64 protein-coding genes and 7 tRNA genes are annotated in these 56,689 nt (G+C 52.3%); 3 read left to right on the top strand and 68 right to left on the bottom strand.

All coding sequences use genetic code 11. From position 1 onward, the window contains the following. Positions 1 to 138: 138 nt before the first annotated feature. The 44 genes from FC18_RS11010 to rpsJ all read right to left on the bottom strand — a co-directional run bounded on the left by FC18_RS11010 (position 139) and on the right by rpsJ (position 25,712). On the bottom strand, positions 139 to 1,023 hold the full coding sequence (locus FC18_RS11010) for a LysR family transcriptional regulator (protein ID WP_056976303.1): 885 nt from the start codon (positions 1,021 to 1,023) through the stop codon (positions 139 to 141). Positions 1,024 to 1,042: 19 nt separating this feature from the next. Beyond that, positions 1,043 to 1,177 (bottom strand): hypothetical protein, encoded by a 135-nt coding sequence (locus tag FC18_RS12420; protein ID WP_263849203.1) that lies wholly within the window; start codon positions 1,175 to 1,177, stop codon positions 1,043 to 1,045. A gap of 1 nt (position 1,178) precedes the next feature. Next, complete coding sequence (locus FC18_RS11005) at positions 1,179 to 1,394, bottom strand: Lar family restriction alleviation protein (RefSeq protein ID WP_054675557.1); 216 nt, start codon at positions 1,392 to 1,394, stop codon at positions 1,179 to 1,181. A 150-nt stretch (positions 1,395 to 1,544) separates the two neighbouring features. Then, a complete protein-coding gene (locus tag FC18_RS11000; protein ID WP_054675555.1) occupies positions 1,545 to 2,405 on the bottom strand; it encodes an aldo/keto reductase in 861 nt (286 codons plus the stop codon). A gap of 77 nt (positions 2,406 to 2,482) precedes the next feature. Further along, positions 2,483 to 3,823: an MFS transporter gene (locus tag FC18_RS10995; RefSeq protein WP_082403781.1), complete on the bottom strand. Its 1,341-nt coding sequence runs from the start codon at positions 3,821 to 3,823 to the stop codon at positions 2,483 to 2,485. Positions 3,824 to 4,120: 297 nt separating this feature from the next. Next, positions 4,121 to 4,780 (bottom strand): NAD(P)H-binding protein, encoded by a 660-nt coding sequence (locus FC18_RS10990; protein WP_054675549.1) that lies wholly within the window; start codon positions 4,778 to 4,780, stop codon positions 4,121 to 4,123. A gap of 12 nt (positions 4,781 to 4,792) precedes the next feature. Beyond that, positions 4,793 to 5,740, bottom strand: a complete 948-nt coding sequence (locus FC18_RS10985; protein ID WP_082403752.1) for a DMT family transporter — start codon at positions 5,738 to 5,740, stop codon at positions 4,793 to 4,795. A gap of 126 nt (positions 5,741 to 5,866) precedes the next feature. Beyond that, positions 5,867 to 6,541: an NAD(P)-dependent oxidoreductase gene (locus tag FC18_RS10980; protein WP_054675545.1), complete on the bottom strand. Its 675-nt coding sequence runs from the start codon at positions 6,539 to 6,541 to the stop codon at positions 5,867 to 5,869. 41 nt (positions 6,542 to 6,582) lie between these two features. Next, entirely contained in the window at positions 6,583 to 7,056 is a 474-nt protein-coding gene (locus tag FC18_RS10975; protein ID WP_054675543.1) for a MerR family transcriptional regulator, read from the bottom strand. Positions 7,057 to 7,181: 125 nt separating this feature from the next. Continuing rightward, positions 7,182 to 7,577 (bottom strand): 30S ribosomal protein S9, encoded by a 396-nt coding sequence (rpsI, locus tag FC18_RS10970; protein WP_054675540.1) that lies wholly within the window; start codon positions 7,575 to 7,577, stop codon positions 7,182 to 7,184. A gap of 11 nt (positions 7,578 to 7,588) precedes the next feature. Beyond that, positions 7,589 to 8,035, bottom strand: coding sequence for a 50S ribosomal protein L13 (gene rplM, locus FC18_RS10965; RefSeq protein ID WP_054675537.1), 447 nt, complete (start codon positions 8,033 to 8,035; stop codon positions 7,589 to 7,591). A 163-nt stretch (positions 8,036 to 8,198) separates the two neighbouring features. Next, a complete protein-coding gene (gene truA, locus FC18_RS10960) occupies positions 8,199 to 8,942 on the bottom strand; it encodes a tRNA pseudouridine(38-40) synthase TruA (RefSeq protein ID WP_056976301.1) in 744 nt (247 codons plus the stop codon). Between the two features lie 23 nt (positions 8,943 to 8,965). Then, positions 8,966 to 9,760 carry an energy-coupling factor transporter transmembrane component T family protein gene (locus FC18_RS10955; protein WP_056976299.1) on the bottom strand — a complete coding sequence of 265 codons (795 nt, stop codon included), beginning with the start codon at positions 9,758 to 9,760 and terminating at the stop codon, positions 8,966 to 8,968. Beyond that, positions 9,753 to 10,616 carry an energy-coupling factor ABC transporter ATP-binding protein gene (locus FC18_RS10950; RefSeq protein ID WP_054675534.1) on the bottom strand — a complete coding sequence of 288 codons (864 nt, stop codon included), beginning with the start codon at positions 10,614 to 10,616 and terminating at the stop codon, positions 9,753 to 9,755. Before FC18_RS10950 ends, FC18_RS10955 begins: the two co-directional genes overlap by 8 nt. Then, positions 10,592 to 11,431 carry an energy-coupling factor ABC transporter ATP-binding protein gene (locus FC18_RS10945; RefSeq protein WP_054675532.1) on the bottom strand — a complete coding sequence of 280 codons (840 nt, stop codon included), beginning with the start codon at positions 11,429 to 11,431 and terminating at the stop codon, positions 10,592 to 10,594. Before FC18_RS10945 ends, FC18_RS10950 begins: the two co-directional genes overlap by 25 nt. A gap of 438 nt (positions 11,432 to 11,869) precedes the next feature. Continuing rightward, the gene (gene rplQ / locus FC18_RS10940) at positions 11,870 to 12,250 is read right to left on the bottom strand and encodes a 50S ribosomal protein L17 (protein ID WP_054675529.1); all 381 of its coding nucleotides are present in this window, start codon (positions 12,248 to 12,250) and stop codon (positions 11,870 to 11,872) included. Between the two features lie 22 nt (positions 12,251 to 12,272). Continuing rightward, positions 12,273 to 13,211 (bottom strand): DNA-directed RNA polymerase subunit alpha, encoded by a 939-nt coding sequence (locus tag FC18_RS10935; protein WP_054675526.1) that lies wholly within the window; start codon positions 13,209 to 13,211, stop codon positions 12,273 to 12,275. A gap of 78 nt (positions 13,212 to 13,289) precedes the next feature. Further along, positions 13,290 to 13,679, bottom strand: a complete 390-nt coding sequence (gene rpsK, locus FC18_RS10930) for a 30S ribosomal protein S11 (RefSeq protein WP_054675523.1) — start codon at positions 13,677 to 13,679, stop codon at positions 13,290 to 13,292. 18 nt (positions 13,680 to 13,697) lie between these two features. Then, positions 13,698 to 14,063, bottom strand: a complete 366-nt coding sequence (rpsM, locus tag FC18_RS10925) for a 30S ribosomal protein S13 (protein ID WP_054675521.1) — start codon at positions 14,061 to 14,063, stop codon at positions 13,698 to 13,700. A gap of 29 nt (positions 14,064 to 14,092) precedes the next feature. After that, positions 14,093 to 14,209 (bottom strand): 50S ribosomal protein L36, encoded by a 117-nt coding sequence (rpmJ, locus tag FC18_RS11980; protein ID WP_003567518.1) that lies wholly within the window; start codon positions 14,207 to 14,209, stop codon positions 14,093 to 14,095. Positions 14,210 to 14,233: 24 nt separating this feature from the next. Then, a complete protein-coding gene (gene infA, locus FC18_RS10920; protein ID WP_056976297.1) occupies positions 14,234 to 14,452 on the bottom strand; it encodes a translation initiation factor IF-1 in 219 nt (72 codons plus the stop codon). Between the two features lie 157 nt (positions 14,453 to 14,609). Then, positions 14,610 to 15,266: an adenylate kinase gene (locus FC18_RS10915; RefSeq protein WP_056976295.1), complete on the bottom strand. Its 657-nt coding sequence runs from the start codon at positions 15,264 to 15,266 to the stop codon at positions 14,610 to 14,612. A gap of 20 nt (positions 15,267 to 15,286) precedes the next feature. After that, positions 15,287 to 16,597 (bottom strand): preprotein translocase subunit SecY, encoded by a 1,311-nt coding sequence (secY, locus tag FC18_RS10910; protein WP_054675518.1) that lies wholly within the window; start codon positions 16,595 to 16,597, stop codon positions 15,287 to 15,289. Further along, positions 16,597 to 17,037 carry a 50S ribosomal protein L15 gene (rplO, locus tag FC18_RS10905; RefSeq protein ID WP_056976292.1) on the bottom strand — a complete coding sequence of 147 codons (441 nt, stop codon included), beginning with the start codon at positions 17,035 to 17,037 and terminating at the stop codon, positions 16,597 to 16,599. Before rplO ends, secY begins: the two co-directional genes overlap by 1 nt. A 32-nt stretch (positions 17,038 to 17,069) precedes the next feature. After that, positions 17,070 to 17,255, bottom strand: a complete 186-nt coding sequence (rpmD, locus tag FC18_RS10900) for a 50S ribosomal protein L30 (protein ID WP_054675512.1) — start codon at positions 17,253 to 17,255, stop codon at positions 17,070 to 17,072. Positions 17,256 to 17,268: 13 nt separating this feature from the next. Beyond that, positions 17,269 to 17,772, bottom strand: coding sequence for a 30S ribosomal protein S5 (gene rpsE / locus FC18_RS10895; RefSeq protein WP_054675509.1), 504 nt, complete (start codon positions 17,770 to 17,772; stop codon positions 17,269 to 17,271). A 21-nt stretch (positions 17,773 to 17,793) separates the two neighbouring features. Next, positions 17,794 to 18,162 (bottom strand): 50S ribosomal protein L18, encoded by a 369-nt coding sequence (gene rplR, locus FC18_RS10890; RefSeq protein WP_054675502.1) that lies wholly within the window; start codon positions 18,160 to 18,162, stop codon positions 17,794 to 17,796. 46 nt (positions 18,163 to 18,208) lie between these two features. After that, positions 18,209 to 18,739 (bottom strand): 50S ribosomal protein L6, encoded by a 531-nt coding sequence (rplF, locus tag FC18_RS10885; protein ID WP_054675498.1) that lies wholly within the window; start codon positions 18,737 to 18,739, stop codon positions 18,209 to 18,211. A gap of 31 nt (positions 18,740 to 18,770) precedes the next feature. Next, complete coding sequence (gene rpsH, locus FC18_RS10880) at positions 18,771 to 19,169, bottom strand: 30S ribosomal protein S8 (RefSeq protein ID WP_054675495.1); 399 nt, start codon at positions 19,167 to 19,169, stop codon at positions 18,771 to 18,773. 29 nt (positions 19,170 to 19,198) lie between these two features. Beyond that, complete coding sequence (locus tag FC18_RS10875) at positions 19,199 to 19,384, bottom strand: type Z 30S ribosomal protein S14 (RefSeq protein WP_054675492.1); 186 nt, start codon at positions 19,382 to 19,384, stop codon at positions 19,199 to 19,201. Between the two features lie 13 nt (positions 19,385 to 19,397). After that, positions 19,398 to 19,940 (bottom strand): 50S ribosomal protein L5, encoded by a 543-nt coding sequence (rplE, locus tag FC18_RS10870; protein WP_054675489.1) that lies wholly within the window; start codon positions 19,938 to 19,940, stop codon positions 19,398 to 19,400. Positions 19,941 to 19,963: 23 nt separating this feature from the next. Continuing rightward, positions 19,964 to 20,266: a 50S ribosomal protein L24 gene (gene rplX, locus FC18_RS10865; RefSeq protein WP_054675486.1), complete on the bottom strand. Its 303-nt coding sequence runs from the start codon at positions 20,264 to 20,266 to the stop codon at positions 19,964 to 19,966. Positions 20,267 to 20,292: 26 nt separating this feature from the next. Beyond that, complete coding sequence (gene rplN, locus FC18_RS10860; protein WP_054675483.1) at positions 20,293 to 20,661, bottom strand: 50S ribosomal protein L14; 369 nt, start codon at positions 20,659 to 20,661, stop codon at positions 20,293 to 20,295. Positions 20,662 to 20,692: 31 nt separating this feature from the next. Next, complete coding sequence (gene rpsQ / locus FC18_RS10855) at positions 20,693 to 20,956, bottom strand: 30S ribosomal protein S17 (protein WP_054675480.1); 264 nt, start codon at positions 20,954 to 20,956, stop codon at positions 20,693 to 20,695. A gap of 16 nt (positions 20,957 to 20,972) precedes the next feature. Then, positions 20,973 to 21,167 carry a 50S ribosomal protein L29 gene (gene rpmC / locus FC18_RS10850; protein WP_054675477.1) on the bottom strand — a complete coding sequence of 65 codons (195 nt, stop codon included), beginning with the start codon at positions 21,165 to 21,167 and terminating at the stop codon, positions 20,973 to 20,975. Further along, positions 21,157 to 21,591, bottom strand: a complete 435-nt coding sequence (rplP, locus tag FC18_RS10845) for a 50S ribosomal protein L16 (protein ID WP_054675472.1) — start codon at positions 21,589 to 21,591, stop codon at positions 21,157 to 21,159. Before rplP ends, rpmC begins: the two co-directional genes overlap by 11 nt. 3 nt (positions 21,592 to 21,594) lie before the next feature. Then, positions 21,595 to 22,251, bottom strand: coding sequence for a 30S ribosomal protein S3 (rpsC, locus tag FC18_RS10840; protein WP_054675470.1), 657 nt, complete (start codon positions 22,249 to 22,251; stop codon positions 21,595 to 21,597). 12 nt (positions 22,252 to 22,263) lie between these two features. Next, a complete protein-coding gene (gene rplV, locus FC18_RS10835; RefSeq protein ID WP_056976290.1) occupies positions 22,264 to 22,617 on the bottom strand; it encodes a 50S ribosomal protein L22 in 354 nt (117 codons plus the stop codon). Positions 22,618 to 22,634: 17 nt separating this feature from the next. Then, a complete protein-coding gene (gene rpsS, locus FC18_RS10830) occupies positions 22,635 to 22,916 on the bottom strand; it encodes a 30S ribosomal protein S19 (RefSeq protein WP_054675464.1) in 282 nt (93 codons plus the stop codon). A gap of 30 nt (positions 22,917 to 22,946) precedes the next feature. Continuing rightward, a complete protein-coding gene (rplB, locus tag FC18_RS10825; RefSeq protein WP_054675461.1) occupies positions 22,947 to 23,780 on the bottom strand; it encodes a 50S ribosomal protein L2 in 834 nt (277 codons plus the stop codon). Between the two features lie 31 nt (positions 23,781 to 23,811). After that, on the bottom strand, positions 23,812 to 24,096 hold the full coding sequence (gene rplW / locus FC18_RS10820) for a 50S ribosomal protein L23 (protein WP_054675458.1): 285 nt from the start codon (positions 24,094 to 24,096) through the stop codon (positions 23,812 to 23,814). Beyond that, on the bottom strand, positions 24,096 to 24,719 hold the full coding sequence (gene rplD / locus FC18_RS10815; RefSeq protein ID WP_054675456.1) for a 50S ribosomal protein L4: 624 nt from the start codon (positions 24,717 to 24,719) through the stop codon (positions 24,096 to 24,098). The genes rplW and rplD overlap by 1 nt, the downstream gene beginning before the upstream one ends. Before the next feature lie 23 nt (positions 24,720 to 24,742). After that, positions 24,743 to 25,378 (bottom strand): 50S ribosomal protein L3, encoded by a 636-nt coding sequence (rplC, locus tag FC18_RS10810; RefSeq protein ID WP_054675453.1) that lies wholly within the window; start codon positions 25,376 to 25,378, stop codon positions 24,743 to 24,745. A gap of 25 nt (positions 25,379 to 25,403) precedes the next feature. Further along, positions 25,404 to 25,712 carry a 30S ribosomal protein S10 gene (gene rpsJ, locus FC18_RS10805; RefSeq protein ID WP_054675450.1) on the bottom strand — a complete coding sequence of 103 codons (309 nt, stop codon included), beginning with the start codon at positions 25,710 to 25,712 and terminating at the stop codon, positions 25,404 to 25,406. A gap of 396 nt (positions 25,713 to 26,108) precedes the next feature. Here rpsJ and FC18_RS10800 point away from each other — a divergent pair, with 396 nt between their 5' ends. Next, positions 26,109 to 26,471 (top strand): hypothetical protein, encoded by a 363-nt coding sequence (locus FC18_RS10800; RefSeq protein WP_054675447.1) that lies wholly within the window; start codon positions 26,109 to 26,111, stop codon positions 26,469 to 26,471. A 74-nt stretch (positions 26,472 to 26,545) separates the two neighbouring features. Further along, the gene (locus FC18_RS10795) at positions 26,546 to 26,893 is read left to right on the top strand and encodes a hypothetical protein (RefSeq protein WP_054675444.1); all 348 of its coding nucleotides are present in this window, start codon (positions 26,546 to 26,548) and stop codon (positions 26,891 to 26,893) included. A 115-nt stretch (positions 26,894 to 27,008) separates the two neighbouring features. Here FC18_RS10795 and fusA read toward each other — a convergent pair whose 3' ends face one another. The 3 genes from fusA to rpsL all read right to left on the bottom strand — a co-directional run bounded on the left by fusA (position 27,009) and on the right by rpsL (position 30,149). Beyond that, positions 27,009 to 29,096: an elongation factor G gene (gene fusA / locus FC18_RS10790; RefSeq protein WP_054675441.1), complete on the bottom strand. Its 2,088-nt coding sequence runs from the start codon at positions 29,094 to 29,096 to the stop codon at positions 27,009 to 27,011. A 104-nt stretch (positions 29,097 to 29,200) separates the two neighbouring features. Further along, entirely contained in the window at positions 29,201 to 29,671 is a 471-nt protein-coding gene (gene rpsG, locus FC18_RS10785; protein WP_054675438.1) for a 30S ribosomal protein S7, read from the bottom strand. A gap of 58 nt (positions 29,672 to 29,729) precedes the next feature. Continuing rightward, positions 29,730 to 30,149, bottom strand: a complete 420-nt coding sequence (rpsL, locus tag FC18_RS10780; RefSeq protein ID WP_054675435.1) for a 30S ribosomal protein S12 — start codon at positions 30,147 to 30,149, stop codon at positions 29,730 to 29,732. Between the two features lie 385 nt (positions 30,150 to 30,534). Between rpsL and FC18_RS10775 the strand changes: the two genes are divergently transcribed. Beyond that, positions 30,535 to 30,933: a hypothetical protein gene (locus tag FC18_RS10775; protein ID WP_156660910.1), complete on the top strand. Its 399-nt coding sequence runs from the start codon at positions 30,535 to 30,537 to the stop codon at positions 30,931 to 30,933. Here FC18_RS10775 and FC18_RS10770 read toward each other — a convergent pair whose 3' ends face one another. The 21 genes from FC18_RS10770 to FC18_RS10670 form a co-directional block, all read right to left on the bottom strand. Further along, positions 30,934 to 31,887 (bottom strand): LacI family DNA-binding transcriptional regulator, encoded by a 954-nt coding sequence (locus FC18_RS10770; RefSeq protein WP_056976286.1) that lies wholly within the window; start codon positions 31,885 to 31,887, stop codon positions 30,934 to 30,936. It lies immediately after the preceding gene. A gap of 234 nt (positions 31,888 to 32,121) precedes the next feature. Then, entirely contained in the window at positions 32,122 to 32,979 is an 858-nt protein-coding gene (locus tag FC18_RS10765; RefSeq protein WP_054675426.1) for a sugar ABC transporter permease, read from the bottom strand. A 4-nt stretch (positions 32,980 to 32,983) separates the two neighbouring features. Beyond that, entirely contained in the window at positions 32,984 to 34,342 is a 1,359-nt protein-coding gene (locus FC18_RS10760) for a carbohydrate ABC transporter permease (RefSeq protein ID WP_054675423.1), read from the bottom strand. 67 nt (positions 34,343 to 34,409) lie between these two features. Next, on the bottom strand, positions 34,410 to 35,642 hold the full coding sequence (locus tag FC18_RS10755) for an extracellular solute-binding protein (protein WP_056976284.1): 1,233 nt from the start codon (positions 35,640 to 35,642) through the stop codon (positions 34,410 to 34,412). 39 nt (positions 35,643 to 35,681) lie between these two features. Further along, complete coding sequence (locus FC18_RS10750; protein ID WP_056976281.1) at positions 35,682 to 37,319, bottom strand: glycoside hydrolase family 13 protein; 1,638 nt, start codon at positions 37,317 to 37,319, stop codon at positions 35,682 to 35,684. A 26-nt stretch (positions 37,320 to 37,345) separates the two neighbouring features. Beyond that, a complete protein-coding gene (locus FC18_RS10745; protein ID WP_054675420.1) occupies positions 37,346 to 38,452 on the bottom strand; it encodes an ABC transporter ATP-binding protein in 1,107 nt (368 codons plus the stop codon). 43 nt (positions 38,453 to 38,495) lie between these two features. After that, on the bottom strand, positions 38,496 to 39,158 hold the full coding sequence (gene pgmB, locus FC18_RS10740; protein WP_054675419.1) for a beta-phosphoglucomutase: 663 nt from the start codon (positions 39,156 to 39,158) through the stop codon (positions 38,496 to 38,498). Then, on the bottom strand, positions 39,136 to 41,412 hold the full coding sequence (locus FC18_RS10735; protein ID WP_056976279.1) for a glycoside hydrolase family 65 protein: 2,277 nt from the start codon (positions 41,410 to 41,412) through the stop codon (positions 39,136 to 39,138). Before FC18_RS10735 ends, pgmB begins: the two co-directional genes overlap by 23 nt. A 177-nt stretch (positions 41,413 to 41,589) precedes the next feature. Further along, entirely contained in the window at positions 41,590 to 43,335 is a 1,746-nt protein-coding gene (locus FC18_RS10730) for a glycoside hydrolase family 13 protein (protein ID WP_056976277.1), read from the bottom strand. A 24-nt stretch (positions 43,336 to 43,359) separates the two neighbouring features. Beyond that, the gene (locus FC18_RS10725; protein WP_054675418.1) at positions 43,360 to 45,015 is read right to left on the bottom strand and encodes a glycoside hydrolase family 13 protein; all 1,656 of its coding nucleotides are present in this window, start codon (positions 45,013 to 45,015) and stop codon (positions 43,360 to 43,362) included. A gap of 144 nt (positions 45,016 to 45,159) precedes the next feature. Next, on the bottom strand, positions 45,160 to 48,828 hold the full coding sequence (rpoC, locus tag FC18_RS10720; protein ID WP_056976275.1) for a DNA-directed RNA polymerase subunit beta': 3,669 nt from the start codon (positions 48,826 to 48,828) through the stop codon (positions 45,160 to 45,162). A gap of 11 nt (positions 48,829 to 48,839) precedes the next feature. Then, positions 48,840 to 52,436, bottom strand: coding sequence for a DNA-directed RNA polymerase subunit beta (gene rpoB, locus FC18_RS10715; RefSeq protein ID WP_056976273.1), 3,597 nt, complete (start codon positions 52,434 to 52,436; stop codon positions 48,840 to 48,842). A 300-nt stretch (positions 52,437 to 52,736) separates the two neighbouring features. Then, the gene (locus tag FC18_RS10710) at positions 52,737 to 55,232 is read right to left on the bottom strand and encodes an ATP-dependent Clp protease ATP-binding subunit (RefSeq protein WP_054675416.1); all 2,496 of its coding nucleotides are present in this window, start codon (positions 55,230 to 55,232) and stop codon (positions 52,737 to 52,739) included. A 121-nt stretch (positions 55,233 to 55,353) separates the two neighbouring features. Further along, positions 55,354 to 55,821, bottom strand: coding sequence for a CtsR family transcriptional regulator (locus FC18_RS10705; protein ID WP_054675415.1), 468 nt, complete (start codon positions 55,819 to 55,821; stop codon positions 55,354 to 55,356). A gap of 160 nt (positions 55,822 to 55,981) precedes the next feature. Then, a tRNA-Pro gene (locus FC18_RS10700) sits at positions 55,982 to 56,055 on the bottom strand. Between the two features lie 14 nt (positions 56,056 to 56,069). Further along, positions 56,070 to 56,141 (bottom strand) — tRNA-Gly (locus FC18_RS10695). A gap of 10 nt (positions 56,142 to 56,151) precedes the next feature. Then, positions 56,152 to 56,225, bottom strand: a tRNA-Pro gene (locus FC18_RS10690). Positions 56,226 to 56,230: 5 nt separating this feature from the next. Beyond that, positions 56,231 to 56,304, bottom strand: a tRNA-Arg gene (locus tag FC18_RS10685). A gap of 37 nt (positions 56,305 to 56,341) precedes the next feature. Continuing rightward, positions 56,342 to 56,413: transfer RNA gene (locus FC18_RS10680), tRNA-Gly, on the bottom strand. Positions 56,414 to 56,427: 14 nt separating this feature from the next. After that, positions 56,428 to 56,500 (bottom strand) — tRNA-Thr (locus FC18_RS10675). Positions 56,501 to 56,526: 26 nt separating this feature from the next. Continuing rightward, positions 56,527 to 56,608 (bottom strand) — tRNA-Leu (locus FC18_RS10670). Positions 56,609 to 56,689: the final 81 nt, after the last annotated feature.

Here is a 56,689-nt window from a genome sequence, read left to right as displayed (position 1 = left end):
AACATCCTAATATTACGTGGGTATTACGTAAGTGTAACTAAAGAATACAAAACGGCCAGGCGCCGCATTTCCGCCAGTTTTTGGCAAAAATACGGTCCTTGACCGTCATTTTGAGCTATTTTGTTGGTTAAGTGGCGCCTAATTGGCGAATGCCGCTTGAAAACGCCGTAAATATTCACTGACCAAGGGCGTCACCACCCGCTCTTTGCGCCAAGTTAGAACGCAATGGGTGGTCAGCGCGGGCGCCAGCGGCACGAATTTCAATTTGCTTGAGTCAATATCCTGCGTCACGCCTTGAATCGACAAGGCGGACCCAATCTGCCGCTCGATCAACGGCTGAATGTTGAAGTTCAGATTGTAACGACCCACCACGCGGAACTGACCCGCATCGGTACCCGCCCACTCATTCAGCATCGCTTCAACTAGCGGGCGGTGCGACAACATTAACGGCACGTCCTGCAGATCCGCCGGGTGAATTTCCCGCTTGCGGGCGAGCAGCGACTGGGCGCTAGTCAAAATGCCCCAGCGTTCAGCCCGCGGCAGGCGCAACGTGTTGTACTTCGCGGTGTCAATCGGCTCAATCAGGATGGCAACGTCCAGCAACCCTTTGTCCAGCTGCTCAGAGATTTGGGCGCCATCCCCCGTAATCACGGTGAACGTCACCGCGGGGTAATCCTGCACGAGTTCTTCCAAAATCTCGGCCATCGTGTCCGAATTATCGGCCTCCACGCAGCCAATGCGCAGATTGCCGCTAATGGCCGCGTGCTTTTGATCAATGAACTCCTGCTCCGTTTGCTGCGTTAACGCCAAAATCTCGGCCGCACGGCTCTTCAGGAACACGCCCGCCTTGGTCAAAACCAGCCGGTTGTGTTCGCGCACAAATAGTGGCGTGTCCAGCTCGTCTGCCAGCGCCTGCAGTTGGCGGCTCAAGGTGGGCTGGGTGATGTGCAAGACCTCAGCCGCGCCCGACACCGTGCCCACTTCGGCTACCGTCCAAAAATATTTAAGTAACCGAATTTCCACCAGTGCTCACCACCATTTGCTATTCTTCGGTTTCCGCATCTGCGTCCTCAGCATCAGCCGCATCCAGGGCGTAATTCATCAGGCTGAGCACGCCATTAATGGTGGCCAAGCCGGTCATAATGATGCTGAATTTTTTCCAGGTCATTCTCGTCATGTTAGTTCCCCCACCGCCGAATCTTGTCGAGTTCCGGCGTGAATGATTGCACAACCGTCCCGCAGTTCGTGCAAATGATGTGCATCAGGCTCACCCCGGTGAACGTGAGCTTCTTGCCCGCGTTCATCACCTGTGCCTGGCCGTCCTGCTTACCGACGACGAATTCAGTCCCGCCACAAAATGGGCATGGCTGCTGTTTTTGCTGCTGATTATCCATGAATATCTCCTCCAGTTCCAAAAATAGCCGTATACTGCGCCAAAGTCAGGGCGTACCCTGGCTTGATAACCTCAATTGTACCGCTTACACAAACGCAAACCAACCGTTAACCGCAAAACGCCCCGGAGCCGCTGGCCCCGAGGCGTTAGTTTAGTCTTGTTTGCCGCTGTAGACGGGAAAGGCCTTAGATTCACCGTAATCAGTGAACTGGATCCCCGCCAGCGTCTGCATATCCGCAGCGCTAATCGTGAAGTCCACCGCCGCGTTACTTTTGACGTGATCCAGGTTACCCGACTTAGGCAGGGTGATGAGCCCCAGCTGCAAATCATACCGGATAGCCAGCTGGGGCACGGTTACGTTGTACTGCGCCGCCATCTGGACCATTGCGGCACTTTTCATCATGGCACCGTGGGCCACTGGGGAGTACGCCTCAACGGCAATTCCCTGCGCCCGCGTGTACTCGATGAGGGCACTAGGCATGTTACCGACGTGGGCGAGCACCTGGTTCACAGCCGGTTTGACCGTTCCGTGGGCCAAAATGTTATCGAGGTCCACCTGCTCAAAGTTCGACAGGCCGATTGCCCGAATTTTGCCTGCCTTGTACGCGTCTTCCAGCGCCTGCCACGCAGCCACGTTACCCGCAAAATAATGGTCACCATCGCGGAAGTCCGCCCACGGTTCAGGACTGTGGATAATCATCATGTCGATGTAGTCAAGATCAAGCTTGCGCAGCGATTCATCAATCGCGGCCGCTGCACTTGCATAATCCTTGTGTTCCGCCGCCAACTTGGTGGTGACGAAAATTTCGCTGCGGGCCACACCACTGTTGCGCACGCCCGCACCAACACCGCGTTCGTTACCGTACGCCTGCGCGGTATCGATGTGGCGGTACCCCGCCTGAATGGCACCAGTCACTACTGCCGCCACCTTATCGTCATCAATCAGCCAGGTCCCAAGTCCAAGCTGCGGAATCTTGACGCCATTGTTCAGTTTAATTGTCTTTTCAAGCATATTCTGCCTCCACCGCATTCTGTGTTTGTTAACAAAAGTCAGTGTAAACCTTGGAGTGCACTTCAAAGCAAGGAAAATTATGCATTTGCCGGCGAAATATTTTTCCGCGTCACATGCCACAGCACAACTAGTTCAATAATCGTCAGCAGTGCGAGCACCGCAAAGCTGTGCACACTACCATTAATCGTCCCCACAACCTGCGAGGTGCTATGTGCCTGCCCTGCAGCCACAATCGCGGCCGCCATACTGATACCAAGGGCCGCCGTGAATTGCTGAACGGTGTTGAAGATTGCGTTACCGTCCGCATAATCAGTCGTGGGCAGTTGATTCAGCCCCACGGTCATAATGTTGCCGAACCCGACGCCGCGACCGAACATAAATAATGTGTACAAAAACAAAATGGCAAGGTTAACCAACTGATTCCCCAAGAGCCACAGACCCACAGTGCCCAGCAGGGAAATCACCGCACTGGTTCGCAGCGGCGCCCGTGCCCCAGCGACGTCATACCAGCGGCCGCTCAATGGCCCCACCACCGCACCAACGGCCGCCCCCGGCAGTACCACGAGGCCCGCGATTAGCGCACTACTGTGGTTAACCAGCTGAATGTAGTTTGGCAGCAGGAAGCTCAGACTCAATGAGCCAATCTGAACACAGGCGAAGGCGAGGAGCGCTTCAACAAACGCGGGGTTGCGAAATAGCCGTAGATTGATAATCGGCACGCTAATCGTCAGGCACCGATGTGTGAACCAAATCAAGGCCAGCACCCCGACTGCCAGGGCGCCGGCAACCGGCAAGCTAATAAACGGCTGCGCCCCCCAATTGGAAATGCCAAAAATCAACCCACAAAACGTCACGACAATCAGGACCACACTCAACTGATCAATCTGCGCGGCCACTGGCACCGATTTTTGTTCAATACAGCTGACGCCCAAACCCAGCGCCACAATCAGCACGGGCAACAGGAACGCAAAGATAAAGCGCCACGACATGGCCCCTACCACTAGGCCGCCAAATGTCGGGCCCAGTGCTGGTGCGACCCCCGTAATCATGGTTCCGACGCCCATCATCATGCCACGTTTGCTGGCCGGCACCCGCTCCAGGATGATGTTAAACATGAGCGGCAAGGCAATCCCGGTGCCCAGGCCCTGAATTCCGCGCCCCAGTAATAGCACCCAAAACGCCGGTGCCAAACCGTCGATGATTACGCCGGCAATGAAGAGACTGATGGCGACCAGAAACAAGTTCCGCATCTTAAACCGGCGCTTCAACGTTGCGGACAACGGCACCATTACCGCCACCACCAGTAAATACAATGTGGTCATCCACTGCACGGTACTGGTCCCAATGCGGAACTCCCGCATTAAGGTGGGAAAGGTAATATTCATGGCCGTTTCCACCATGACCCCACAAAACGACATTAAGCCGGTCGCAACGATTGCACCGACCACTCTTGGCGAGATTTTTTCTTTCACACTTACCCTCCTTGTGTTTGTTAGTAAGCTAACAAACACAAGACTAGCACAAATTTTTCGCTGACGTAAACAGAATCTGGGGCACACACCGAAATTTCACCCACGAAAAAAGCACCCCCGCATGCGGGATGCTTTGATTTTCTCGGTGTTCCTATGCGCAAAATTAATGCTTGGCGAACTAACGAGCCGTACAAGCCTGCTTGAGACCTAGCTTTAAGCACCGTGGTATCAATCGCTGTCAGTCTAGCTATACCACCGTGGCGCCGGTCCTGCAGTATTAGGTTTACTGATGCCAACAGATTCGCCGATTAATTGTTCCGGATCATGGATCAGCTTTTCGACCAGATCAGCCACACTTTGACGGGAAATTTCGGTCCCCTTGAACGCCTCGCCCTTGAACGTCATTTCGTAATCCACTTCTGGCTCATCTTGAAACCATGCGGGACGAATCAGCGTGTAATCTAATTGACTCGCTTCGACTACCTTAGTGGCATCTGCGTAGGCCGTTAACGTACTGCCTAGCATCGCTTGATTCCAGCGACCATATGCCCCCGGAATTTCACCATAAACACCATTGGCAGAAATCCAGATCAGACGCCGCACTTGTGCTTGATGCATCGCCTTGACCACCGAAGCCGCCTGTTGGCCAAGATCCGCACCATACAAGTTCCCGTAAACTAGTGACTGACCAGCCATGATTGTCGCCAAGTGGTCCGTGTTGAGCACATCTGCTTGGACGACTTGCACGCCACGATTGGCTAGATCAAGTCCGGCCAGCTTTTGGGGATGCCGTACCAATAGCGTTAATTTGGTAATGTCAGCGCCGACTTGCGCCAACAGATTCTGCACCACAATTCTTGCAATTGAACCGCTAGCACCTAGGATCAAAACATTTTTAGTCATTCAAATTCTCCTTTAAACGAAGTGGATCTCGACTACACTGACAAACATCACAATCAACCCGATGATTTTTTCCCGTTCAATCGATGCTGTGAATGAATCAAACATGCCGAAGTGTTCAACAACTGCGCTGAATAGCAATTGGCCAAACAACGCCAAAATCACAACTTGGCCAGTGCCTAATAATGGCGCTAACCATGCACTGCACAAAATGTATGCCCCACCGATTGCACCGCCACACCACAACCACCAATAATGCTTAGTCGCAATCACCGCATCCCGAATTGGCCTAAAACTGGTATGCGTGAACCAAAGCACCAAAAATAATAGGATTGTTCCAAGCGCAAACGAAATCGTCGCGGCTTGAATACTTGAGCCTAACTGCACCCCTAAACGGCCATTGATCGCCGTTTGTGACGCCATCAGCATCCCTGCTGCCACGCCAAAAATTTGGTAAAGCAGCTGATATTGCACATGCATTTTCGCTAAGGAACGCTTCGTCAGCGGATCAGTGGGGCCAATCACGCCAATCGTAATCAAAACGCCGATTACCAATATCACGACACCGAGGAATTTCAACCAAGTCATGCCTTGGACTCGCGACCCGAATAGACCGAATTGATCGATCACCACGCCCATGATGATCTGGCCGAGAATCGGCAACACTGACGCTTGAATACTGCCTAAGGTGCTAAACAACACAATGTTGCCCGTTAATCCAATCACGCCAAAGACCCCGCCAAGCCAAATCCACCAAGGTTGTGTGGTCACAAAACTGGCAGTTGGCAGCATTGGTTGATGCACCAATCGCCCTAAAATGAACAAAAACAGCAGCCCAATCATAAACGAAATGCCTGAAGCCAAATACGGCGAGCCCACAAACTGACGCAATTTTGAATTAATCGCCGTTTGGGTCGCTAATCCCGCACCCATGATAATGGGCAGCAACGCTAAAAATACCACGCTATCCCTCCAATATTTTGATTTTCACTTTCGTAGTGCAAGCACTACAATACAGCCTATAGTGAACTAGAGGTCAAGCATTTTTCAAAAAAATCCCGCTGATAATCAGCGAGATTTAGGCGCAACTCAATAGCGTTGACTGGGATCTGGATTGTTGCCTGAAAATAAGGTAATCTGCTGACCAATATATTGATGACTCTCAACGATATCGATCATCCCTTTGGCATAATCTGAATAACTGATGTAATCATTTTGCCCATCACTTGGATCAGGTGTGGGAAAATATTCATCCCCGGTCACTTGATAGTGCCCAGTCGTGTGCCCTGCAGGATCAAAATTATACGGTGGCGTCACGTATGTCCACAAAACATCGTGACTGTCTTTTAGTTGCTCCAAGCCAATGCTATGCGCTAAACACAAATCCTGCATATAGCGCGGGTAATACCGCCGATATTCTTGGAGTTGATGGTGATGCTCAGAATCTGTATACAGCGTGTTAGCCCCACCGACTTTCAAATAGCGCGTCTTCGTGCCTTGCAATAAAGCAATCACATGCGCCAGCCCTAATGTGTGCACAACTTCAGTCTGCGTAGACCACGCCCCGACGGCGTCAATCACTGCATCAAAGCCTTTAACATCGTCTTTGGTCAACGCTTGGATATCTTTGAGGATCAACTGATCCACCACGGGATGCTTGTGGCGACGGTGCGCGACGCCGACGACCTCGTGTCCCCGTCGCTGAGCTTCTCGATAAATCGCCCGCCCCGCGCGACCGAACACGCCAATAATCATAATTTTCATGCCAAGACCCCCTCAGATCACAGCATAGACCCTATAGTCGACTAGAGGTCAAGCGACGCATCGCTCTGCAATTTGGCATAATCATCAAAAGTGGCTTGGGTGATTTCTTTGGTATCACCAACCAAATGGATCTGCTCGGTGCCAGCTTGCAGCGCGGTTTGATAATACCACTGTTTAAAGTGCAAATGGGCCATTGACGCGTTCAGGCTATCAATGCGCGACTGCAGTTCATGTTCATGTGCAGCCAAAAAATCAGCGCGATCTTGCAGGGTTTGATCCCCTTGTAAGCGCCAGTTTTCAAACTGCGCACTATCCTTGATCGACACGCCCGCATCACGTAAGTCTAAAATCATCTGCAATGTACGGATATCATCTTCGGTAAACACGCGCCGGCCGCCAGCATCGCGCTTCAACAATGGTAGCAAGCCCTCCGCATCATAATAACGAATCGCTTGCACCGTCAGGCCTAAGCGCTTGGCGACGTCACCAATACTGTATGTGATTGTATTATCCATTTGGGCATCCTCTTTCTTCAAAAGTGGGGCTAGTGACGCAATTACGTCTCCGATTTTTCCGCCCCACGAAAAAAGCACCCCGCAAGCAGGATGCTTTTATTATCTCTATGCTGATAATCGTAAAATTAACGCTTGGAGAACTGGCTAGCCTTACGAGCCTTCTTGAGACCTGGCTTCTTACGTTCCTTCATACGAGGGTCACGTGTGAGCATGCCGGCCTTCTTGAGAGCTGCGCGGAAGTCAGGGTCAACAGCGAGCAGGGCACGGGCAATCCCGTGACGAGTTGCGCCTGCCTGGCCAGTGAAGCCCCCACCATTAACGTTAACCAAAGCGTCGTACTGGCCGACGGTTTCAGTAAGTCCAAATGGCTGGGTCATGTCCAAAATCAGGTTTTCGAACGGAAGGTAGTCATGTGCATCCTTGCCGTTCATGGTAATCTTACCGGTACCGGGTACGAGACGTACGCGGGCAACGGAGTTCTTGCGGCGGCCTGTGCCGCTGTATGCTACAACGTCTGCCATGATGATCCTCCTTAGATACGGTCCTTGATGTCGAGTACTTCAGGCTTCTGAGCAGCATTGTCGTGCTCTGCGCCTGCGTACACGTGCAGCTTCAGGAACTGCTGGTGGCCAAGAGTGTTCTTGGTTGGCAGCATCTTCTTAACTGCGTATTCGATCAAACGTTCTGGGTTGTTTTCCCGAAGGTCCCCAGCAATTTCCTGCTTAAGACCACCTGGGTGCTGGCTGTGACGGTAGTAAATCTTGTCAGTAGCCTTACGACCGGTCAGCTTGACCTTAGAAGCGTTGATAACGATCACGTTATCACCAGTATCTACGTTAGGGGTGAACGTTGGCTTGTTCTTACCACGAAGAATAGATGCTACGACGGATGCAAGACGACCAAGAGAGATGTCGGTTGCGTCGATGACGTACCATTTGCGTTCGATTTCACCTGGCTTAGCCAAAAATGTTGTACGCACGATGAGTTTCCTCCAAATTTCTGTGTTTGTTTGACACTTGTAAGATTTCCGGGGCTTACGTGGGGCAAACAATACCAAATGCTATGATAACAATTATCCCCGCCCACGTCAACACGTCCAGGCGGTTCGCAGCGCTATCTTGCAAATAAAACTGCCCGATTGTTTAATAATATACTTCCTTGAGGTAAAGTCCAGAGGCAGGTGCCGTCCCGCGTGCCTGCTGCCGATCTTTCACCGCAAACAGGCGAATGAAGTCGTGCTGGTCCCGCCGGCCATTGCCAATCTCAAGCGCCGTGGCAACCAGAATGCGGACCATGTTGTACAAAAAGCCGTTGCCATAAAATTCCATAATCAACTCGTTGTTTGCCGCATCATAGGTGCACGTTGCATCATAAATGGTTCGCACCTTGTCCTCAATCACCCCACCACTAGCCGCAAAGCTCGTAAAATCATGGGTCCCGATGAGGTCTTGCAGCGCCACTTGAATCCGGGTCACATCCACCTTGTAGGCGTAATGACCCGTATAGAGGCGCTTGAAGGGGTCGGTGTACTTGCCCAGAGCGACGCGATACATGTACCGCTTGCCCTTAGCGGAATACCGCGCGTGAAAGTCGGGGTCCGCGTACTGCACATCCTTAATCAGAATATCAAGCGGCATCATGCTGTTTAAGCCCATGAGCATATTCTGGGGCGGAATATTTCCCGGGTAATCAAACGACACCACCTGCCCCAACGCGTGTACACCAGAATCCGTGCGCCCGGATCCGTCGATGTGCACCGGCGTCCCCTTCGCCATCTTCGTGAGCGCGCGCTGCAGAACGCCCTGCACCGTGCGCTGTTGCGGCTGCACCTGATAGCCAGCGAACTTGGTCCCGTCATATTCAAGGGTTAAGCGATAATGTTGCACAGTTTCCTCCATTCGCGCCTAAGTTAGCGCCGTAAAATCAGTAAGCCCAGGGTCAGTACTGCCAGTGCGCCCGTCGTCATTGCGTCGCGCTTACCATAATGCAATACCCGGTACTTGGTGCGCCCGAGTCCATCACGATAACCACGTGCTTCCATCGCCGTTGCCAGGTCATCCGCCATCGTGAAGGCCGAGACAAACAGCGGGATAAATAGCGGGACGATGGTCCGAATCTGCTTCACCAACCCGCCACTACCGAAGTCCACACCCCGCGCGCGTTGGGCATTCATCGTCTTAGTCGTTTGGTCCATCAGCGTCGGCACAAAGCGCAGCGCAATACTGAGCATCAGCGCTACTTCGGTCACGGGAAAATGAATCTTTGCCAGAGGCTTCAGCAGTGACTCCACCGCATCCGCCAATGACAACGACGGCGTGGTCAGGGTCAGCAGCGTTGACATGAAAATAATGAGCACCAGGCGGATGAACACGAAGCCCGCATTAATCAGACCCAGGCTGGTCACACTGAGCCAGCCCCAACGCCAGTACACCTGACCACCGGTGGTGAAGAAGATTTGAATCAGCACCGTGAACACAAGCAGGAACAAGACCGGCATTAATCCATTAATGAAGAACTTAAAGCTCACCCGGGCCAACGGAATAATTGCCAGGGTCACAACGGTTAAAAACAGATAACTCTGCCAATTGTTCGCCAAAAAGACGATGGCAATGTAGAAGAAGGTTGCGAGCAGCTTCGTGCGGGGGTCCAGCCGGTGGATAAACGAATCACCGGGAATGTACCGGCCCAGAATCATTTTACTCATGGGCCTGGCCCCCTAACTGCGGTGCCAGCATTTGCGCCAGCTCGGCACTTTTAAGCGGCAAGTGCGCAAACTGAAACCCGCGCTTGCGTAGCTGCAAGGCAAATTGCGTTGTCCGTGGCAATCCAAGCTGGTGGTCCAGCAGCCAATCCGCATCTTGGAAAATCGCTTGCGGCGTGCCTTGCTTTACCAACTGCCCCTGATCAAGCACGAATACACGGTCTGCATAGTCGGCCACATCATCCATCTGGTGCGTCACGAGCACAATGGTTTGCCCCGCCGCATGCAGCTGCGCGAACAGGGCCATCATCTCGCGGCGGCCAACTGGGTCCAGCCCGGCTGTTGGTTCATCCAGCACCAGAATCTCCGGCTGCATCGCGAGCACACCAGCAATGGCAACCCGGCGCATCTGGCCCCCGGACAGATCAAAGGGCGAGCGGTCCAAAACATCCGCCGGCAACCCTACCCGCGCAATCATCTTCACAGCCAGAGCATCTGCGTCGGCCGCACTCACGCCAAAGTTGCGTGGGCCGAACGCTACATCTTCGCGCACAGTCGCCGCAAATAGCTGGCTTTCAGCGAACTGAAAGACCATCCCGACCTGCCGCCGCAACTCGTGCAAGTTCTTGTTGCTGGTTGCACTCGTAATGGTGCGGTCACCAATCGTCACGGTCCCGCTGGTGGGCTTAATCAGTGCATTCAGGTGTTGGAGCAGCGTGCTCTTCCCGGAGCCGGTGTGCCCAATAATGGCCGTGTACTCCCCGCCATGAATGGTCAGTGACACGTCGTCGAGCCCGACGCCAGCCATTGGGGTTCCCGCTTGGTACGTATAACTTACATGGTCGAACGTAATGTCCACAGGTAATCCACCAACCCTTCATCGTCAAAATATGTCCCGGGAAATACCACCCCGAGCTTCTGTAATTCATCCTGGAGCTGCTGGGCAAACGGAACATCCAACCCGTGGGTTAATAAGTCCTGGCCGTGGCTGAAAATCTGCGCTGGCGTACCGGTCTCCACCACTTGACCATCGTCCAGCACGATAATCTTGTCACTATTGCTCGCCTCATCCAGGTCGTGGGTAATCGAGAGTACCGTTAAGCCCAGCTCCGCCTTCAGCTGCTTAATGAGAGCAATGATTTCCCGGCGCCCCGCTGGATCGAGCATCGACGTGGCCTCATCTAAAATAATCACCTTGGGCCGCTGGGCAACAACGCCCGCAATTGCCACGCGCTGCTTCTGCCCCCCGGACAAGTGCGCCGGTTCGCGGTCGGCAAACTCTGTCATCCGCACCGCTTGCAAGGCCACATCTACACGCTGCAGCATTTCCGCACGCGGGACGGCCCGGTTCTCCAGGCCAAAGGCAACGTCATCGGCAACAGTCGCGCCCACGAACTGCGTCTCTGGATTCTGGAACACAATCCCGACTTGAGCGCGAATATCCCACATTGTCGCTTCGCTGAGTTCCTGGCCGTCCACGGTAATCGTGCCGGCACTCGGTTCCAGCAGCCCGAGGATGTTCTTCGCCAGCGTACTCTTGCCACTGCCGTTATGGCCAATCACTGACACCCATGCACCACGGGGGACAGTTAACGAGACGTCCTGCAACGCCGCTTGGGTGCTGTCACGGTATGAATACTCTAGATGCTCAACCGTAATGATGTTGTCGTTCATATGCCCCTCCATTTTCAGTAAGTGTGTCAAAATTCTATGCCAATTTTACCATAACTTCCGGGTCGGCAAAATCAAAGTCCAGAATCTGTCCGGATACTGGACCAAAATACAAAAACGGGGCGTGCCCCAAGGACACACCCCATTATTATGTAAATCAAGTGACGGATGGAGGGCCGAGTTGCCTCAGCACTCGCAAGCTAGACTAAGAGGATTGGGCAAAACCCGCACCTTGGTATTACTACCGCACCCAGAAAGGATGCCCATCATCGTAACGCTCCATCGATCAAATGATCAAAGTGAACTAGCCCCGGGGGTTAGTTCGGTTTTACATTGTGGCAAGAGGATTGCTCTTCCCGCCGCTTAGTTAGGCGCTGCAGTTGCAGTCCCGATTAGCAAGACGGCGGAACGCATTGAAGCGCCCCGCCGCACGTTGCCAAATTAAACGAGTTCGATGATAACCATCGGTGCCGCGTCACCACGACGAGGGCTCGTTTTAAGGATACGGGTGTAACCACCATTACGGCTTTCGTAACGCTTTGCAATGTCGTTGAACAACTTCTGCAGAGCGGAAGAAACTACAACCGTGTCATCCTTTTCGGTAACATCCGCAACTTCATTACGGACAAATGCTGCTGCCTGACGACGTGCGTGCAGGTCGCCGCGCTTACCAAGCGTAATCATCTTTTCTGCAACAGAGCGCAATTCCTTCGCGCGTGCTTCAGTTGTGACGATACGTTCGTTGATAATCAGATCGGTGGTAAGGTCACGAAGCAGTGCCTTACGCTGGGAACTGGTACGTCCCAATTTCCGGTAACTCATGAATTTTGGCCTCCTTTACGAATTAATCATCCTGGCGCAGGCTGAGGCCCAAGTCAGCAAGCTTGTTCTTCACTTCTTCAAGTGATTTACGGCCCAGATTGCGCACTTTCATCATTTCGGCTTCGGACTTGTTGGTCAGTTCCTGAACCGTGTTAATTGAAGCACGTTTCAAGCAGTTGTAAGACCGCACAGAAAGATCCAGCTCTTCGATTGTCATCTCGAGCATCTTCTCCTTGTGGTCTTCTTCCTTTTCGACCATAATCTCCGTGTTTTTGGCATCGTCGGTCAGGTTAACGAAGATGGCCAAGTGATCGGTCAGAATCTTCGCTGCCAGAGCGATAGCCTCGCGTGGGTTGATTGAACCATTAGTCCAAACATCAAGAGTCAACTTATCAAAGTCACTCCGACGACCAACACGTGCGCTCTCAACCTGGTAGTTAACCCGACTGATCGGGGTAAAAATCGAGTCGACAGCAATTACGCCAATCGGCATGTCATCGGTCTTGTTCTGAACAGCTGGCACGTAACCACGGCCAGACTTGACAGTCATCCGCATGTGCAATTCAGCACCTTCAGCGACTGTACAAATGTACTGTTCAGGATTCAGGACGTCGACATCTGCATCGGTCTTGATGTCAGCAGCGGTAACCGTTGCTGGACCCTCAATGTTGATTTCAGCTGTCTTTTCGCCATCACCGTGCATCTTCAAAGCAAGCTTCTTGATGTTCAGGATGATTTGGGTAACATCCTCGAGAACCCCATCGATTGTGGAGAACTCGTGGAGCACGCCGTCAATCTGAATGCTTGAGACTGCAGCCCCAGGCAAAGATGAAAGTAAAATCCGCCGCAACGAATTCCCGAGTGTGGTACCATACCCGCGTTCGAGTGGCTCGATGACAAACTTGCCGTAGTTGCTGTTTTCGTCAACTTTGGTAATGTTTGGCTTTTCAAATTCGATCATCTAAAGTGTACCCCTTTCAGAACGAGAGTGATGTCAGCATACCCTGCCTCCAGTAAACGAGACGTGTGGGTATACAAACTACACACGACGCCGCTTTGGAGGACGAGAACCGTTATGTGGTACTGGCGTTACATCGCGAATAGCGGTGACGTCAATCCCGGTAGCCTGGATCGCGCGAATTGCAGCTTCACGACCTGAACCAGGTCCCTTAACTGCTACTTCAACGGACTTCAGACCGTGTTCCATAGCTTCCTTAGAAGCAGCTTCAGCAGCCATCTGCGCAGCAAATGGAGTGGACTTACGGCTACCCTTGAACCCAAGAGCACCAGCTGAAGACCAAGCCACGGCATTACCCTGAACGTCAGTAATCATGACGAGGGTGTTGTTAAACGTGGAGTGGATGTGCGCAACACCGGTTTCGATGTTCTTGCGTACACGGCGCTTACGGGTTGTCTTGCGTTGTGCCATCTATACGAACCTCCTTACTTATTTCTTCTTGCCGGCAATGGTAGTTTTCTTACCCTTGCGCGTGCGTGCGTTGTTCTTGGTGTGTTGACCGCGAACTGGAAGACCCTTACGGTGACGGATGCCACGGTAGGAGCCAATTTCCATGAGACGCTTGATGTTGAGGTTGGTCTCACGACGAAGATCACCTTCAACACGGTACTTTTCTACTTCCTGACGAAGCTTATCTTCCTGGTCTGGTGTAAGGTCTTCGACGCGAACGTCTTCAGAAACACCGGAGTCAGCGATAATCTTCTGTGCAGTCGTGTTACCAATACCATAAATGTAGGTAAGAGCAATCACGATACGCTTGCCGCGGGGCAAGTCGACACCTGCAATACGAGCCATGTTATGACACCTCCTGTTTTTATTCTAGATTAACCTTGGCGCTGCTTGTGCTTAGGGTTAGCAGAGCAAATGATCATAACGCGACCCTTGCGGCGTACAACTTTGCAGTGCTCGCACATTTTCTTAACTGATGGACGTACTTTCATTGTTGTTTTTGCCTCCTGTCTTGGCTACTTGAAACGGTAAGTGATTCGGCCCTTGGTCAAGTCGTACGGAGACAACTCAACGGTTACACGGTCACCGGGAAGAATCCGGATGTAGTGCATCCGAATTTTACCAGATACGTGAGCCAGAATTTTTGCACCATTTTCAAGCTCGACTTGGAACATCGCGTTGGGTAGGGTATCCACCACGGTGCCCTGAATTTCAATGACATCGTCTTTTGCCACGGAACTATTTCCTCCTCGTCCGGTTGGTCATTATATAAATATAACTGCGCCCACGAAAACTGCCTGGACGTCGACCTATGACACACTGCGTCAGTGTATCACAATTTTCGCACGTTGAAAACAAGTCTGCCCGTCGACAGACGATGCCACCCTCGATTTACTTGTTAAGTCCATCGAGAATTGATTCAATCTCTGCGAATACCGCGTCAATGTCCTGGTCACCATTTACGGTAAATAGCAACTTGCGGTCAGCGTAGAAATCAAGCAGGGGCGTGTTCATTTCGATGTTGACCTTGAGGCGGTTTTGCACGGTCTCGGGCTTGTCATCGTCGCGCTGGAAGAACTCATGTCCTCCACAACGATCACAGGTGCCTTCGACCTTGGGGTTGTGGGACAACTTGTTGTAAGTTGCACCACAGGTTTTGCAAATGTAGCGTGCGGAGAGACGCGCGCCGAGAATCGCCGGATCAACATCAATGTTGATGACGGCATCAAGGGGCTTCTTCAGCTCGGAACCGATAGTCTCGAGTGCTTCAGCCTGTGCAATCGTCCGGGGGAAACCGTCTAGCATGTAGCCAGTTTCCGTATCGGGTTCTTGCAACCGTTCCTTGACTAGCCCTTCGGTAACTTCGTCCGGAACAAGCTGCCCCTTGTCGATAAACGACTTAGCTAGCTTTCCGAGCTCCGTCCCGTTGCTGATAGCAGCACGGAACATGTCACCGGTGCTAATGTGGGCAATTGGAAACTTGTCCACAATCTTCTCCGCCTGGGTACCCTTACCGGCACCCGGCAGACCCATGAGCATCAAATTCACAGTGTTTCCTCCGTTCTGTCCTACTTGATCAAGTCATCCCGGATGAAGCCGATGTACTCGCGCTTCATCAGCAAACCATTAATCTGGCGAACCAGTTCAATGGCGGTCATAACAACAATCAGTAGGCTCGTACCACCGAGTCCAATTGACTGCGGCAGTCCCCAGATGTTCGCTGCAAGCTGTGGAAGCAGCGCAACGAACCCAAGGAACAGTGCCCCAACGGTGGATAACCGCATCAGCTCACCGGAAAGATACTTTTCGGTGGCTTTACCAGGCCAAACGCCTGGAATGTAGCTTCCTTGTTTCGTCAAGTTCTCCGCAACCTTTTCCGGGTTAACCTGGACAAAGGCGTAGAAGAACGTGAACAGAACAATCAGCAAGGTGTAGAGTGCAATCCCCCATGGTTTGGTCATACTAAAGACGTTTGACGCCCAGATGTACCAGGTATCCGTGCTGTGCTTAGCTTGGAACGCCATCAGAATTGTCTGCGGCGTCACAATGAAAGAACTGGCAAAGATAACTGGGATAACCCCGGCAACGTTAATCTTCAGTGGCAGGTAGGAGTTATCCCCCGCGCTCGTCACGCGGCGGGTATATTGGATCGGAATCTTGCGGTTAGCTTGCTGAACCCAGGTAACAAATGTTACCACGATGAGTACCAGCAGAACCAACGCAATCATGAAGACGACACCCTGCCAGCGGTCGCTAGCTGAGTTGTTCGTAATCTGATCCCGCCAAATTTCCTGAATCCCACTTGGAAGCCGGGCAATAATCCCGGCAAAGATGAGTAACGAAATCCCGTTCCCAAGACCCTTATCCGTTATCTGTTCACCCATCCAGGTCAGCAGCATTGTGCCACCGGTCATGATGATGCCCAAGATAATGAATGTTTTAGGGGTTGGGTTGGCAACCAAGCCATACTGGGAAAGCACCTGGAATCCAGCTGTAATCCCGATTGCTTGGAACATCGCGAGCCCGATGGTGAGGTAACGGGTCCATTGGTTCAACTTACGCCGACCAACTTCACCCTGCTTACTCCACTCAACGAACTTAGGCACGATGTCCATCTGGAGCAACTGAATCACAATCTGTGCGGTAATGTAAGGCGAAACCCCCAACGCGAAGATGGAGTAGTTCGACAACCCACCACCACTGACTGTGTCCAAGATTGAAATCAAACCAGTTGAGCCAATCTTGTTCAGTGCACCAGCATCAATACCAGGGACGGAAATCTGTGCCCCTAGGCGATAAACCAGTAAAACTGCCAAGGTGAAGAAAAGCTTATTGCGAATCTCTTTAACCTTGAACGCGTTTTTGAGGGTTGCAATCATTAGATCACCTCAATCGTACCGCCTGCAGCAACAACTGCTGCCTGAGCAGCTGCAGATGCCTTTGCTACCTTGATGTTGAGCTTCTTGGTAAGTTCACCGTTGCCGAGCAGCTTGATGCCGTCCTGTTCGTTCTTCACGAGGCCAGATTCGACAAGTGCTGCTGCAGTAACATCGGCGCCGTCTTCGAAGCGGTTCAGGTCGCTAAGGTTCACGATAGCGTATTCCTTGCGGTTAATGTTGTTAAAGCCGCGTTTAGGCATACGACGGAACAGTGGCATCTGACCACCTTCGAAACCGAGACGGGTCTTACCACCCTGACGAGCCAATTGACCCTTAGTACCTTTACCAGCAGTCTTACCCTGACCACTAGAAGTACCACGGCCAAGACGCTTCTTGGAGTGACGGGAACCTTCACTTGGTGTCAATTCGTGCAGTTTCATTAGTGTTCGCACCTCCTTGTTCTAGGTTTGTTTTAGTCCTTGATTTCTTCAACAGAAACCAGGTGGGAAATTTGGAAAATCACACCGCGAGTAGCAGCGTTATCAGGCTTGATAACGGAGCTGCTGATCCGGTTAAGACCAAATTCCTTAACGATTTTACGTTGCTTAGGCAGACGGTGTGCTGCGCTCTTAATCAACGTGATCTTCAGCTGAGCCATTATTGTCTACCTCCTAGTCTGTCAGGTGTGCAACGGAGACCCCACGCAAGTCAGCAAGCTGCTGCGCGGTCTTAAGTTGCTTCAAACCATCGACGGTTGCACGAATCATGTTGATGTTCGTGTTCCGGCCGAGGGACTTACTGGTAACGTCGCTGACGCCGGCAAGTTCCATAACGGCACGGACAGCACCACCAGCGGCAACCCCGGAACCTTCAACGGCTGGCTTAAGAAGAACTTCACCAGCACCGTAGTGACCAATTACTTCGTGAGGAAGCGTGGTCCCAACGATAGGCACCGTGATCAGGTTCTTCTTAGCGTCTTCAACGGCCTTGCGGATAGCTTCAGGAACTTCCTGAGCCTTACCGGTACCAAAGCCAACGTGGCCAGCCTTGTCACCGACGATTGCGATGACTGCGAAACGCAGGCGGCGACCACCCTTAACAACCTTTGTAACACGGTTGATGGAAACTACGCGATCTTCCAAATCGAGCTGGTTTGGATCGATGTATTCTGCCATGAGTTGGATATCCTCCTTTGTTTAGAATTTGAGGCCGTTATCACGAGCAGCTGTGGCAAGCGCAGCTACACGCCCATGATAGAGATACCCACCACGGTCAAATACGACTTCCTCTTTACCAGCAGCAACAGCGCGCTTGGCGATCAATTCACCAACAGCGGTTGCCTGCTCGGTCTTGTTAAGATCATCACTAACTTCTTTATCGAGAGTGGAGGCACTTGCTAGCGTCACACCCGCTACGTCATCAATCAACTGTGCGTAGATGTTTTTGTTAGAACGGAATACGTTCAAGCGTGGGCGCTCGCTCGTACCAGAGATCTTGCCCCGTACACGCGCATGGCGCTTTGCACGAGTCTTGTTCTTATCTGGCTTAGAAATCACAATGTTCACCTCGTTAATGTGTGTGTTAGGTTAGGCGCAATTGCCTAATCTGATGTTACTTACCAGTCTTACCTTCCTTACGACGAACAACTTCATCGACGTAACGAATACCCTTACCCTTGTAAGGTTCTGGGGAACGAACGGCACGAATCTGGGCAGCGAACTCCCCAACTTCTTGCTTGCTGATCCCGGAAACGGTAATGCTGGTGGTACCAGGAACTTCAACCTTGACGCCTGCTGGTGCTTCCATCTCTACTGGGTGGGAGTAACCAACGTTAAGCACAAGCTTGCTACCCTGCATCTGAGCACGGTAACCAACACCGACCAGGGAAAGGTCCTTCTTGAAACCTTCCGTAACCCCGATAACCATGTTGTTGAAGTTTGCACGGGTTGTACCATGCAATGCCTTGTAAGCGTCGGATTCACGGGTAAACTTAGCTTCCGTGCCTTCGATGCTCATCTTGATGTTTGAGTCAAACTGACGAGTCAGTTCACCCTTGGGACCTTTAACGGTGACATTGTCGCCGTCGTTGGTAACTGTAACCCCCGCTGGGATGTTAACAACTTTCAAACCGATACGACTCACAGGTGTGCACCTCCTCTATTTTTTGTATTAATTACCAAATGTATGCGAGAACTTCGCCGCCGACGTTCTTAGCGCGAGCTTCCTTGTCCGTGATAACACCATCAGACGTGGAAATGATCGCGATGCCCAGGCCGTTAAGGACCTTAGGAACTGCGTCAGCCTTGACGTAAGTGCGCAGACCAGGCTTGGAAATACGCTTCAAGCCGGAGATAACGCGTTCGTTGTTCTTGCCGTACTTGAGGAAAATGCGGATTTCACCCTGCTTGTCGTCGTCAATTACTTCGTAGTCGCGGATGAAACCTTCGCTCTTCAGGATTTCGGACATAGCGACCTTAATCTTGGAAGCAGGAACATTGAGGCTTTCGTGACGAACCATGTTGGCGTTACGAATCCGTGTCAAGTAATCTGCAATTGGATCTGTCAGGACCATTAGTTAAACCTCCTTTGTCTAGGTAAATGTTACCAGCTGGCCTTTTTGAGACCAGGGATCTGACCGGCATGTGCTAACTCGCGAAGGCAGATCCGGCAAAGCTGAAACTTGCGGTAAACGGAGTGTGGCCGGCCACAACGCTTGCAGCGGGTGTATTCCTGCACTGCAAACTTAGCTGGGCGCTCGTTCTTAATAATGAGAGACTTCTTAGCCAAGTGGTAGACCTCCTTACTTAGCGAATGGCATCCCGAACTGCTTGAGCAATTCGAGAGATTCTTCATCAGTGTTTGCGGTTGTGACGATAACAACGTCCAAACCACGCACACGGTTAACCTGATCGTAGTCGATTTCTGGGAAAATCAACTGTTCACGTACACCCAGGGTGTAGTTACCACGACCGTCGAAACTCTTGGTAGAAATACCATGGAAGTCACGAACACGTGGAAGTGAAACGTTGATCAGCTTGTCAAGGAAGTCATACATCCGTTCGCCACGGAGTGTTACCTTGGCACCGATTGGCATGCCTTCACGCAGACGGAAGCCCGCGATAGACTTCTTCGCCTTGGTGATGAGTGGCTGCTGACCAGAGATGAGCTTGAGTTCTTCAACTGCTTCGTCGAGGAGCTTAGCATTCTGAGTTGCGTCACCAACACCCATGTTCAAAACGATTTTGTCAATCTTTGGCGTCTGCATTGTGCTCTTGTAGCTGAACTTTTCAACCAATGCAGGTGCGATTTCTTTGCTGTAGCGTTCTTGTAAACGATTAGCCATGAAAATTGGGTCCTCCTTTCTGCTTACTTGTCGATTGCGGCGCCGGACTTCTTAGCAACGCGAGCGTGCTTGTCGTCCTTACCAACACGGGTTGGCTTGCCACTTTCAGGATCCAGCAACATTACGTTAGAAACGTGAATAGCTGCTTCAGTATCTACAACACCGCCATTAGGGTTCGTCGTAGATGGCTTTACGTGCTTCTTAATCATGTTGACACCTTCGACAACCACACGGTCCTTGTCCTTAAGGATCTTGGTTACGGTGCCTTCCTTGCCAGCGTCTTTACCACGCATAACACGGACTTTGTCACCAGTTTTGATAAACATGTTGCACCTCCTCTTACTGGGGAAAATTACAGAACTTCGGGTGCCAATGAAACGATCTTCATGAAGTCGTTGTCACGCAGCTCACGAGCGACAGGGCCAAAGATACGAGTACCCTTTGGCGACTTGTCAGCGTTGATGATTACTGCTGCGTTTTCGTCGAACTTGATGTAAGAACCGTCGGCACGGCGCTGACCAGACTTGGTACGGACAATAACTGCCTTAACCACGTCAGCCTTCTTGACAACACCACCTGGCGTTGCCTGCTTAACCGTTGCCACAACGACATCACCGATGTTACCGGTTTTACGGAATGAACCGCCGAGCACCTTAATTACGAGGATTTCGCGTGCACCGGAGTTATCTGCCACTTTGAGGCGACTTTCTTGTTGAATCACTTTTGTGTCCTCCTTTCGCTACGAAATTCTGTTAAATAATAACGGCTTTCTCAACGATGCTGAGCAAGCGGAACCGCTTCTGCTTTGACAGCGGACGAGTTTCCATGATTTGAACGGTGTCGCCAACTTTGGCTGCGTTCTCTTCGTCGTGGGCGTAGTACTTCTTGGAGTACTTAACGCGCTTGCCATACGTTGGGTGAGTCTTTGTTGTACTTACCTCAACGGTGATGGTTTTGTCCATCTTGGCGGAAACCACGCGACCCTGATAAACTTTACGACTGTTGCGTTCTTCCAAGGTATTGGCTCCTTTCCTACTTGTTCAGTTCCTGCTGACGCAGGACCGTCTTGATACGGGCAATGTTCTTCTTAACCTGCTTCAGACGAGCAGTGTTTTCAAGCTGACCCGTAGCCTGCTGGAAACGCAGATTGAAAAGCTCTTCTTTGTACTGCTTCTCTTTGTCAAGCATTTCAGCAGCGCTCAATGCGGTAATTTCTTTAGCCTTCATTTGATTCGCCACCTACTTCCTCGCGCTTCAGAATCTTAGTGCGGATTGGGAGCTTGTTTGATGCAAGGCGAAGGGCTTCACGTGCGACTTCTTCCGGAACACCGGCGACTTCGAACATAACCTTTTCGCGCTTAACTACAGCTACCCAGCCTTCAGGCGCACCCTTACCATTACCCATACGAACCCCAACACCCTTACTGGTGTAGGACTTCTGAGGGAAGATACGGATCCAAACCTTACCACCACGCTTCATGTAGCGGGTCATGGCGATACGAGCTGCTTCAATCTGGCGGTTGGAAATCCATGAAGATTCCTGGGCCTGCAGACCGTATTCACCGAAACTTACTTCTTTACCGCCTTTAGCGGCACCACGCATCTTACCACGGAATTCGCGGCGGTGCTTAACACGCTTTGGTACAAGCATCGGTTACTTCGCTCCCTTCGCAGATGATTTCTTTTCAGGAAGGATTTCACCACGGTAGATCCAGGTCTTAACACCCAGCTGACCGTATGTGGTCTTAGCTTCCTGCCAAGAGTAGTCAATGTCCGCACGCAGAGTGTGCAGAGGAACAGTTCCTTCAGCGTAGTGTTCGCGACGGGAAATGTCAGCACCGTTCAAACGGCCGGAAACCTGGGTCTTGATACCCTTGGCACCTGCACGCATTGTACGCTGCATGGTCTGCTTCATTGCGCGACGGAAAGCGATCCGCTGTTCAAGCTGGCTGGCAATGTTTTCGCCGACGAGCTTGGCATCGAGATCTGGCTTCTTGATTTCGACAATGTTAATGTGAATGTTCTTACCGGTCAATGCGTTGAGCTGCTTACGCAATGCTTCAACTTCGGAACCACCCTTACCGATTACCATACCTGGCTTTGCGGTGTGAATGGAAACGTTGACCTTGTTTGCTGCACGTTCAATTTCAATAGTAGAAACTGAAGCGTCAGCAAGCTTTTCGTTAATGAAGCTCCGGATCTTGAGGTCTTCGTGAAGGAAGGTAGCGAAATCCTTTTCAGCATACCACTTAGCTTCCCAATCACGGATGACACCCACACGGAACCCATTAGGATTAATCTTGTGACCCACGTGTATCCCTCCTTAAGCTTCTTTTTCAGCAACAGTCACGGTAATGTGGCTGGTACGCTTGTTGATTGGTGATGCAGAACCCTTAGCGCGAGGACGGAACCGCTTGAGGGTAGGGCCTTCGTTAACGAAAGCTTCCTTAACGTACAGGTTCTGCTTGTCAAGATCGAAGTTGTGTTCTGCGTTAGCAATAGCACTCTTCAATACCTTGGCAATTTCTGGAGAAGCACCACGTGGGGTGAATTCCAGAATGGCAAGGGCTTCATCAACGCCCCGGCCGCGAATCAAGTCGATTGCCAAACGCACTTTGCGAGCAGCAATCCGCACCGTCTTCGCCGTAGCGGTTGCAGACGTAATTGTTTCAGTCATGTGTTGATTGCTCCTTTCTAGCGCTTAGCGGTCTTCTTGTCGGCAACGATGTGCCCACGGAAGGTACGAGTTGGTACGAATTCGCCCAACTTGTGGCCAACCATGTCTTCGGAAACGAAAACTGGGACGTGCTTACGACCATCGTAAACAGCGATGGTGTAGCCGATGAAACTAGGGAAAATGGTTGAACGACGTGACCATGTCTTGATGACGGTCTTCTTGTCGTTATCTGCCTGTGCTTCAATCTTCTTCAGAAGTGAAGCATCGGCAAAAGGTCCTTTTTTAAGACTGCGACCCATTGTGTGACCTCCTTAACTATGGTTAGTGGTTTACTTGTGCTTACGGTGACGAACGATGAACTTCTCGGACTTAGCCTTAGTATCGCGCGTCTTCTTACCCAACGTCTTCTTACCCCATGGGGACAGAGGACTTGGACGACCGATAGGAGCCTTACCTTCACCACCACCATGAGGGTGATCGTTAGGGTTCATTACAGAACCACGAACGGTAGGACGGAAGCCGAGCCAGCGCTTGCGACCAGCCTTACCAATGTTGATAAGGGCGTGTTCAGCGTTACCAACTTCACCAATGGTTGCACGGTTAACGGAAAGAATCATCCGTACTTCACCAGATGCAAGACGAACAGTTACGTACTTGCCGTCGTGACCAAGCAGTTGTGCTGAGACACCGGCGGAACGTGCGAGCTGACCACCCTTACCAGGCTTAAGTTCGATGTTGTGAATCGTAGTACCATCAGGAATGTTAGCAAGTGGCAGGTTGTTACCAGGCTTGATATCTGCATCAGGACCAGAAACTACCTTGTCCCCTACCTTGAGACCCTTAGGTGCGAGGATGTAGGTCTTAACCCCATCTTCGTAAGTAAGCAAAGCAATGTTTGCTGTACGGTTTGGATCGTATTCGATGGCAGTAACCTTAGCGGTTACGTCGTCCTTCGTGCGCTTGAAGTCAATTACACGGTAGAACTGTTTGTGACCACCGCCACGGTGACGAACCGTAATGTGCCCGTGGGCGTTACGGCCGGCAGTGTGACTCTGGCTTTCAAGAAGGGACTTTTCAGGCGCCTTCTTGGTGATTTCAGCAAAGTCGGAACCGGACATGTTCCGGCGACCGTTGCTGGTTGGCTTGTACTTAATAATCGCCACGATTTTTACCTCCTATTTAGAATTTAAAGAACTAGTCTTCAAAGATCTTAATGTCTTTAGAATCCTTGGTCAGGGTAACTACGGCCTTACGGCGACGACGCGTCGTACCTTCGTAACGACCCTGGCGCTTCTTCTTACCGCGAACATTCGCAATGTTAACGCTCTTCACGTTTACACCGAAGATGTCTTCAGCAGCACGACGAACTTGCGTCTTGTCTGCGTGCAGAGCAACTTCAAAGGTGTACTTGCGGTTGTCCATTTCTGCGGTAGACTGTTCGGTAATGATTGGGCGAAGAATTACGTCGCGTGCATCCATTATGCGAACACCTCCTCAATCTTCTGGAGAGCTGCTTGGGTTACAACCAGCTTCTTAGCGTTAACGATGTCCAGGACGTTAATCCCTTCTGCGTCAACTACCTTAACGTTTGGCAGGTTGCGTGCAGCCAAAGCAGCGTTGTCGTTGCCGGCTTCAAGAACAACCAATGTCTTACCTTCTGCGTTCAAGCTCTTAAGGGACTTAGCAAAGTCCTTGGTCTTAGGAGCGTCAAAGCTGAATGCGTCAACTGCAACGAGTGCAGATTCTGCAACCTTTTCAGAAAGAACGGACTTGAGTGCCAAGCGACGAACCTTCTTAGGAAGCTTGTAGCTGTAGCTGCGTGGGTGAGGTCCGAAGACGATACCACCGCCACGCCACTGTGGGGAACGGATAGAACCCTGACGTGCACGACCAGTACCCTTCTGACGCCATGGCTTGCGGCCACCACCAGAAACTTCGTGACGGTTCTTAACCTTGCTGGTACCCTGACGAAGAGAAGCACGCTGCATCAGAATTGCATCAAATACGACGTTATCGTTTGGTTCGATGGCGAAAATAGCATCGTTCAGTTCAACTGAGCCGTTTTCGGAACCATCTTGCTTGTACAAAGTAACGTTAGCCATCTGTTAATGTCCTCCCTTCGTAATTATTTGTTGGCCGCTTTAACAGCGGTCCGAACGGTAACAAAAGACTTGTTTGCCCCAGGGACGTTACCCTTAATGAGCAATACATTGTGTTCAAGGTCAGCAGAAACAACTTCAAGGTTCTGCATGGTAACAGTCTTGTTACCCATCCGACCTGGGAGCTTCTTGCCCTTGAATACCTTGTTAATAATTGCACCAAGGGAACCAGGACGACGGTGGTAACGAGAACCGTGAGCCATAGGTCCACGGGACTGACCGTCCTTCTTGATGTTACCTTGGTAACCGTGACCCTTCGTTGTCCCAGTAACATCCACGATGTCACCAGCAGCGAAAGTGTCGGCCTTAACTTCAGAACCGACTTCGTATTCGCTAAGCGCTACATCACGGAGTTCCTTAATGAAGCGCTTAGGGGTGGTGTTCGCCTTCTTTGCGTGCCCTTGGGCAGGCTTGTTGGTCAGAACTTCACGCTTGTCGCCAAACCCGAGCTGAACGGCTTCGTAGCCGTCAGTTTCGTTAGTCTTAACCTGGAGAACAACGTTAGGAGTTACGTCAATAACGGTAACTGGTACGAGTTCACCTTTTTCGGTAAAGACTTGGGTCATGCCGACCTTTTTACCTAAGATTCCTTTACGAGACATGGGTACACCTCCAATTTCCTATAGATTAAAGTTTGATCTCAATGTCAACGCCGCTTGGCAGGTCGAGCTTCATAAGAGCATCGACTGTCTTTGGAGTTGGGTTAACAATGTCGATCAGGCGCTTGTGTGTGCGCATTTCGAACTGTTCCCGAGAGTCCTTGTACTTATGTGGTGAACGCAGCACCGTGTACAGGGTCCGTTCGGTTGGCAGAGGGATAGGACCAGAAACGGCTGCGCCAGTGCGCTTAGCAGTTTCAACAATCTTCTCTGCAGACTGATCAAGAATCCGGTGTTCGTAAGCCTTAAGCCGGATGCGAATCTTTTGTTTTGCCAATTGTGTTTCCTCCTTCGTCTATTATGAACTAGTAGACTAGCTCCGTGAAAATTACCAACACGCCGCCATGGCAAAGCGGCCGGGCGTGTCGCAACCTCTCACATCCACGCTACTCTGCGCCAAAGCATCGAGGTGCGCAATGCGCCCCTGGATAATCAGCACTTTTAGAAGTATACAGCAATAAAAAGCCGATATCAAGGGGTTTATGCATACTTTTTTCTTGAACTGCAAATATTTTTATTTAGCTTTCATTTTTGATTTCACGAAACCGATTGCGAGGAAAATCCTGTCCGTGATTTTCACGATAATGGGCAAATATAACAAAAATTCCATCCTTTGCGGTCAGAAATGCTACACTAAAGACAACCTATTTCGCCGAAATCGAGGAGTGATTTTTTGTCTGTTCGCAAAGCACGGGCCATCGTCTGGGCCTATAACGCAATCCTGTTTCTTCTATTTGTTGTTCTGATGACGGTCCTCAGACCTAAATACCCCATTGTTGCCGGAATTATCTTCGTGCTTGTGTACTGGTTTGGCCCTGATTACGGCCAGCGTACCGCCAATAAGTTGCTCGACAACATGTGGCTCCAGGCCGATAAATTAGGCTTATCTGCTGCTGACTTGGGTAAGGTAACGAAGTATCAAGGCAGTATTGACCTTGAATCAACCCGGCCAGAGCACCGGACGTATTACCTGCCCCTGCGCGAAATTAAACGCATCAACAAGTTGCTTAACCAAATTGCAGAGCATTCTGCATAACAATCGCGGGCCGCGACCTTATGTTCGGCCCGCTTAGTGTATAATGTAGACACTACATATTCCTGGAGGTTCCTATGCGTATCCGAACATTTCAAACCGCAATTAGTATCTTCAACGCTGCCACGCTCGTGATCGTATTCCTCATCGCGCTGCTTACCCCGCTCATGTGGCTGTCGGTGTTGCTACTTGTCCTCTATATTGGCGTCATGTACTACGTTACCCGCGAAGAAAAGCTAATCAACGCCGCCCTCGACGCAATGTGGGTTGCCGCCGACGAAAAAGGCCTGGAGCCAGCGGACCTAAACGCGCTGCTCCATTATGACGGCAAGGTGCCGCTAGCCCGCACGCGTACCGGCAACCGGCAATACTACCTAAGTAAGAAACTGGCAGCACAGTTCACAAAACAAATCAAAAATAGCTAAAGCATATCCCGGACGCAACATCGCCCGGGATTTTTTGAACGCGCAAAAAAGCCCCTAAGCAACCACAATTGTGATTACTTAAGGGCTTTATTTGCACTAATCAGTTAGACACTGATTACTGACCGCCGTTCTTCTTGATGATTTCTTCTTGAATGGACTTAGGTACAGCTTCGTAGTGGTCGAAGGTCATGGTGAAAGTACCACGACCCTGAGTAGCAGAACGAAGAGTAGTAGCGTAACCGAACATTTCAGCAAGTGGGACCATGGCGTTAACAACCTGGGCGTTACCACGTGCTTCCATACCTTCAACGCGACCACGACGTGCAGTAACTTGACCCATGATGTCACCGAAGTTTTCTTCTGGAGCAACAACTTCGACCTTCATGATAGGTTCAAGAATAACGGCACCGGCACTCTTAGCAGCATTCTTAAGGGCCATGGATGCAGCAACCTTAAATGCAGCTTCAGAAGAGTCGACTTCGTGGTAACTACCATCGTAGAGCTTAGCCTTAACGTCGATCAGAGGGTAACCGGCAAGAACACCGTTAGCCATAGATTCCTTCAGACCCTGTTCAACTGATGGGATGTATTCACGAGGAACAACGCCACCAACGATAGCGTCTTCGAATTCGAAGCCTTTACCTTCTTCGTTAGGGGTAAATTCAACCCAAACGTCACCATACTGACCTTTACCACCAGACTGGCGAACAAACTTACCTTGTGCGCTAGCGGACTTGGTGAAGGTTTCACGGTAAGCAACCTGAGGCGCACCGATCTGGGCGTCAACGTTGAATTCACGACGCATACGGTCAACCATGATGTCCAGGTGCAGTTCACCCATCCCGGCAATCAGAGTTTCACCGGTTTCAGGGTCAGTTTCAGCACGGAACGTTGGGTCTTCTTCAGCGAGCTTCTGAATCGCAATGTCGAGCTTGTCCCGGTCTTCCTTGGACTTAGGTTCAACAGAAACCTGGATAACTGGTTCTGGGATTTCCATGGATTCAAGGACGATAGGGTTGTCCTTTTCGGTCAGGGAGTCACCAGTAGTGGTGTTCTTCAGACCGATAACGGCAGCGATATCACCAGAGAATACTTCAGGGATTTCCTGACGGTGGTTACTGTGCATCTGCAGCAGACGACCAACACGTTCACGAACGCCCTTAGTGGTGTTCTGAACGTAAGAACCGGATTCAAGGGTACCAGTGTAGACACGGATGAAGGTCAGACGACCAACAAATGGGTCAGTAGCAATCTTGAATGCAAGGGCAGCGAAAGGCTTGTCGTCACCGGCAATCAGTTCAACTTCTTCGTCAGTGTCGGCGTTGGTTGCCTTGTAAGGCTTAACGTCGAGTGGGCTTGGCAGGTAGTCAACAACCCCGTCAAGCATCATCTGAACACCCTTGTTCTTGAAGGCGGAACCTGCAAATACAGGGTAGAATTCAAGGTTGATGGTGGCCTTACGGATAGCAGCCTTGAGTTCGTCGACGGAGATTTCTTCGCCTTCAAGGTACTTGTCCATGATGTCGTCATCAACGTCAGCTACGGCTTCAACGAGGTCAGCACGGGCAGCTTCTGCTTCTTCCTTGTAGTCGTCAGGAACGTCAACAACGTCCCATTCGGAACCAAGTTCGTCTTCATCGTAGAGGTCAGCCTTCATGGTCAGAAGGTCGATAACCCCGGCGAAGTTGTCTTCAGCACCGATTGGCAGCTGAACGGCATGTGCGTTGGCACCCAGACGGTCGTGGATAGACTGAACGGAGAACTTGAAGTCAGCACCGATCTTGTCCATCTTGTTAACGAACACAATCCGGGGAACGCTGTAAGTCGTAGCCTGACGCCAAACGTTTTCGGTCTGTGGTTCAACACCGGCCTGGCCGTCAAGAACGGTTACGGCACCATCAAGAACACGGAGGGAACGTTCAACTTCCATAGTGAAGTCAACGTGTCCTGGGGTGTCAATGATGTTAACACGGTTACCCTTCCAGACAGCCGTGGTGGCAGCAGAAGTGATGGTAATCCCACGTTCCTGTTCCTGGGCCATCCAGTCCATCTGTGAAGCACCGTCATGGGTTTCACCAATCTTGTGGATCTTACCCGTGTAGTACAGGATACGCTCGGTCGTCGTGGTCTTACCCGCATCGATGTGGGCCATGATCCCGATGTTCCGGGTTTTTTCAAGTGGGAATTCACGCTTGTTAGCCATGTGAAATTATTGCTCCTCTCAATTTTAATTGATTAATTTGTTTGTTTGGATTTAGAAAAAGGCTACTATATGACGACATAACCCGCATATAATAGCCCAATTTCTTACCAACGATAGTGTGCGAAAGCCCGGTTAGCTTCTGCCATCTTGTGCGTGTCTTCACGCTTCTTAACTGCAGAACCAGTGTTGTTCGCAGCATCCATGATTTCACGTGCAAGACGTTCGTCCATGGTGTGTTCACCGCGCTGACGGGAGTATTGTGTGAGCCAACGAAGGCCGAGCGTCGTACGACGGTCTGGGCGAACTTCGATTGGCACCTGGTAGTTAGAACCACCGATACGGCGAGCCTTAACTTCAAGGACAGGCATGATGTTCTTCATGGCTTCCTCAAATACTTCGACTGGGTCGTTACCGGTTTGGGTCTTAATGATGTCGAATGCATCATAGATAATGGTTGAAGCCTTACCGCGCTTACCATCAACCATCAAGTGGTTGATCAAGCGACTTACCAATTTAGAATTGTAAATTGGGTCAGGCAGGACATCTCGCTTTGTAACATTGCCTTTACGTGGCATCCTGATAGCCTCCTAGTTATTGCCCCATGCTAGGGGTGAATTTTTTATAGTTGAAAGATTACTTCTTAGCCTTAGGGCGCTTTGCACCGTACTTAGAACGGCTCTGCATACGGCCGTCAACGCCGGCTGTATCAAGCGCACCACGGATGATGTGGTAACGTACCCCAGGCAAGTCCTTTACACGGCCCCCACGGATAAGAACAACAGAGTGTTCCTGCAGGTTGTGGCCGATACCAGGAATGTAGGCAGTAACTTCAATCAGGTTGGACAGACGCACACGAGCGTACTTCCGGAGAGCGGAGTTAGGCTTCTTTGGCGTCATGGTGCCGACACGAGTAGCAACACCGCGCTTCTGAGGAGCTGGTGTGTTGGTGAGGGCTTTGTTCTTACTGTTGTAACCGAAGTTCAACGCAGGAGAGTTGGACTTGGTTGTCTGAGACTTACGACCTGAGCGTACCAATTGGTTAATGGTTGGCATTCAAAGGTTCCTCCTTTCAAATTATGTGCTATTTTAAGTCCACACATCCAGGCGGTTCATTTTTGTGTGAAAAAATTAGCCGGCCCGGCGGCATCTAGGTTCGGTGCCCGCCTAGGGTTAACAATTAACCCTGGACAACGATGAACCAGCGCGTCGGACAAGCCGAATATACTGGAAAAAAGCACCTTGGATAGTATACCTAGGATTGGCCCCCAGTGTCAACACATCCAGCCGAAAAGATGGCGTGTTTACAGAAAAAAACCTTGTCGCAAAGTTTTTTCGGGGCTTTTGCCTAGTTTTGGTGAAATCTATTATAGTACGCGTTCAAGTATACGCTAGAGCGCGGCGCAAAACAAATTGGGGTAGGTGCACCATGGAATCCGTAATGTACTTCATTTTTTTCGCCGGCATTTTGCTGCTCGCCGTCGACGATGCAAGGCGGCAAAGCGTCCCCGCCGCCATTAGCGACACCTGGACCATCGCTTTGGCCCTCTGCAGCCTTTTCAGTAATCGCGGCAACTTTCTGGTTGGCATCTGTTTTTTGGTTGCTGGTGGCCTGTTTGCCTACTGCACCAGCGGCATGGGCAGTGCCGACGTGCTGGTGCTTGCGGCCAGCGCGTGGACGTTCGGCGGACTACTCACACTATTTGCCCTACTTCTGGCCTGCCTGAGCGGGATTAGCTACGGCCTGTGCATTCGCACCAAGCGCCTGGCCTTCATCCCCCACCTGCTAGTTGGCACCCTGTTAGCATTATTCCTCAACCTGTTTTTACCGCTAGCCTGATTATGCCCGCGTTGTGCCGCGCACCAGCAGTTCTGGCGTCACCATCAGTTCCCCTTGCTGGGCGCCGGACTGGGCAATCTTTTGCAGCAGCATCCGCGCCAGCAGCTCGCCCAGCTGCTGTACGGGCTGGCGAATAGTGGTGATCTGCGGGTTCGAGACTTGATCCAGGAACACGCCATCAAAGCCAATGACGCCAAAATCATTGGGAATCTGCCCGCCATTTTGCAAAATCCCGCGGACGACCCCCACGGCCAGGCGGTCACTAGCGCAGATGAACACCGTGTTGCGGGCGAACTCGTGCCAGTGTTCGTTGATGAAGCTCTGCGATAAGTGCGAGTGGTTGCCCATCCGGTGAATGCGGGGCAGCATCTTATTTTTTTGCAGCGTGTTAATGTAGCCAGCCTCACGTGAGTATTCGAATGGCTCCTTCACGTCGATGCCGATGAAAATGAGTGACTGGTAGTGCTTAGCGAGGGCGAACTCCGTGGCCTTTTGGATACCGAGCTTGTTGTCGGTGTCAATGAAGTCATAGCCATATCGGTTCTCCCCGAAGATTACCACCGGATCTTGCAGCTTATCCAGCAGGGCGATGTCGCTGTTCCTGGCCCCCGTGACGATGTAACCGTCCGGATTGCCCTTGTCGATGTGGCTGCGGTCCGTCACCAGCTGCAGCGCGTATTGCTCCTTATCGAGGCCCTTAGCGATGCCAAACAGGAGGTTCATGTAGTAAGGCTCGGTCACGCCCACATCTTCCAGGATAACGACCTTGACCACGTTGGTGCGGTTATTGGCCAGGGCTTTTGCCGCCGAGTTCGGCCGATATTGCAAAGCGGCCATGGCTTCATGGACCAAATCGCGCAGTTCCGCAGTTACCTGCTCGGGGTGATTAATCACCCGGGAAACCGTCATTTTTGAAACATTTGCCTTCTTTGCAACATCCGATAAAGTGACCAAAGCGCATTCCCCCACTGTCTGTAACGTATTTCTATTTATAATATTTTACCATATTCGCAGGCTGTTATTAAAAATTTCTAAATCGCTTACATCTCGCCTATATTAACGTTACTGCGAATATATTCTTGCAATTCTGCCAATTGGTATAGTTATTTAACGCTGCTATAACTACATTTGTGGCAAATATGTACACAAAAATCTCAGCTGGCCGCAACGACCCGCTGAGATTCTTATTTAACCCTTGTCCGCGCCGGCGGTAATCCCGTTGACGTAGAACTTCTGCATGATGACAAACAGAATGGTAATTGGAATGGCGATGATAACACACCCAGCGATGAACTGGGTGAAGTACACGGTCGAAGTCCCCTTCGTACTGTGCACCATGTTGTACAGCCCATACGCGATGGTGTAGTTCTTCGCGTTCCCCGTTGAGGATAAGATAATCCCGGAGAAGATGAAGTCGATCCACGGCGCGATGAAGGCCATCAGTGCTGTGTACACGATGATTGGCCGGGACATCGGCAGCCCGATGTGGATGAAGGTCTGCCACTTGGTTGCCCCATCCATTTCGGCCGCCTCATCGATGGCCCGCGGGATGGTATCAAAGAACCCTTTGGCCACGTAGAACCCGAGACCAGCACCACCAACGTACACCAGAATCAATCCGAACAGGTTCAGCATGTTGAAACTCTTCAGAATGTAGTACAGGGCAATCATCGACATGAAGCCAGGGAACATCCCGAGCACCAGTGCAATCTGGAGGAACGGCTTGCGCAACCGGAAGCGCAGCCGTGATAGCACGTACGCCACACAGATGGTGACGAAGGTGGACAAGATGGTCGAGACAATCGCGACGAAGAACGTGTTGCCAATCCAGTGGACGAACGGAAACTGTTTGCTACTGAAAATGCCAATGTAGTTACTCAGCGTGAACTTTTCCGGCCAAATCGTGGAAACAAAGCCCGTATCGTTGTACGAGAAACTCGCCAAAACGATCCAAACAATGGGGAAAATCCAGGCAATGGCCAGGACAACCAGCAAGACGTAACGCAGAATCAGTGAGACGCGCCGCCTCATTCGATATGATTTCATTGCGCTAACCCTCCTTAAATGCGTTGGTCCGCCGGTATGCCAGCAGTGAGACCGTGGCACTGATGATGAAAATCAGAATCCCCAGTACCGCCGATGCGTTGTACCGCTGTGTTTGCCCGAAGACCAAGTTGTACAACCAGGTAACAAGCAGGTCGGTATCCCCGGCCCCGTTGTAGTTGTTGTTCATTGGGTATCCGGCAGTTAACAGGTAAATGACGTTGAAGTTGTTGATGTTCCCGATGAACTGTTGAATCAAAGCGGGTGCCATGACGAACAGAATCTGGGGGAAGGTAATGGACTTGAAGACTTGGAACGCGTTGGCCCCGTCCATCCGTGCTGCCTCAATCTGATCTTGCGGCAAGTTCTGGATAATCGCGGTTGAAACCAACATGGAAACGGGAATCCCAATCCACATGTTGACCACGATAACGGTAATGCGCGCCACTAACGGATTGGCAGACGCACTGATGAAGTTAATCGGATGGGCAATCCAGCCCCAGTTCATCAGCAGCGTGTTCAGTGGCCCCTGCAGGTCAAGGAACTGTGCCATCATCAGCAGGGAAATAAACTGGGGAACGGCGTAGACAATCACGAAGATCGTCCGCCAGAAACCCTTGTGCTTAATCCCCTTTGATTCGATCAGCATCGCCAGCAGCACACCGAAGAAGAACGTGGTGGCCGTCGCGCAGACCGCCCACACCAGGGTCCACCCCAAGACGGGGAAGAACGTACCGGCAAGGTCCCCGGTCAGGACGTTCCCGAACGCCTTGAACCCGGTCCAGGAAAAGCCGATTGGGTGCTTCGAGTCGTAATTCGTGAACGCCATCGAAATCATGTAGACAGTGGGCAAAATCGTGAACGCCACAATCCCCACGATTGGAATGGCCAGCAAGGTTGAGTGCAGCTTCTGATCCAGCAGTGAGCGTAATTCCTCACCGTTAGTTGGGACGTGGTGCCCGTCACGCTTTAACACGTACAGGTTCCGCACCGACTTCAGGTTGGCAATATACAGCCCAATCATCGCCAGCACCAGGATGACCGCCAAGACCCCGAACAACAGGATAACAACCGAGTTATCCGGCATCTTGGTGATGTACACCCCTTGCGTCTGATCGAAGACGACCTTCTTGTGCTTAATCGTCCCCAGGTTCGTCAGCATGCTTAACGTGCTGACCCCACTGAAGGCCATCCACAAGATGAAGACAACCTCCATGATTAAAAACGCCGCACCCTTCACCCACTGCTTATTCTTCAGCTGGGCAAGGCCCATCACGAGGAAGGATAGCTTAGTGGCCGTATCACCGCGCCGCCACACTTCCTTATACGTCGCCGCTTGGGGCACTTTTTTCTTTTTGTTGAACATTGCTTCTCCTTCCCCCCGCGATACGGGTAAAACTAGCAAGTCCGCGACTTAAGCCGCAGTCTTACTTTTAGTTTGCCTTAGAAATCGCGTCGTGGAACGTCTGCAGCTTAGCACTGTAGTCAGCCGCCTTGATGGAGCCGGTGTATGCACCGTTGATCAGTGGTGCGGACAGGTTCCAGAAGGTTGCCATCTGGGACATCTTAGGCATTGGTGTGGAGTAGCCGCTACCAGCCATGGTCATCACAGCCTTGGTTGCTTCGTCGTTCGCAACAGTGTCGGCCTTCTGGGCTGCCTTGTCAACAGGGACCTGACCGGAGTTCTTGTATACAATCAGCTGGGACTGCTTGTTGGTGATGAATTCGGCCAGAGTTGCAGCTGCCTTCTGGTTCTTGGTTGCCGTGTGGGAGTTAACCGCGAAGGCTTCGATACCCAGGAATGCTTGCATCTGGACCTTCTTGCCGCCAACAGTGATGGTTGGGTATGGAGCAACCCCGAAGTTCTTGCCGAGGATCTTCTTGATGTTCGCAGTGTCCCATGGGCCATCAAGCGTTGCGACGGCCTTGCCGGACTTAAGCTGGTTCAGCGCGTTGGAGGTCTGCATTACGCCCTTGTTGCTCTTCTGCTGTGCGAGCCAGGTCATTGCGTCGACACCCTTTTGCGTGTTAACGTTCGTGCCCTTCAAGGTTTCGCCGTCCTTGCCGTAGAGGTAGGTGCCAGCAGACAGGAAGATTGGGTAGAAGTTGTACGCGTTCGTGAAGTCGGTGGCAATGACGCCCTTAGAAGTCAAGGTATCCCAGTCCTTCACGTCGTCTGCAGAAACCTTGGACTTGTTGTAGTACAGGGTCTGTGCTTGTTCAGCGAATGGGTATGCGTACAGCTTGTTGTTCCACTCAACACCCTTTACGGAAACGGCAACGTTGTTCTTCTTCACGGTCTTGGTGGCTGTTGGTGACAGTGGGTTGATGTAACCCTGGTCAGCCATGGATCCCAGTTGGTCGTTAGGAACTTCGAACACGTCCGCGGCCTTGGATGGGTCCTTGCCGACGTCAGTCTTGGCGTTTGCGGAACCGTTTGGACTCTGGGTCACCTTAACCTTCACGTCTGGGTACTTCTTGTTGAAGTTCTTTGCAATGGTCTTGTAGTAGGAGACCTGCGTGGTGTCGACCCACAGCTTAACGCTCCCGGTGACCTTGCTACTATCGGTCTTTTCTTCGCTAGTCTTGCTGTTACCACAAGCGGCAAGCAAGGTAACGGCTACAAGTGAACTGCTGCTAATCGCAATTTTCTGCCAAAATTTCATCGTAAAATTCCTCCCAACGGAATATCGAAATAAGTTCTGCTACTGATTGGCCCCCGGGGCGACCACCGCCGCAAAGGCTGCGTATGGTGGTAACTCTCCGTGCCGTAAATCAGGTACGTGCGAATAATTGGAAATCAAGATCTGGTCAATCTTGTCGGACAAGTTAATTGGTTGCTTAACCCCTGAAAGGTTCGCGACAACCAGCCACTTAAGTCCGTTATAAATGCGGTAAAATGCCATAACTGCGCTTGGTACTTCGCGGATGGGGACGAAACTCCCCTCCGTAATGATGGGTTGCTGATGGCGAAGCTTGATGAGCGCTTGATAAGTGGCGAATAGCGAATGCGGATCCGCCACTGCCGCCTCAGCATTGATTGTGCGATAATTCTGGTTCACGTGTAGCCACGGCTTACCGGTTGTGAAGCCCGCCTCAGGAGCGTTTTGCCATTGCATCGGCGTCCGCGCATTGTCGCGTCCCTTGACGTTAATTGCTTTGATTAACTCCGCCTTGGAGTAGCCCAAAGCGAGGCGTTCATGGTACATGTTGATGCTCTCGATATCATTCACTTCAGTAATCGCGCTGACCGGACAATTGGTCATCCCGATTTCTTCCCCCTGAAAGATATATGGCGTACCGCGCATCAAGTGGAGCAAGATGGCGAACATCTGCCCACTTTGGACCCGATACTGACCCTCATCCCCAAATCGGGAAATGATTCGGGGCAAGTCATGGTTATTCCAGAACAAACTGTTCCAGCCGTGCTTGTAATCAAGCTGCAACTGCCACTTAGTGAGCACGTCCTTGAGCTCGGTAAAATCAAGTGGGCGCAAATCCCATTTGGCCTTACCCGGCTGCTGGTCTAGCTGCATGGCTTCAAACTGGAACACCATCGATAGTTCTTTGCGGCGCGGATCCGAGTACAGCTGAGCAATTTGCGGAGTGGCACCCCACGTTTCGCCGACAGTCATTAGGTCTGCCTTGCCGAACGTCGCGGCGTGCATCTCCTGCAGATACTCGTGCAGGTGCGGCCCGTTTTCGCGAATACCCCGATCCGGTTCTTTGCCAATCAAGTCAATCACGTCCAGCCGGAACCCGCCAATGCCCTTAGCAATCCAGAAATTCATCATTTTGTAGACTGCTTGGCGCACAGCTGGATTCGCCCAGTTCAGGTCAGGCTGCTGCGGGCTGAACAGGTGCAGGTAGTACTGCCCCGTTTGGGCATCGAACTGCCAGACTGAACCGGAAAACGTGGATTGCATATCATTGGGCACACTGCCATCGGCGTGGCCATCGCGCCAAATGTAGTAATCACGGTACGGATTATCCTTGCTCTTCCGCGCTTCCTGAAACCACCGGTGCTGATCTGAAGTGTGGTTCACCACTAAATCCATAATGATGCGGATGTGCCGCTGCTTTGCTTCCGCAATCAGCGCATCCATATCCGCCATGGTTCCGTACTGCGGATCAATTGCCTCGTAATCCGCAATGTCGTAACCATTATCCATCCCCGGTGACTTGTACACTGGGCTCAACCAAATCGCGTTTACCCCGAGCTGGGCTAAATAGTCTAGCCGCGAGATAATTCCGCGCAGATCCCCGATGCCATCCCCATTACTATCTTGGAAGCTCCGTGGATAAATCTGGTAAACCACGGCATTGCGCCACCATTCTGCCATAACATCACCCCTCTCAAATCACTGCACTACTCCACGATTGCTTCAGTTGTTTCAGCGTCGAAGAAGTGGCCCTTGTTAACGTCAAAGCCCATGGCGACCGTGTCGCCCGGATTGTGCAGGTTCCGTGCAGGCACCACCGCAACGAACTCGGTGTCATCAACCTTCTGGTACATCTGCACCGTCGCCCCGAGGAGTTCGGAAACAACCACTTGGGACTTAACCACGGCATCCGGCCAGGTTTCGAGGAACGCTTCTTCGCTGTGGATGTCTTCGGGCCGAATCCCGAATGTAATCTGCTTGCCGTTGTAGCCCTTGTCGTTCAAAACGCGGGCGCGGCCTTCTGGAACCTTCAAGGTGAGCCCCTTGCCGTCCGTAATCTTGCCATCCTGGTAGGTCACGGGGAAGAAGTTCATGGCTGGCGAACCAATGAAACCAGCGACAAACTGGTTCTTCGGGTGCAGGTAAACTTCTTCAGGACTGCCGATTTGCTGAACCTGACCGACAGACATGACGACCACGCGATCGGCCATCGTCATTGCTTCGGTCTGGTCGTGTGTGACGTAGATGGTTGTTGTGTTCAGCCGCTGATGGAGCTTGGCGATTTCCGCCCGCATGGACACACGCAATTTCGCATCCAGGTTGGACAGTGGTTCGTCCATCAGGAAGATTGGCGCGTCACGCACAATGGCCCGCCCCAGCGCAACCCGTTGCCGCTGGCCCCCAGAGAGGTCGGCGGGTTTGCGCCCGAGAAAATCGGTGAGACCGAGAATCTTCGCGGCGTTGTCCACCCGTTGCTGAATGTCTGCCTTCTTGTAGTGCCGCAGTTTGAGTCCGAACGCCATGTTGTCGAACACCGTCATGTGGGGGTACAGCGCGTAGTTCTGGAACACCATCGCGATATTCCGGTCCTTTGGCGCCACATCGTTCATTACTTGGTGGTCGATTTCGAGCGTCCCGTCCGTGATGTCTTCAAGCCCGGCAATCATCCGTAGCGTTGTGGACTTCCCGCACCCAGATGGACCAACGAAAACGATGAATTCCTTATCCTTGATGTGCAGGTCGAAGTCCTTAACGGAGGGCTCGTCAGCGTGATCGTATTTTTTGTAGAGGTGATTTAAATCAATTTCAACCATTGTGCATCCCTTCTCTCGTATTATTTGCGGCTAGTCGCGGCATCTAGGCCTGCTGAAAAGCGTGGATAACGTTCGCTAATACCAAATGCGTGGTATCGGGCACGTTGTAATCAGCAGCTGCCAGGGTGGTTGCGGCGCCAATTCCGACTGCAAATTGCCCCGCAGCCTTAATGGCCGCCACGCCTGCCGGTGCATCTTCAAAGCTAATCACCTCATCTGCCGCCAGTCCGAGTAATTCTTGGGCTCGCTGGTAGATTTCTGGATCAGGTTTACCATGCGTGAGCGTCGCGGGATCAACCACGGCGTCGAAGTATTGCGTTAAATTAAGGTGTTCGAGAATCACCGGCGCGTTGCGGGACGCAGATGCAATCGCCATGGTCAAATGTGCCTGGCGCGCATCTTCAAGCAGTTGCCGCATTCCCGGTAATACCGAATCAGCGTTCATCGACTGAATCGCCTGTTGGTACATCGCGTTCTTCTGGTCCGCCATGGCCTGCAGTTCAGCTTCCGTGTACTGACCGGTGCGTCCGGCATAGCGCATGATAACTGCCAGTGAATCCATGCGTGAACGTCCGCGCAGTTCATCGTCGGCAGCTGCCGGCAAATCAATGCCGAGGCTGGTCGCTAGTGCCCGCCATGCTTTCAAATGGTAGGTCGCGGAATCGGTGATGACCCCGTCGACATCAAATATCAATCCTTTGAGCATCATGCACTCCTTCTTGCAGGTGAACCTGCTGATCAAACACCATCACGTCTAGTTCAGGGCCGTCGAGCAGGGTGAACTCTGCCTGCTTACCAATCCGGACGCCGATGATCCGGCCACGGTAGTTCAACTTGAAGCTGTAACTGTGCCACTTGTCCGGCAAGAACGGCTTGAAGCTAAGCGTGTCGTGATTGTAGCGCATCCCGGCAAAGCCCTGGACGATTGCTAGCCACCCACCACTCATGGACGTAATGTGCAGCCCATCGTCGGTGTCGTTGTTGTAGTTGTCGAGGTCGAGGCGAGCCGTACGGGCATACAGTTCAACGGCTTTGGCACTCTTGCCCAGTTCCGCCGCCAGAATCGCGTGAATCGACGCACTCAGCGAACTTTCGTGGACCGTCAGTGGTTCGTAAAAGTCGAAGTTACGCTCTTTTTCCGCTTGCGTAAACCGATCATTCAGGAAGTAAATCCCCTGAAGGACGTCCGCCTGCTTGATGAACGGCGAACGTAAGATGCGGTCCCAGGACCAGTGCTGATTAATCGGCCGCTGGTCAGCGGGAATTGAGCTGGCTGGGCGAATATCCTTATCCAGGAACGTGTCGTTTTGCACGAAAATGCCCAGTTGCTTATCTTCCGGCCGGTACATCCGGTCGATGATGTCCTGCCAGTGTGCAGCCTCCGTGTCGCTGACTGCTAGCTTGGCAACAACATCTGCATTGCCCTTCGCCAGCCGCTGCAACGCGTATTCCAAACACCAGGAAGCCATCGTGTTGGTGTACCAGTTATTGTTGACGTTGTTCTCATATTCATTCGGCCCCGTTACGCCGTGCAGCATATACATCTGCTTGCGCTGGCTGAAGTGGACGCGGTCGGCCCAGAAGCGGGCAATCCCGACGAGCACCTCTAGCCCCGGACCGTTCACGTAACTTTCATCACCGGTGTAGGCTGTGTACTGGTAAATCGCAAAGGCAACGGCCGCGTTCCGGTGCAATTCTTCAAACGTGATTTCCCACTCGTTGTGGCACTCGATCCCGTTGAAGGTCACCATCGGGAACAGTGCGCCGGCCAGGCCTTGCTGCTGCGCGTTGTGGTAGGCGCCAGGCAGTTGGTCGTGCCGGTACTGCAGCAGTGCGTGCGTAACGTCTGGGGGCGTGACCGCCAAGTACATCGGCACAACGTAGGCTTCAGTATCCCAGTAAGTGGCGCCACCGTATTTTTCACCAGTGAAGCCCTTGGGTCCGATATTCAGCCGCTTGTCCTCCCCGTAGTAGGTCATGAACATTTGGGCGATGTTGAAGCGAATCCCTTGCTGGGCGGCCACATCACCATCAATGGTGACATCACTGCCGCGCCACCGCTGCGCCCACAATGCTTCGTGGCTGCGGAGGTTTTCGCGGAAACTTTGGGCCTGCGCCGTTTGCATCAGCTTCTGTGTGGCAACCAGTTGTGCGTCCTTGGCAACGTCGCGGCTGGTTACAACCACCACGTCCTTCTCCAGGGTTACCTGCTCACCAGCTGCTAGCTTCGCGGTAACCTGCGCGTTCACGCGGCCAGGCTCACTGCTGACGTTACCCTGAATCGGAACCCCGTCACGGCGTAATGCCTGCTGCACCAGAACCGTGAACTGCGGTACCTTGAACGGGTTGGGCCGCGTGGTCATCTGAATGTAGCCCGCAGTAGCATCGGTCGCATCTGGTAACCAGAAGTGGTCGTCGTAGTTACTGTCTTCGTTGACCACGTTGCCGTTGATACCAGCGTCGAACTTAATCGCTGCATTCCCACTGAGCACGGTCGCGGTGACCTGAATGAAGGCCGCCTGCCGTACCCGTAAGCTAAGGAAGCGGGCAAATTCGAAGCGCACCGTTGCCGTTTCTTGCTCGAGCACGAAGCTGCGGCGGAGCAACCCTTGATGCATATCCAGCGTTAAGGTGAAGTCGCGGAACTTGCTCTTAGCGAGATCCACCCGCACACCATTCACCGTGATGCCGATGTCGATGAAGCTCGGGGCGTTGATGACTTTGCCGAAATACTCGGGGTAGCCATTCTTCCACCAGCCGACCCGCGTCTTGTCGGGGAACCAGGTGCCAGCAATGTACGTACCTTGGAGGTGGTCGCCGGAGTAACCTTCTTCAAAGTTACCGCGTAGTCCCATGTAGCCATTGCCGATTGCCGTGATGCTTTCTTGGAGCCGTTTATCTTTTACTTCTAACTGATGGCTTGTGATGAGCCACGGATCAATTTCAAAAATACGTTTCATCTTACTAACCTCACAGAGCTTCGCGAACCGTGCTGCCGGTCTGCTCACTCAATTATTAATGCACTTGCTAACCTACTTGGTACCAGCGCCAACTTGCAACGCCTTGGTACACTATTAATTATGTTTTGATGCAAGCGCTTTTACAATTGGTAAAACTCTGTTACCGCTATCAAGATATTAATCCACGCTCACCACAAAGCCTTTGGGCGCCAGTACGTTAGCCTGGAAGTTCTGGGCCAAAACCGGCGTGGCAGTCAGTTCAATCTCGCGGTCGGTCGTGTTGAAGTAGGCCGTGATGTGCTGCTCGCCGCTGCGTTCCACCTTAATCAGGCCAGCGTCCGTGACCGTCAAGGCCGTGCTGCCCTGGCCAAAGGTGGCCGCGTGGTCGCGCCGCACCTTAATCAACGCCGCCACTTTTTGCCACGTCTTCCCGCCCAGTTTGCTCCAGTCCATTGGCCGGCGGTCGTCGGGATCATTGTCCCCGTCCATCCCCATTTCGGTGCCGTAATAGATGCACGGCGCCCCGGTCTGGGTGAAGATAAACGCTAGGGTTTGCAGGGCCAAATCTTGGTCGTCGCCAGCCTGGGTCAACAGCCGCGCTGTATCGTGCGAGTCCAGCATGTTAAGCATGACCTGGTTGACTTGGTCGCGGTACAGCATCAACTGGTCCGTGAGCCGTTCAACCAGCTCCTGTGCTGATTGCTTGTGCGTCAGGAAGTGGTCCATCGTCAGCTGCGTGTAGGCGTAGTTCATTACGCCAGAGAACTCACCGCCATTCAGCCACGGTTGGCTGGAGTGCCATACTTCACCAAGCACGTAAAAGTCCGGCTTGATTGCTGTCACCGCCGCGTAGAAACGCCGCCAGAAGTGGTGATCCACCTCGTTGGCAACATCTAACCGCCAAGCATCAATATCGAATTCTTCCACCCAGTACTTGGCAACGCTCAGCAGGTAATCCTGCACTTCAGGGTTCGCCGTATTGAGCTTAGGCATGTGTGGCTCGAAGCCAAACGTGTCGAACTGCGGCTTGCCCCCATCGTGAATTGGGTCACGGAATGGGGTGACCGGGAATTCGTGGATGTGGAACCAGGATGCAAATCGCGATTTCGCGCCGTTTGCCAGCACATCCTGCCACTGCATGCTTTCATAACCCATGTGGTTGAAGACGGCATCCAGCATGATCTTCATCCCGCGGGCGTGGGCTTCCGTCACCAATTTGGCGAACAGCGCCTTATCCCCGAACGCCGGGTCAATCTCGAGGTAATCAATCGTGTCGTACTTGTGGTTGGAGCTGGCGGTGAAAATCGGGCAGAAGTAAAGCCCATTGATACCCAGTGCCTGCAAGTCATCGAGGTGATCAAGCACGCCCTGCAAATCGCCGCCGTAAAAGTCCTCACGCCCAGGGTGGTCGGCTGGCCGCCATGGCTTAGTGTTCGCCGGGTCGTTGGTCTGATCACCGTTAGCGAACCGTTCCGGAAAAATCTGGTACCACACCGTTTGCTTCACCCAATCTGGCGTTTGCACCATGTCGATTGCGTGGAAGTACGGCACGCGGAAGTAGTTGGACACTTCCAGGCGGTTCTCCTGGCTGTCGGCGCGAATGCCGCGGTCGCCCACCAAGACGGACACGCCGGCCTTATCCGTGACCAAAAACAGGTACTGCATCCGGGCAAATGGCGCCGTCAGCGTGCAGGCCCAGTGGTCTAACGCTTCCCCGGTGCCGAGTTTAGTCATTGCCTGTTGTTCATATTGAAAAACGTAACGGCCGTCAGCGCTGGGCAGATTCCAGTAAGGGTCCCCATAAAGCACGGTGACACTGGCAATATCCCCACTGGCGGAATGGAACCGCAGCCGCAAATGCTCCTGGTCGTAAAGGAAGCAGTCTTCACTTTCTGGACGGTGCCGTAATGCTGCATTAATCATCAATAATCCCCCTAAATCTCTGCGTTAATAACGTTGAAAAGCGACGCCAGCGTACGGTGCAAGATCCAATTTGACGTCCGCAAGCGCAAAATCGCCCGCGTGCAGCAGCGGCGTGTAATCCCCCGCCGGCAACGTCAAGCTAATTGGCGCCGCGGTCAGGTTAACGGCAACCAGTGCTGTTTCCACCGCGCTTTGCCGCAAGTAGACGTAACTGGCATCCCCCATGGTCAGCAAGCGGAACGCGCCATCTTGGAACACTGGCTGCTGCTTAATCGCCAGCAGTTGCCGGTAAAAGTTCAGCATGCTCTGCTCATCTTGTTCCTGACTGGCAACAGGTGGCGTAGTGCTGCCGCCACCATTCAGCCACGGCTTGCTAGTGCTAAAGCCGTGCTGCGGGCTGTCGTCCCACAGCATCGGTCCGCGCGCCGGCAGCTTGTGCGTCTGACTCACCAGCTGCAGTGCCTGCTCGCGCGTAAACCCATTTTGAATTGCTTGGCGGACGAAATCGTCAACCGTGACGTCGTTGAACTGCGCGGCGTCCGTGAACTCCAGGTTGGCCATGCCCAGTTCCTCGCCGTAGTAGATAATCGGAATCCCGCGTTCCAGATACATCAGCATGGCCACGCTGCGGGCCTGCACCGGCGTCTGCGCAATGCGGGTGGCCAGGCGTGCCATGTCGTGGTTCCCCCAGTACAACGTTGGTTGCGCCACGCCCTGCAGTGTTTGCTGCCACACGGCCTGTGTCTGCCGAAAATGCTGCCAGTTAAGTGGCGCCGGCTGATAATTTGCCGGCAGGTTGGGTAAGACCTGGCTTTCGTCCCGGTCAAAGTAGCGGAAGGTAATCACTGAATCCATGAGCTTGGCGTGGTCACTAGTGTAATCAACCGCTAAGTTAACGTTGGCACTGGCCGCCTCACCCAGTAAGAACGCACCCGGATAATCCTGTTTAATCCGCGCACAAAACGGACGGAGCCAGCGCTGAACGTTCGGCAGGTTCGCGAAGAACGGTTCCGCTACTACCGGCTCGGTCGGGTCATCCGTGGGGTAATCCTGCCCTAAATCGGCCTTCGCAATGTGAATGAATGCGTCCAGCCGCAGACCATCGATGCCTTTAGCCAGCCAGAATTCGGCCACATCCCCCATCGCGAGCCGCACTTCCGGATTCGCCCAGTTCAGGTCCGGCATGCGCTTATCAAATAGGTGGAAGTATGATTGCCCGCTGCCGCTAGGATCCGCCGCCCAGACGGAACCGCCAAAGAAACTGCCCCAATTATTCGGCCGCTGCCCATTTTCGCCAGCAAAAATATAATAATCACGGTAAATGCTGTTCTTCGTAGTCACCGCATCCTGGAACCACGGGTGCTGATCGGACGTGTGGTTGAGCACAAAGTCCATAATCACGCGGATACCAGCCGCATGCATTGCCTTAATCAGCGCCTCCATGTCCGCCATGGTGCCCATCCGCTCATCAATTGCGTAATAGTTCGCCACGTCATAACCGTTGTCCACTTGCGGCGACACGAAGACGGGGTTGAGCCACACCGCGTTAATTCCGAGCTGTTTGAGGTACGGAATCCGTTGCTGAATCCCGTTTAGGTCCCCGATGCCATCCCCATTGCTATCCTGGAATGATTTCGGATATATTTGGTAAATTATCGCATGGTCGTACCACTCTGCCATAAATATCCCTTCCTTCTGTTTCTAGGGTATATGGCTGCGAAAACGGTAACAAGCTTTATCGTCTTGTTACCGCTAACAGGATTAACAACCCGTTTCGGGGCACAAAAAAAGCGCCAGGACAGACGTCCTGACGCTTTAATTAAACTACTTGGTTTCTGGGGCCTCAGTAGCTGGTTCGTCGCCTTCCTTGTGCATCTTCTCTTCAAGATCAGAGATGGAGTACACGTTTTCGGAGACTGCGCCAACGGTCTTTGGTTCCATGTGACGGTACGTTGCCATACCGGTACCAGCAGGAATAATCTTCCCGATGATAACATTTTCCTTGAGCCCAAGCAGTGGGTCGTTCTTGCCGCGAATGGAAGCATCCGTGAGCACTCGTGTTGTTTCCTGGAAGGAAGCAGCAGAGAGGAAACTGTTGGTTTCAAGGGATGCCTTGGTAATCCCGAGCAGAACTGGACGGCCAGTTGCAGGGATACCACCACTAACCAGGGTTTCCCGGTTGCGGTCGTTGAATTCACCAATATCGAGGAGGGTACCAGGCAGAATCTCGGTGTCCCCTGGGTCCATGACCCGGATCTTCCGCAGCATCTGCCGAACCATTACTTCGATATGCTTGTCACCGATTTCGATACCTTGCATACGGTAAACCTTCTGCACTTCATGGAGCAGGTAGTTTTCCGTGTCCATAACGTCGGTAACCTTAATCAGTTCCTTAGGGTCAACAGAACCACCAGTCAGACGCTGACCACGAACAACGTGGTCACCTTCTGCGACGGCAACACTGGATGCGTAAGGCACACTGTAAGAACGGGTATCGGTTTCGCCCTGAACCGTAATCTCACGGGTGTGTTCTGCTGGGTTTTCGTCAATGGCCGTGATTTCACCAGTAACTTCGGTGATAACCGCGAGCCCCTTAGGGTTACGTGCTTCGAAGATTTCCTGGATACGAGGGAGCCCTTGCGTAATATCTTCACCACCGGCAACACCACCGGTATGGAAGTTACGCATGGTCAGCTGAGTACCAGGTTCACCGATAGACTGCGCTGCGACGGTCCCGACTGCTTCACCAACTTCAACCTGTTCACCGGTAGCAAGGTTACGGCCATAACACTTCTGGCAGACACCGTGCTTGGTGTTACATGTGAAGACGGAACGAATCGTAACCTTCTCAACCCCAGCATCAACAATCCGCTGTGCTGTGTCTTCATCGAGCAAGCTACCCTTGTTCGCAATGATTTCGCCACTCTGTGGGTCGCGCACGGTCTTCTGTGCGTAACGGCCAACCAGACGGTCGTAGAGAGGTTCAATCATTTCGTTACCTTCGCGAATGGCGTATACGTCAAGACCACGGTCAGTGCCACAGTCTTCTTCACGAACGATAACATCCTGCGCAACATCGACCAGACGACGAGTCAGGTAACCTGAGTCAGCGGTCTTCAGCGCGGTATCGGTCATCCCCTTACGAGCACCGTGAGTACTCATGAACATTTCCAGAACGGAAAGCCCTTCACGGAAGTTAGAGATAACTGGAACTTCCATCATCCCACCGTTAGGAGCGGCCATCAGACCACGCATCCCGGCAAGCTGGGTGAAGTTAGAGATGTTACCACGGGCACCGGAATCACTCATCATGGAGATTGGGTTCTTCGGGTCGAAGTTATCAACAAGCTTCTGTTGAATTTCGTCCTTAGCTGAGTTCCAAATGCTGATAACCCGTTCGTGCCGTTCGTCATCGGTAATGAGCCCACGACGGAACTGCTTGGAAACCGTGTTGACCTGCTTGTGGGCAGCATCAACGATTTCCTGCTTTTCAGGCACGTGCGGCACGTCGGCAACCCCAACGGTCAGACCGGAGTTAGTTGCCTGCGTGTAACCAAGCGTCTTCATGTCATCCAGCAGATCGGAGGTCCGCTGAACCTTGTAGGTCTTGAATACTTCAGCAATGATGTCAGACAGGAAGCCCTTCTTGAATGGCTTAATGAGCTCAGCCGTTTCCAGGTAGGCAGTGATGTCTTCACCCTTGGCCAGGAAGTACTTATCTGGCACACCGTTGATGATGTTATCAACGGTTGGTTCGTTCAGGTATGGGAGACCTTCAGGCATGATTTCGTTGAAGATGACCTTACCAACACTGGTAACAATGATCTTACCGCGCTGGTCTTCGGAGAACGGCTTGTTTGGCATGGAATCAACAGCCAGACCAATCCGGGTGTGCAAGTGCACATCGCCGTTTTCGTGGGCCATGATTACTTCAGCTGCGTCCTTGAAGATCATCCCTTCACCGACACGGCCAACTTCTTCCATCGTCAGGTAGTAGTTACCAAGCACGATGTCTTGAGAAGGCGTAACGATTGGCTTACCATCCTTAGGCGTCAGGATGTGGTGTGCAGCCAGCATGAGCAGACGTGCTTCAGCCTGCGCTTCGTCAGACAGTGGCACGTGGATAGCCATTTGGTCACCGTCAAAGTCGGCGTTGTAAGCTTCACACACGATTGGGTGCAGACGCATCGCCTTACCATCAACCAGAACAGGTTCGAAGGCCTGAATCCCGAGACGGTGCAGGGTAGGTGCACGGTTCAGGAGTACGGGACGTTCCTTGATGACATCTTCCAGTACATCCCAGATGTCGTCATCCTGGCGGTCAATCTTGCGGCGAGCGTTCTTGATGTTGGACGCCATGTCGCGCTTAACCAGTTCGCGCATCATGAATGGCTTGAAGAGTTCCAGTGCCATTTCGTGTGGCAGACCACACTGGTAGAACTTCAGCGTAGGGCCAACGTCAATAACGGAACGGCCGGAGTAGTCAACACGCTTACCAAGCAGGTTCTGACGGAAACGACCCTGCTTACCTTTAAGCATGTGGGACAAACTCTTGAGTGGACGGTTACCAGGACCGGTAACCGGACGGCCACGACGACCGTTATCGATGAGGGCATCGACAGCTTCCTGCAGCATCCGCTTTTCGTTCTGCACGATGATGCTTGGGGCGTTCAGATCGAGCAGACGCTTGAGCCGGTTGTTACGGTTAATCACACGACGGTACAAATCGTTCAGGTCGGACGTGGCGAAACGGCCACCTTCAAGCTGAACCATTGGCCGCAAGTCAGGTGGGATAACGGGAATCGTGTCCATAACCATCCAGGCTGGGTTGTTCCCAGACTGACGGAATGCGTCCAGAATATCCAGACGCCGAATGGCACGGGTCCGCTTCTGCCCTGAAGCAGTCTTCAGGTCTTCCTTGAGTTCCTTGACTTCAGCTTCGAGGTCAACGTCTTCGAGGAGTTCCTTAACGGCTTCGGCACCCATCTTCGCGTTGAAGCCGTTGCCGTATTCTTCGCGCTTTTCACGGTATTCACGTTCGGTCAAAAGCTGCTTCTTGGCCAGGGCGGTATCGCCTGGGTCAATCACAACGTAGGATGCGAAGTAAATAACTTCTTCGAGGGAACGTGGGGACATGTCGAGGACAAGACCCATCCGACTTGGGATACCCTTGAAGTACCAGATGTGGGATACAGGTGCAGCCAGTTCGATGTGACCCATCCGTTCACGACGAACCTTGGCACGGGTTACTTCAACACCACAACGGTCACAAACAATGCCCTTGTAGCGAATTCGCTTGTACTTACCACAAGCACATTCCCAGTCCTTGGTTGGGCCGAAAATCCGCTCGTCGAACAACCCATCACGCTCTGGCTTGAGCGTGCGGTAGTTGATCGTTTCGGGCTTTTTTACTTCCCCGTAAGACCAGCTGCGAATCTTGTCTGGTGAGGCCAGACCGACTTGCATGCTTTCAAACTTGTTGACGTCAATCACAGGGTACCCTCCTATTCTTTATCTTCTGACTTCTGCTCGGTTGCAGCAGCCTTGGTTGCTTCATCGGCAGCCTTCTTTGCTTCTTGCTCCTTGGCAAACTTCTCCAGGGCGTCGACGCTGACAACATCATCGTCATCATCGTCCATGTCGCGCAGTTCGATTTCGTTCTTCGCGGCATCGAGCACCTTCATGTCCAGACCAAGTGCCTGCAGTTCCTTAACCAGAACGCGGAAACTTTCTGGAACACCAGGCTTAGGAATTGGTTCACCCTTAACGATGGCTTCGTACGTCTTAACACGGCCGACAACGTCATCTGACTTGTAGGTCAAGATTTCTTGCAGCGTGTAAGCAGCACCGTAAGCTTCGAGGGCCCAAACTTCCATTTCCCCGAAACGTTGGCCACCAAACTGGGCTTTACCACCCAGTGGCTGCTGCGTAACGAGAGAGTAAGGTCCGATGGAACGAGCGTGCAGCTTGTCGGCGGACATGTGGGCAAGCTTCAGGTAGTACATAACCCCAACGGAGACACGGGTTTCGAAAGGTTCACCAGTGCGACCATCGTACAGAATTGACTTACCATCAGATGGCATGTCAGCTTCCTTAACGGTATCCCACAGGTCCTTTTCACGTGCACCATCGAATACTGGGCTGGCAACGTGGATGCCAAGCTTGCGTGCGGCCATCCCCAAGTGTAATTCGAGCACTTGCCCGATGTTCATACGGGATGGCACACCCATTGGTGACAGACAGATATCAACTGGGGTACCGTCTGGCAGGAATGGCATGTCTTCTTCAGGAACAACGATGGAAACAGTCCCCTTGTTACCATGACGACCGGCCATCTTGTCCCCAACTTGAATCTTACGCTTCTGGGTAATGTAGACACGAACCATCATGTTCACACCGGGAGCCAGTTCGTCGCCGGCTTCACGGGTGAAGATGTGGACGTCCTGAACAATCCCGCCACCACCATGAGGAACACGGAGGGAGGTATCGCGGACTTCACGTGCCTTTTCACCGAAGATAGCGTGCAAGAGACGTTCTTCAGCGGAAAGCTCGGTCACACCCTTAGGCGTAACCTTACCAACGAGAATGTCGCCGTCTTGAACTTCGGCACCAACACGGATAATCCCGTATTCGTCGAGATCCTTGAGGGCTTCATCACCAACGTTAGGAATTTCGCGTGTTACTTCTTCAGGTCCGAGCTTGGTGTCACGTGCTTCAGATTCGTACTCTTCAATGTGAATTGAGGTGTAAGCATCTTCACGCACCAGCTTTTCGGACAACACGATAGCATCTTCATAGTTGTACATGTTCCAGGTCATGAACGCGATAACTGGGTTCTGACCAAGAGCAAGTTCACCATTATCCATCGCAGGACCATCGGCAATGATTTCACCAGTGTCAACCTTGTCGCCGAGGCGCACGATTGGCTTCTGGTTGTAGTTCTTACCAGCGTTACTACGACGGAACTTCATGAGCGTGTAGGTGTCTTCAGCGGAGTCATCACTGCGACGCACCTTGATGGTCTTCGCATCAACGTACGTAACGGTCCCGTCAAAGCGCGCCTGAACGGCGGTCCCAGAGTCATGTGCAGCCTTGTATTCCATCCCGGTACCAACAAGTGGTGCGTGGGGGTTAATCAAAGGCACAGCCTGACGCTGCATGTTCGCACCCATGAGGGCACGGTTACTGTCATCGTTTTCCAAGAAAGGAATGCAGGCGGTAGCAACGGCAACTACTTGCTTAGGGGAAACGTCCATGTAGTCAACCTTTTCGGGGCTAACTTCAATGTTGTCATCCTTGTGCCGAGCAAGCACGGTTGCTTCTTCAAAAGAACCGTCATCGTTCAGTGGTGAGTTTGCTTGGGCAACGATGTAGTTATCTTCTTCGTCAGCGGTCAGGTAATCGATCTTGTCGGTAACCTTGTGGTCTTCCCATGAAACACGCCGGTATGGGGTTTCGATGAAGCCGTATGGGTTAACAACAGCGTAACTAGCAAGGGAGTTAATCAGACCGATGTTAGGACCTTCTGGCGTTTCGATAGGACACATACGACCATAGTGGGTGTAGTGCACGTCTCGAACTTCATAACCAGCACGGTCACGCGTCAAACCACCAGGACCAAGGGCGGAGAGACGACGCTTGTTCGTAAGTTCCCCGAGTGGGTTGGTCTGGTCCATGAACTGGGACAGCTGGGATGAACCGAAGAATTCCTTAATGGAAGCAACAACAGGCCGAATGTTAATCAGCTGCTGTGGGGTAACGGTGGAAACGTCCTGGATGGACATCCGTTCACGAACAACACGTTCCATCCGGGACAAACCAATGCGGAACTGGTTCTGCAGGAGTTCACCAACAGAACGGATACGCCGGTTACCCAAGTGGTCGATGTCGTCGGTGCTACCAAGACCTTCTTGCAGGTTCAAGAAGTAGTTCATGGAAGCAATGATGTCGGCAGGGGTCAGGTTCTTGGTCTTCTTACCAATCTGACCGTTACCAATCAGGTTAACTTCCTTTTCAGGGTTAACCTGGGAGTAAACCTTCACAATCTGCAAGGTCATTGGGTCTTGCAGTACACCATCAGTGCTTGGGGTGTAGGTGACGGTCTTGAAGTCGTCGCGTTCCAGGTATGGCGTCAAAGTATCCATCAGCTGGCGGGTAACCTTGTCACCCTTGTTCGCAATCACTTCACCGGTATCAGGATCAGCCAAGGTTTCAGCAAGCGTCTGGCCGAGCAAACGGTTCTTCAGGGTCAGCTTCTTGTTTACCTTGTACCGACCAACGTTAGCGAGGTCGTAACGCTTTGGGTCGAAGAAACGCGCGTACAGCAGGGAACGGCTGGAATCAGCAGTCTTTGGTTCACCTGGACGTAGGCGTTCGTAGATATCCTTCAGGGCTTCGTCAGTCCGGGAGTCATCAGTGTTCTTGTGGACATCCTTCTCCAATGTAAGCATCAGGGAATCGTTGTCACCGAACATGTTGATGATGTCCTGGTCAGAGCCAAAACCAAGAGCCCGAACGAGTTCGGTCAGTGGAATCTTACGGGTCCGGTCAATCCGGACGTACGCAATGTCCTTGGCGTCGGTTTCGTATTCAAGCCATGCACCACGGTTAGGAATCACGGTTGTCCCGTATGTGGTACGGCTGTTCTTGTCAACGGCGCTGTTGAAGTAGACCCCAGGAGAACGAACAAGCTGCGAAACGATAACTCGTTCCGCACCGTTAATAATGAAGGTCCCCTGTTCAGTCATCAGTGGGAAGTCGCCAAAGAACACGTCCTGGGACTTGATTTCGCCAGTTTCGTGGTTGGTCAAGCGCAGCGTAACGTGCAGTGGTGCTGAGTAGTTAGCATCGTGCTGACGTGCTTCTTCCACAGTGTACTTAGGTTCAAGCAACTGGTAGTCGACGAATTCCAAACTCAGATTTCCTTGGAAGTCAGAGATTGGCATGATGTCGTCGAACATTTCGCGCAGGCCTTCATCAAGGAACCACTGGTATGAGTTCGTTTGAATCTCGATCAGGTTAGGCAGATCGAGAACTTCCTTGATGCGGGCGTAGGAACGGCGGGTGCGGTGCTTACCGTAGTTCACTAAGTGTCCTGCCAAGTTATTCACCCCTCTAATAGATTGCCAAAAATCAACGTTTAATATATCCAATTGCAAACTGAATATTACATTTAGTTTACAAGTTGTATCTGCCAGACTTTTTAGGCAAAAAAAAACCAAAAGTAGCACTTCAAATGCTGCCACTTTTGACTTTTATGCCGACCTTGCGTGGACAATAGATCACGCGTAGTCGTTGTCCGAGCTGATACACAACTGTAAGTAGTGTACAGCAAAACCCCCGTGCTTGTCAAGAATGGGTCTTGACAAGCGCGGAGGTTTGTTGTAAATGCTTTCGTACAATTACTTGGCCGTGGTTAGTTCAGCTTCCTTAGCTTCTGGTGTTGCTTGTTCGGGGTGGTGCGTGGTGAAGGTAATTTTGCCCTTCTTCGCACCAATGGTAATGGTGTCCCCCGGCTTGGCGGTGCCTGCCAGTAGAATCTCACTCAGCTGATCTTCAACGTCCCGCTGCAGTGCCCGGCGAATTGGCCGCGCGCCGTATTCAGGATCGAAGCCGGCCTTGGCAATTGCGTCGAGGGCGGCAGGGGTAAGCTTGACGCCAATCCCCTGTTCCCGAACCCGACCGAGCAGCTGTTTAGCCATGATCTTGACGATTGAGCGCAATTCCGTCTTGCCCAGGCTGTGGAAGACCAGGGTTTCGTCAATCCGGTTGAGGAATTCTGGTCGGAAGTAACGCTTGAGCTCTTCCAAAATGCGGCCGCGCATGGCGTTGTAATCATCAGCATTGGTTTTCGCCCCAAAGCCGACGCTCTTCTCATCGCGCAGTGCGGTGGCACCCAGGTTAGACGTCATGATAAGAATCGTGTTGCGGAAGTCAACCATCCGGCCCTTAGCATCGCGCAGGTAACCATCGTCTAATACCTGCAGCAACAGGTTGAACACGTCTGGGTGCGCCTTTTCCACTTCGTCCAGCAGCACGACGGAGTACGGCTTGTTGCGCACCTTTTCGGTCAACTGGCCACCTTCTTCGTAACCAACATAGCCCGGTGCGGCCCCAATGAGGCGCGAGGTACTGTATTTTTCCATGTATTCAGACATGTCGACCCGAATAATCGCGTCTTCACTACCGAACATGGATTCAGCCAGCGCCTTGGCGAGCTCGGTTTTCCCGACCCCCGTTGGGCCGAGGAACATGAAGCTCCCGATTGGCCGGTTAGGTGCCTTCAGCCCACTCCGCGCACGACGAATAGCACGGGCAACCGCCGACACGGCCTCTTCCTGGCCAACGACGCGCTGGTGTAGCTGCTTTTCCAGGTGCATCAGGCGTTCGCTTTCCCGCTTGGTCAACTGCGTCACAGGCACGCCGGTCCACTGAGCAACAACTTCGGCAACGTCCGTGGCGGTGACCACAACGTCCTTGCGCACGGACAAGTCGTCCGTACTGTTGGCCTGCTTCGCTGCAAGCTCCCGCGTAAGACGTTGCTCATCTTCGCGCAGTGTTGCGGCCTTCTCAAATTCCTGGGCAGCAATGGCGGTTTCCTTAGCGCTTGTCACCGCGACAATCTTGTCTTCAAGCTTGTCGGTCGGAGTTGGCTTATCTGCAGCCGCAATCCGTACCTTGGCGGCTGATTCGTCGACCAGGTCAATCGCCTTGTCGGGCAAGAAGCGCGTCGTGATGTAGCGGATGGACAGTTCAACGGCGGCATGCAGGGCCTCATCGCTGATGGTAATCCCGTGGTGCTCTTCGTAGCGGGGACGCAACCCGCGCAGGATTTGTTCCGCTTCCTGCTGACTAGGCTCGTTGACCTGAATCGTGGCAAACCGCCGCTCTAAGGCCGCGTCTTTTTCCACGTACTTCTGGTATTCATCGAGCGTCGTGGCCCCAATGAGTTGCAACTCGCCCCGGGCAAGGGCGGGCTTCAGAATGTTCGAAGCGTCAATAGCCCCTTCAGCGCCACCAGCGCCAATCAACGTGTGGAGTTCATCAATGAAGAGAATGACGTCACCGTTCTTGTAAATTTCGTCAATAATCTTCTTGAGGCGGTCTTCAAACTCACCACGGTACTTGGTGCCGGCAACTAGTGAGCCCATATCCAGCATCATGACACGCTTAGTCCGCATATCCATTGGCACCTTGCCGGCAACAATGCGTTCAGCAAAGCCCTCAGCAATGGCGGTTTTACCCACCCCCGGTTCGCCAATCAGGACGGGATTGTTCTTCGTGCGCCGAGCCAGAATCTGAATCAGGCGGGCGACTTCTTCGTCACGGCCGACAACCGGATCCATCTTGTTTTCCCGTGCCATCTGGGTCAGATCACGGGCAAGTCCATCCAGCGTTGGGGTTGGGCTCGTGCCAATCTGACGCGTTGGCCGCGCACTGGGCTTGTCACTAACGCCCATCTTTTTCAGCACCAGCTGCCGCAGTTTCTTCACGGTCAGCTCATAACTTGCGAGAATCCGCACCGCAATGGTCTGTTCATCAGAGAGCAAGCCAAGCAGGATGTGCTCGGTGCCGATTTTGGTTGCACCCGTTCGCTTAGCTTCATCGCCGGCAAACGCGAGCAACGCTTTACCCTTCGGCGAGTATGGTAAATAGGCATCGGCGCCCATTGCACTGGCTGGCAGGGAGCCAAAACCCGTGTAGGTTTCGATGTCATCATGCACGGTATCAACCGTGACTCCCAGCTGCCGCAAAGTTTTGCCCGCTAAACCGTCAGTCTCCGTCACTAAAGCCAGCAGGATGTGTTCCGTACCAACTGCATGGTGATGAAATGAGCGTGCTTCGTTTTGAGCAATCGAGAGAACGTTCTTCGCGCTCACAGTAAATAAGTTATCCATGCACATACCTCCGTATCCAAACAACAAGCTTAAGTTCCACTACAAAACTACTTATTGTGTTTGACCAATAATATTATATGTTGTCCCTACAACTTGCAACATGACACAATCGCACTTTTGTCTAGTTAGCAAACCGTAAGCTGTCCAAGAACGCCTTGAAGAGCCGGGCGCGGATCATTTCTTCAAGCCGGTTGTCTTCGAGCGCCAGTTCATTGTGGCTCATTGCCGACAACATCGCGTTACCCGTTTCGCGCTGGATGATGCCCGCATCGAACAACTGCTGCGTCATGATGCGCGCATCACGTTCCGCCAGGTGGCTGGGAATGTTCGCCCGCAGCGCCGCAACCGATTCCGGATCAGGGCGCAAGTTGGCCTTCACGATCCGAATATAGCCACCACCGCCACGTTTACTTTCCACCACGTATCCACGTTGGGGAGTAAACCGCGTCTTGATTACATAATTAATTTGTGACGGTACACAATTAAACCGATCCGCAATTTCTGCCCGCCGAATCTCGATTTGTCGCTGCTCTTCCAAGATTGATTTCAAGTATGATTCGATTACATCAGACATATTTTGCGCCTGCACATAATCACCCCCACAATTAGATAATGTCTGTTTTTGACTAACTTTGACTTTCATTATATGGCAGAACGTATGAAAGGAAAAGGGCAATCTTACGCTCCCCTAATATTGACGTAAAAAAAGAACCCAGACAAACGTCTGCGTTCCATTCTCTTTAGCTCAATCGGGAAAACAAGATTTGAACTTGCGACCCCTACGTCCCGAACGTAGTGCTCTACCAAGCTGAGCTACTTCCCGGTATAAAATAAAAAAGCGGAAGACGGGATTCGAACCCGCGACCCCCACCATGGCAAGGTGATGTTCTACCACTGAACTACTTCCGCATTTCGCAAGTCGGGAAAACAGGATTCGAACCTGCGACCCCCTGGTCCCAAACCAGGTGCTCTACCAAGCTGAGCTATTTCCCGAACAATGCACCCAGTAGGACTTGAACCTACAACCTTCTGATTCGTAGTCAGACACTCTATCCAGTTGCGCTATGGGTGCATAATATTCATTTTATTTCCGTGCTATCAGCGCGAAAAGCGGAAGACGGGATTCGAACCCGCGACCCCCACCATGGCAAGGTGATGTTCTACCACTGAACTACTTCCGCAAATATTCAGTTAATGCCGACTAGACGATTCGAACGCCCGACCCCCTGATTACAAATCAGGTGCTCTACCAACTGAGCTAAGTCGGCATATTCGCTGCTCAACTACAGCTTAATGCGGGTGAAGGGACTCGAACCCCCACGGTGATAACCACTAGAACCTAAATCTAGCGCGTCTGCCAGTTCCGCCACACCCGCATGACTGCGTTTCTAAAAAAAGAAATGAGCCGTGACAGGCTCGAACTGTCGACCCACGGATTAAAAGTCCGTTGCTCTACC

It is taken from the genome of Lacticaseibacillus sharpeae JCM 1186 = DSM 20505, from assembly GCF_001436225.1.
GTDB lineage: Bacteria > Bacillota > Bacilli > Lactobacillales > Lactobacillaceae > Lacticaseibacillus > Lacticaseibacillus sharpeae.
Note: the sequence above shows the minus strand (reverse complement) of the source record. Positions and strands in the feature narration are given on the sequence as shown.

Excerpts from the sequence above, each read along its gene's own strand:
- FC18_RS12420 (WP_263849203.1), bottom strand. The coding sequence starts at position 1,177 with ATGACGAGAATGACCTGGAAAAAATTCAGCATCATTATGACCGGCTTG.
- FC18_RS11005 (WP_054675557.1), bottom strand. The coding sequence starts at position 1,394 with ATGGATAATCAGCAGCAAAAACAGCAGCCATGCCCATTTTGTGGCGGG.
- FC18_RS11000 (WP_054675555.1), bottom strand. The coding sequence starts at position 2,405 with ATGCTTGAAAAGACAATTAAACTGAACAATGGCGTCAAGATTCCGCAG.
- FC18_RS10995 (WP_082403781.1), bottom strand. The coding sequence starts at position 3,823 with ATGTCGTTTTGTGGGGTCATGGTGGAAACGGCCATGAATATTACCTTT.
- FC18_RS10990 (WP_054675549.1), bottom strand. The coding sequence starts at position 4,780 with ATGACTAAAAATGTTTTGATCCTAGGTGCTAGCGGTTCAATTGCAAGA.
- FC18_RS10980 (WP_054675545.1), bottom strand. The coding sequence starts at position 6,541 with ATGAAAATTATGATTATTGGCGTGTTCGGTCGCGCGGGGCGGGCGATT.
- FC18_RS10975 (WP_054675543.1), bottom strand. The coding sequence starts at position 7,056 with ATGGATAATACAATCACATACAGTATTGGTGACGTCGCCAAGCGCTTA.
- rpsI (WP_054675540.1), bottom strand. The coding sequence starts at position 7,577 with ATGGCAGACGTTGTAGCATACAGCGGCACAGGCCGCCGCAAGAACTCC.
- FC18_RS10955 (WP_056976299.1), bottom strand. The coding sequence starts at position 9,760 with ATGAGTAAAATGATTCTGGGCCGGTACATTCCCGGTGATTCGTTTATC.
- FC18_RS10945 (WP_054675532.1), bottom strand. The coding sequence starts at position 11,431 with ATGAACGACAACATCATTACGGTTGAGCATCTAGAGTATTCATACCGT.
- rplQ (WP_054675529.1), bottom strand. The coding sequence starts at position 12,250 with ATGAGTTACCGGAAATTGGGACGTACCAGTTCCCAGCGTAAGGCACTG.
- FC18_RS10935 (WP_054675526.1), bottom strand. The coding sequence starts at position 13,211 with ATGATCGAATTTGAAAAGCCAAACATTACCAAAGTTGACGAAAACAGC.
- rpsK (WP_054675523.1), bottom strand. The coding sequence starts at position 13,679 with ATGGCACAACGCAAGACAACCCGTAAGCGCCGTGTACGCAAGAACATC.
- rpsM (WP_054675521.1), bottom strand. The coding sequence starts at position 14,063 with ATGGCTCGTATTGCAGGTGTCGACTTGCCCCGCGGCAAGCGTATCGTG.
- rpmJ (WP_003567518.1), bottom strand. The coding sequence starts at position 14,209 with ATGAAAGTACGTCCATCAGTTAAGAAAATGTGCGAGCACTGCAAAGTT.
- secY (WP_054675518.1), bottom strand. The coding sequence starts at position 16,597 with ATGATTGCAACCCTCAAAAACGCGTTCAAGGTTAAAGAGATTCGCAAT.
- rplO (WP_056976292.1), bottom strand. The coding sequence starts at position 17,037 with ATGAAACTGCACGAATTGACACCAAGTGAAGGTTCCCGTCACTCCAAG.
- rpmD (WP_054675512.1), bottom strand. The coding sequence starts at position 17,255 with ATGGCTCAGCTGAAGATCACGTTGATTAAGAGCGCAGCACACCGTCTG.
- rpsE (WP_054675509.1), bottom strand. The coding sequence starts at position 17,772 with ATGGCAGAATACATCGATCCAAACCAGCTCGATTTGGAAGATCGCGTA.
- rpsH (WP_054675495.1), bottom strand. The coding sequence starts at position 19,169 with ATGGTCCTGACAGATCCAATTGCAGATTACTTGACACGGATTCGTAAC.
- rplE (WP_054675489.1), bottom strand. The coding sequence starts at position 19,940 with ATGGCTAATCGTTTACAAGAACGCTACAGCAAAGAAATCGCACCTGCA.
- rplX (WP_054675486.1), bottom strand. The coding sequence starts at position 20,266 with ATGTTTATCAAAACTGGTGACAAAGTCCGTGTTATGCGTGGTAAAGAC.
- rpmC (WP_054675477.1), bottom strand. The coding sequence starts at position 21,167 with ATGAAGGCTAAAGAAATTACCGCATTGAGCGCTGCTGAAATGCTTGAC.
- rplP (WP_054675472.1), bottom strand. The coding sequence starts at position 21,591 with ATGCTTGTACCAAAGCGTGTTAAGCACCGCCGCGAATTCCGTGGTAAG.
- rplV (WP_056976290.1), bottom strand. The coding sequence starts at position 22,617 with ATGACTGAAACAATTACGTCTGCAACCGCTACGGCGAAGACGGTGCGG.
- rpsS (WP_054675464.1), bottom strand. The coding sequence starts at position 22,916 with ATGGGTCGCAGTCTTAAAAAAGGACCTTTTGCCGATGCTTCACTTCTG.
- rplW (WP_054675458.1), bottom strand. The coding sequence starts at position 24,096 with ATGGATGCACGCGACGTAATTCTTCGCCCAATCATTACCGAACAGTCT.
- rplD (WP_054675456.1), bottom strand. The coding sequence starts at position 24,719 with ATGGCTAACGTTACTTTGTACAAGCAAGATGGTTCCGAAAACGGCTCA.
- rplC (WP_054675453.1), bottom strand. The coding sequence starts at position 25,378 with ATGTCTCGTAAAGGAATCTTAGGTAAAAAGGTCGGCATGACCCAAGTC.
- FC18_RS10795 (WP_054675444.1), top strand. The coding sequence starts at position 26,546 with ATGCGTATCCGAACATTTCAAACCGCAATTAGTATCTTCAACGCTGCC.
- fusA (WP_054675441.1), bottom strand. The coding sequence starts at position 29,096 with ATGGCTAACAAGCGTGAATTCCCACTTGAAAAAACCCGGAACATCGGG.
- rpsG (WP_054675438.1), bottom strand. The coding sequence starts at position 29,671 with ATGCCACGTAAAGGCAATGTTACAAAGCGAGATGTCCTGCCTGACCCA.
- rpsL (WP_054675435.1), bottom strand. The coding sequence starts at position 30,149 with ATGCCAACCATTAACCAATTGGTACGCTCAGGTCGTAAGTCTCAGACA.
- FC18_RS10775 (WP_156660910.1), top strand. The coding sequence starts at position 30,535 with ATGTACTTCATTTTTTTCGCCGGCATTTTGCTGCTCGCCGTCGACGAT.
- FC18_RS10765 (WP_054675426.1), bottom strand. The coding sequence starts at position 32,979 with ATGAAATCATATCGAATGAGGCGGCGCGTCTCACTGATTCTGCGTTAC.
- FC18_RS10760 (WP_054675423.1), bottom strand. The coding sequence starts at position 34,342 with ATGTTCAACAAAAAGAAAAAAGTGCCCCAAGCGGCGACGTATAAGGAA.
- FC18_RS10755 (WP_056976284.1), bottom strand. The coding sequence starts at position 35,642 with ATGAAATTTTGGCAGAAAATTGCGATTAGCAGCAGTTCACTTGTAGCC.
- FC18_RS10750 (WP_056976281.1), bottom strand. The coding sequence starts at position 37,319 with ATGGCAGAATGGTGGCGCAATGCCGTGGTTTACCAGATTTATCCACGG.
- FC18_RS10745 (WP_054675420.1), bottom strand. The coding sequence starts at position 38,452 with ATGGTTGAAATTGATTTAAATCACCTCTACAAAAAATACGATCACGCT.
- pgmB (WP_054675419.1), bottom strand. The coding sequence starts at position 39,158 with ATGCTCAAAGGATTGATATTTGATGTCGACGGGGTCATCACCGATTCC.
- FC18_RS10735 (WP_056976279.1), bottom strand. The coding sequence starts at position 41,412 with ATGAAACGTATTTTTGAAATTGATCCGTGGCTCATCACAAGCCATCAG.
- FC18_RS10730 (WP_056976277.1), bottom strand. The coding sequence starts at position 43,335 with ATGATTAATGCAGCATTACGGCACCGTCCAGAAAGTGAAGACTGCTTC.
- FC18_RS10725 (WP_054675418.1), bottom strand. The coding sequence starts at position 45,015 with ATGGCAGAGTGGTACGACCATGCGATAATTTACCAAATATATCCGAAA.
- FC18_RS10710 (WP_054675416.1), bottom strand. The coding sequence starts at position 55,232 with ATGGATAACTTATTTACTGTGAGCGCGAAGAACGTTCTCTCGATTGCT.